Here is a 54474-nt window from a genome sequence, read left to right as displayed (position 1 = left end):
GATCTACACGAGTGGGACGACGGGCCAGCCGAAAGGCGTCCAGCTAACCCACTGGAACTTCCGGTCGAACGTCAATGCGGTCCGAAAGCGGTTCGCGCCCCGGCCGGACAAAACGGAGGGAATCCCGTCGCTCGACGAAGAGTCGCTTGCAGTATCGTACCTGCCGCTCGCCCACGTGTTCGAGCGGACGGCGGGCCACTTCGTGTTGTTTGCTAGTGGCTCCTGTGTCGCCTACGCGGAGAGTCCGGATACGCTACAGGAAGACTTTGGCACTGTTCAGCCGACGATGGCGACGAGCGTACCGCGCGTGTACGAGAAGATCTACGATGCGATCCGCGAGCAAGCCAGCGAATCGGGGGTCAAAAAGCGCATCTTCGAGTGGGCGACCGACGTCGGCGTCGAGTACCAGCAAGCCGACTCGCCAGGCCCGATTCTCTCTGCAAAACAATCGATTGCCGACAAACTGGTCTTCTCGACGGTTCGAGAGGCTCTCGGTGGGGAGATCGAACTGCTGATCAGCGGCGGTGGCAGCCTCTCGGCCGACCTTTGTCAGCTCTATCACGCGATGGGGCTGCCGATCTACGAGGGGTACGGGCTGACCGAAACCTCGCCGGTCATCTCAACGAACCCACCCGAGGCAGTCAAGATCGGGACCATCGGCTACCCCTTGCCCGGCGTCGACGTGAAAATCGACGAAAGCGCTGCCGATCAAGCGGCGTTTACGGACGATCCTGGCGACGTCGGCGAACTCCTCGTGAAGGGGCCAAACGTCACGCAGGGCTACTGGAACAAACCCGGCGCGACGACGGGCGCGTTCACCGACGACGGCTGGTTCCGAACTGGCGACATCATCCACCAGCGACCCGACGGCTTCCTCGAGTTCCGCGAGCGCGTAAAGCAGATCATGGTGCTTTCGACGGGCAAAAACGTCGCCCCAGCTCCAATCGAGGACGCCTTCGCGGCCAGCGAGATCATCGAGCAGTGTATGGTCGTCGGCGACGGCGAGAAGTTCATCGGCGCACTGTTGGTGCCAAACCCGGATCACCTCCACGAGTGGGCTGCACAAGAGGGGATCGACCTCCCCGACGACCCACAGGCGATGTGTGATGACGACCGTGTCCGCGAGTACATTCAGCAGGAAGTCGATCGGGTCAACGAGAACTTCGAGAAACACGAGACCATCAAGCAGTTCGAACTCGTTCCACAGGAGTTCACCGAGGAAAACGAGATGCTGACGCCGACGATGAAAAAGAAGCGCCGCGTCATCTTGGACGAGTTCGAAGACCGTGTCGACCGGATCTACGCGGATTCCAAAGGCGCAACCGTCTGATCAGCGCTCAATCCAGACGGCGTTGCGATTCGGGTCACTGACGTCTGATACCGGTCCTGTGTTGCCGGCAACTCAGTCTTCGCCTGGGAGGATATCGCCCAGCGAGCCACCGATCGCCATCGCAGTAAAGATCACCGACACCTGACACAGGTTGACCCAGGGCTCGTCCCACACGACGCGTCCCCACAGCGTCATCATTGCCGTCGCGGTCGCAAACGCGATTCCAAGCACCCACACTGGTCGACGCGGCACCACGCCGAAGTAGGGATCGTGGATCTGAACCTCTCGAAAGTCGGCGACGTAGAGGATACCGACGACCAACGCGACCGCGAGTGCGATATTCACGACGAAAAACGCCGGGGTCGTCGCGAGGAACTCGCCGATCTCGAGGACGCCATCCTCGACGAGCAAGGGCATGCCGATGATGACGCTGCCGACGAACGCCTCCGCTTTGTCTTTGCCCGTAAACTCGGTGATCACCCGATTGACCACCCCGTTGTGTGTGAGGCGATCGGCCAGCCGCATCGTTCGGCGGACTTCCGTTCGCTCCTGGGGATCGTCGACCGTCTCTGCCAGTGTCTCGAGTTGGTCGTACAGATCGTCTATCGTCGCCTCGTCGGGAGGCTCCGTCGACCGTGACATACGCCGTTCTCACACTGTGGCCGTATATACTGTCGGCTACGGCGAGCAGTTCACTTACGAAGCCATTGCTATTGAGCCGACATACAGACGACAGGAATCGGTACCATTTTGCAGTTACGAGTGCCACTACATCGCATATGAAACACGTCCAGGGACCACTGTGTACGGTCGATGTCGGCGACCGAACTGCCGAAACTGAGTCGATCGATGACGTTCTCGAGTCGTTCCTCGGCGGGCGTGCGCTCGGTACGAAACTCGTGTACGACCGGGTGCCGTTCGACGCCGACCCACTGGGTGCCGAAAACCGCCTCGTTTTCGCGACGGGGCCGCTCCAGCATTCGACGATGAGCTTTACCGGCCGGATGTCGGCGACGAGCGTCTCGCCGCTGACCGATGGCTTGCTCTCCTCGAACGCCGGCGGCTTCCTCTCGCGGAACTTCACCGGAACGGGCTACAGCGCTGTCGAGATCACCGGCGCGAGCGACGAACTCGTTATCGTCCACGTCACCGACGAGGGCGTCGAGTTCGAAGCCGTCCCCGACCTCGAGGAAGCGACTGTCCCCGAGACCTGTGAGTATATCGAGGATGAACACGGCCTCGAGGCCGAACACACCGTCGTCATCGGCCCGGGTGGCGAGAATCAGGTTCGCTTTGCCTCGATCATGACCTCCGAGGAGCGCGCCTTTGGCCGTGGCGGACTCGGTGCCGTCCTCGGGTCGAAAAACGTCAAGGCGATCACCTTCGACGGCGACTCGACTCACGAGGTCGAGATCCCGCCGCTGCAGATGGAGATCCACGGCGAGGCCGCCCAGTCCGACCACATCATGAAACGACAGGGCACCTCCTCGATGACTGAGTACGCAAACGAGGTCGAAGCGCTGCCGACACGGTACTTCTCTGATCTCTCTTTTGAGGGCGCTGAAGGTATCAGCGGCGACCGCGTCGAGGAGAAAAAGTACAAGAAAGGGACCTGTTCGGCGTGTGCGTTTGCCTGCAAACTGCCAACCAGAGACGAGGAAACCGGTCTCGAGACCGAAGGGCCGGAGTACGAGACAGTGATGGCCTTTGGCTCGAACTCGGGTGTCGACGACATCGTCGACGTCATGAAATCGAACAAACTCTGTGACGTGTACGGGATCGACACGATTTCGGCCGGCGACGTCGTCGCGGCCTATCTCGCCAGCGAAGACGAGTTCGGCAACGTCGAGTTGATCCACGACCTCGTCGAGAAAATCGCCTACCGCGAGGATGTCGGTGACACGCTCGCAGAAGGGATCGACCGCGTTCACGACGAACTCGGCGTCGACAACTGGACCGTCAAGGGCATGGAGTTCCCCGCCCACGACGGCCGAACGCTCAACGGCCAAGGACTTGCCTTTGCCACCTCGAACCGCGGGGCCGACCACATGTACGCCGAGTTCTACCCCTACGAGTATCCGCTCGTCGACGCGGACGACGCCTTCGACAAGCAGGGCCTCGAGAACAAGCCGCCGAAGATCATCGAACTCGAGAACGTCAATGTCATCAAAGACAGCGGCGTTCTCTGTAAGTTCTCGCGAGACTTCGTCACTCCCGACCGCCTCGAGACGCTGCTCGATGCCGACTACGAGGACCTCCTCGAGATCGGCGGCACTGTCGTCTCGCTCGAGCGCCACTTCAACAACCAGCGTGGGTTCGACCGCGACGACGACCGACTCCCCTACGAGATCCCCGGCTTCGAGGAGGGGCTGACGGCGTACTACGAGGAACGTGGCTGGGACGACGACGGCACCGTTCCCGCAGAGCGACTCGAGGCAACGGGTGCGACCGAGACGCTGGCAGACGACTGAGACTCGGCTGTTCGATCTCGACCGGTCCCTGACGCACCCGGATTCAGCCCGGGGAAATAACTGATTACGTGACTGTTCAAATTTGGTATGTCTCTCATACGTATACTGATGCAGCCACAGTGACAGGTTGAGATGGCTACTGGGTCAGGGGAGCGAGAGGAAGAGGTGGGATGTTCGCCAGTCTGGGTCGATCCGGGTTCGATCACACAACAGACTGCATCGACCGCTGAACGACAGCGCCAGTGCGATTCCGAACAACGTCGCTCGCTCGATCTCGAGTTCGAGTGGTATCGACTCTGCCATGGCTGGACCGAACGGAAGTGGTTCGCGGGGCTGATCTGTGATGACTGTCGGCAGCGACACGGGCTGTAGCCGTTCCGCGGACAGTTATCGCTCGTTTTCGTCGTCCTGATCGTTCCAGTCGTCGTCGTTGACTCCAGGTCGGTCATCGCCTCGAGATGGCAGCGGGACGTCGTCGGCCCGCGATGGGTGGATGTTGAAGTTGTTTCCCCGATAGGGGTCGGTCTCCGGATCGTAGGAGAGCTCGCTGCGCTCGAAGAGGTAGATGAAAAAGCCAAAGATCGGGATACAGAAGGTGATTGCTGTCCACTTTTTCCGTGGCTCGAGGCCGACTCTGCCGGCGTCGTAGTACGTCACCGCCGTCAGCCCGAGATGCCACGCGAGGGGGATGCCGATGAGGACCACCAGCAGGATCGTGCTCATACTGGTACAGTCGGCCCGAAGCTATCTAAATACCCGGTTGCACGAGGTCACTCGGAACGACGACTCGAGTCATACGGAACGTTGTACCTGTCTCCCGGCGCGACCGCAGGACGGGGCACGGTCGTGCCGGAACTGACGGACAGCGGCCCGTCTCAGTTGACGTCGAACTCGATCGCCGCACCCTGCCCGAAGCCGACACACAGCGTCGCCAGGCCGCGACCGCCGCCGCGTTTCTGGAGTTCGTGGATCAGCGTCACTGGCAGGCGGGCTCCCGACGCGCCAAGTGGGTGGCCAAGCGCGATTGCGCCGCCGTTGACGTTGAAGATTTCGGGGTCGATCCCGAGTTGATCGCGCGAGTAGACTGCCTGGCTGGCAAAGGCCTCGTTGAGTTCGACCAGGTCGTAGTCATCGATCTCACGGCCGTTTCGCTCGAGGAGGCCTTCGGTCGCGGGAACCGGGCCGACACCCATCACGGTCGGGTCGACGCCGGCGACGTTGTTCATGCCGACCTCAGCGAGGATCTCGAGGTCGTGTTCTTCGGCGAAGGCTTCGCTCGTAATCAGCAGTGCCGACGCGCCATCGGAGATCTGAGAGGCGTTGCCCGGCGTGACGGTGCCGTCGGATTTGAAGACGGTCGGCAACTCGCCGAGCTTGTCGGCGGTCGTGCCTGGGCGGATGCCCTCGTCTTCGGTGACGGTGCCGTCTTCCGTTTCGATCGGCACGATCTCGTCGTCGAACCGGCCCTGTTCGGTGGCTTCGGTGGCGCGTTGCTGGCTCCGGGCGGCGTACTCGTCTTGCTGCTCGCGGCTGACGCCGTACTCCTCGGCGACTTTCTCGGCGGTCATCCCCATCTGGAGTTCGCCGATGTTGTAGAGTTCGGCCATCCGTGGGTGGACACTGCCCATGTTCTCGCCCATCGACACGCGGCTCATGTTCTCGACACCGCCGGCGATGACGGCGTCGCGGTTGCCGGCCGCGATGGCGTCGGCAGCGGAGATCACGGACTGCATCGAGGAGGCACACCAGCGGTTGATCGTCGTCGCCGGCACGCTCTCGCCAAGCTCTGAGAGCAAGGCGATGACGCGAGCCATGTTGTTGCCCTGTTCGCTGCGTTGCTGAGCACAGCCCCACATCAGGTCGTCGATCTCCTCGCCTGAGAGGCCGCTCTCCGCGAGGATTTCGTCGATCAGCGGCACCGAGAGGTCTTCGCTACGGACGTCGGCGTACACACCGTCTTCTTTTCCCTGTGGAGTCCGGACTGCTTCGACTACGACTGGCGTCTGTGACATAGACTAACGAATGATCCTGACAAACTTAAATCCGGCAGAACTCACAAACACAGACAAACCGTTTACAATTGAACCGTCGACTGAGTGGGACTCGAGACCGACGGTCGACAGTCGGGTAGCCAGTCGAAAACCTTCATAGCCTTACGTTCGACGGTCCAACACGTGCCCATGGACGAGGACGGACTGGACGCTGCCCGATTCGATGCCGACTCGGACGCCACAGCCGACGCCGAGACGGAGACGAGTACTGATACTGCAGAAACTGACGAGACAGACGACACGATGCCGGGCGTTCCGGACCCCGAACCGGACGCGGACGAGCCGCCCGAGGACGTCCAGAAGTACGCTCGGTTCACAAAGATGGACGGGGCACAGTACGACCGGGTCAACGAGTTCCTTCGCGACCGGACCTACGTCACCGCCCGCGAGTGGGCAATCGCCCGCCTCTGTTCTGATTTCCGGACCGAAACCGGCGTCGAGATGACCAAAATCGGCGAGAACCTGCCCGAACTCGTCCCCTTCATGACCGACACCTACACGCCACAGGCGGTCAACCAGGCTCGGTCGTCTTTCGAGGAGAAAGTCCGCAAGGCGGGTGCAACCTTCCTCTACGGCGCGATGTGTAATTTCTTTACCGCCGAAGAACTCGACGACGTGATGTACGAATCGACCGAAGTCGCCAAGTTCCTCCTCGAGGTCGAAGGCGTCGACCTCTCGGTTGAGGAGGAACTCGAGGCCGAAGAACGGATCTCGAGCGTGATGCGGGAGGTCCGTGAGGCAAGCGAGGAACTGCGAGCGCAAGACGAGGAGTAGCCAGATTACGGGACCGGCGGTATCGTTGCACACAATCAAACGGTCCGCCTGCTGCGGTAGACAGCCGTTTCGGGTGGCCAACTCGGGTTCAGTACGGCGACCCACGTCCGCAGTTATTGGCTGAGACGACAGTCACGTGGTCAATACTATCCCAGTATCGACAACTGTTCGTAGCGGCCGGTGATGGAGTGGTTATTTTCAGGTAGTGAATTGGATACTATTACTGGTGCGTGGCTACTCCAGTTCGGATGAATACGACCACTACCTCCCGTGATGAGTACGGATCAGGCGATTGCGAGCGAACTGATGCGAGCGAACCGACGACCGCTGCCGGCGTAACCAGACGACGAACGCTTCGTCTGGGCGGACTTGTGGGTGCTAGCAGTCTGCTCGGCATCACGGGCACGGCAGTCGACAGTGCAAGCGCGGCGTGTGACCGACCGGACGAGGTGATCCACCTCGAGTACGACGACTACGACAGCTGGGACGAGGTTTACTGGCTCTCGAACGGCGATCCCGACAGCCTTTCGTTCGTCTCGAGTCCGACCAACTCCGGAGCGACGGCCCTCCAGCTGCGGATTCGTGAGGGCGAGCATTGGGGAGCGAGTACGCACTATCAGTTCGAGGACGGACTGGTAGAACTCAACGGACGCGTCTCCTTTGCGCTCAATTCCAACTGGTCGATGGAGGGGCGACAGCCGTCGAACTGCCGGCTCTGGAACTGTGCGATCGCGCTGGGTGAGGGGAGCGCCGGTGGTGGCGTCCCCGACGGGACCAACGGCTGGAGCAACCGGCTGTACGTGACCAGTCGAGAGACCGACCCCGAAGGACCGTTTCATCTCCTCTCGAACACCTACCACATGAGCGACGATGATGGCGTCGGCGACCACGATTACATCATCGACGGCGAACCGTATGCGCTCGCCACACCCGAGATCGAACCGGGTGTGTGGTACGAGTTCGAGTACTACGTCTGCGCGAACACGATGACAGACGGCGAGGCCAACGACGACGGTATCGTCCGATACTGGCTCGATGGCGAGCCCATCTACGACCGCACGGACGTCCGGTTTACGACCGACCTCGAGGACAACATCATCGACACGACCGGCCCCGTCGGACACTACGGTGGCCGATACCAGGCCCCGAAGAATCTCTATGCCTACTACGACGATCACTCGATGGCACTCAACGGGACGTTCGAGTCCAGATCGTGCGATCGGCCAGCAGAACAGTCTATTACTCTCAGCGACCTGCTGGACTGGCTCCGCGAGTAACTTCTCGTCGGCGAGTCACGGGCGGCCGACGGCGCGCTACTGCTCGCCCCAGCCTCGAACGTCCGCTTCCTCGAGGAACAGCGATGGATCTTCGTGTGAGAAACTGACCCAGCGCTCGGTTTCGGCGTCAGGCGTGGTCGTTGTGACGTGAACGAGCAGTTCTTCTGCTGCGAGGGCGTCCTCGAAGACGGATCGAGAGTCGTCGAGATTGTAGGTCAGCGGGACGAAGATCGCGATTTCGCTCGTTTCGTCGCGCTCGACGACGAGGGCGATCCGATCGTGGTCGTCGCGTTCCGGTGGCCGGTAGTAGACGTCGGCAGCGGTGATGGTAACGCCACCGTCCTCGATGAGGTTCTCGAGAAGGTCGTACTCCTCGCTCGAGACCTGAACGTCAAATCCGGTTCGTGCTCCGTGTTCGACCGGCGAGACGTCCACTGGTTCGAGGACGATCGCATCCCAGTCGTTCTCCCGATACTCCTCGGCGATGTTCGCCGCGTCCTCGAGGAGTTCCGTCCAGCGTGGCCCTGCTGTGTCGGGCCGTTCGTCGGTCATCGCGCTCCCTCCGCGGTCGATCGCACTCGAGCGTGCATACGTGAGTTCGAGGACACCGAGCGGAAAAACGTTACCTCCTGTTCACCCGTCGCTGAGAGACTCGACCGTCAGGGCTTGTGTGTCGTCACCGACGAGGGCGTCCTCGAGTGCCGTGCGAACGACGGCGGGATCGGCGGGACCGCCGCCGGCTGCAATGGTGCCAACGGAGTCGGGATCGAACGCGACGCCGAGGCGGTCATACACGTCTCCGAGGACGGCCGCGAGCAGCTCGCGGTTATCGACGAGGACGATACCGGCGACGATCGCGGCGTCCTGTCTCACTCGCTGGGCGATACCAGCGACCTTCTGTTGTCGGCCACTCGCAGTCAGCTGTGACACTGAATGCGTTCCGGGACAGAACGAATCTGTCGGCTCACCGCGGACGAGTTCGATGTCGCCCTCGAGCGATCGAAGCGCCGCCTCGACAGCGTCCGTAGTCCGCTCGTACCGTGCGGTCGTCCCACGGCGGAAATCCGCAGCCGGTTCAGCGCGGGCAAAGGCGATCGTCGTCTCGCCGTCGTAGGCGACCGCTCGCCCGCCGACGTCGCGTTCGATGGGTGGAAAGCCATGTTCATGGGCCAGTTCGCGGGCCGACTCGTAGCCCTCGAGTCTGCAATCCCGCCGCCCAAAGGCGACCTGCTGGTGGGGCGTCCAGACACGCACTGCTGGTTCCTCGGCGGCCGTCGAGAGCAGTCCGCGACTCACGTCGCGGTCGGCCTCGATCGTCGCCTTTCGGCCGCGAATCACTCGCATCGGCCTCTCTTTGCACCCGGTGGACCTAAACGCTCCCGCTGCCCAGACGAAGCTGACAACGAATGGCTGTCATGCTCCCTGACACGCTGCTGGCGCAGTACAAGCGCTTCTCGCTCTACAACTCGCCATACCCCGCCCACGATGAGGGGTGTGCGATCGACCTCTATCCCGGCACGCTCCGGGACGGCCGGACGACGGCTGCGCCCAGCCCCGTCTCGGGGACCGTCCGCGAGACCAGAGCCGTTCGCGCGCCATCGAAACCCTACGCGCCCGAGCAGGATTATCTTATCCTGCTCGAGTGTGAGGGCCCGACCGAACTCGAGGGGCTGATTGCCCGAATCCTTCACGTCGACCCCACTGTCGAGGCCGGCCAGCACGTCGAACAGGGTGCGTCGCTTGGCACACTCGTTCGGGCTGGTTTTTTCGCCCCCTGGGTCGACAACCACCTCCACGTCGGCTTTCGCAGGCCCGACCAGAACCTTCACCGCGCGTCGGGGTCGCTCCCGCTCGAGGTTGGTGTCGACGTTCGCCCGCTTGCGTGGGATGGAACTGGAACGGTCGTCGCGACCGGCGAAACGTACGCCGTCCTCGACGCCCCACCCCATCCTGCGCCGGGCGAGACGTTCGCCGGTGTTCGGGCGGATGGTGGTGGCGTTCTCGACGGTGGGCTGCCCCACTACGACGGCGGCGGCGTCCACGGAGCCAGTCAGGACGGCATCGTCTCGCTCAACGGCGACCGACTCGGCGTTGCCGACGGCCGCACGATCACGTGGGACGACGTCGTGGTCACGGCAAACGGCGAGGCGATCACCGGACTGTCGCTGTTTTGCGCTCGAGACGCCGACTTCGGGGCGAAGCTGATCTGCCCCAACCGGTCGTTTGCGGTGGGCGAAGACGTGACGGTCGCGGTTCGGCCCGCGACGTCAATCTCCTGATGATCACCGACAGCGATCCGTTCACGATCCGATGATGGTTCAACCATCGTGAAAATGATATTATAACTGTGGCACGCGAACGTGGTGATGAGGAATGGTTGTTATTCTTCGATTCCGTATTCCGGTTGCGTACTCAGAATTCGGGTTAGCGCTGCACGTTAAGGAGGGTGCCGCCGTCGAACTCGAGTCTCTGGTCCCAAGCGGCGGCCAACGATTTCCCTTCTTTTGGATCCACGCTTCGGAGCCGGAGCCGATCGTCGACTCTCTCCAGGAACACGAGTCCGTCCAGCGCGCCGAGATCATCGAGCGGATCGAAGACGCGACGCTCGTCGCGCTCAAGCTGACGCCTGACTCGGATACCGTCTTTCACGCTATCGACGCGTCCGGTGGACAGATCCTCCGTGCGATCTGTCGGGACGAACACTGGGAACTCATCGTTCGATTCTCCGAGCACGAGGACCTGTCGCGATTCAGGCACCGTTGTGAGCGCGACGCGGTGCCTCTCCAGGTCGAGCAGATCTACCACAGAACCGAACTCGACGACGATCCGCAGTTTGGCCTGACCGACGCCCAGCACGAGGCGCTCGCGCTCGCGGTCGAGCACGGCTACTACGATATCCCTCGGCAGTGCTCGACGGCCGATCTGGCCGACGAACTCGGCATCTCGAGTCAGGCGATGACCGAACGCCTTCGGCGAGCGGTCGCCAACGTCGCCAGAAACACGGTGCTTGCCACACAGTCGTCGTCCAACTCGTGAGCTCCGTCCGATCGCCAGCGTCGATTCGCACAGTGACTCATTGGACTGCTGTCATAGCATTATCAGCCCGCAAAAACGGCGTCAGTCGACGATCAGTTCGGTCTCGGCTTCAGCCTCGGATTCGGGGTCGGGAGCGACCGCTGACGTCGCGTCCGCTCTCATCTCGACCAGTTCGTGTTCGATCCGTTCACGGCCCTTCTGGAACTCACCCATCGACTCGCCAGCGGCGCGTGCGAGGCCGGGGAGCTTCGCCGATCCGAACAGGAGGATGGCGATGAAGAAGATGATCAACAGTTCGGGCCCGCCCGGCATCATAAACATCGGTACGACGGTGCTCATCTCGAGATGAGATACGTCTCGTGAGAATTTAAACTAGGAACCTGATCCGGCGAAAAACAGCAATGTGGACCCTGTTGTACCGTGTTGGCGAAGCGCGTGTCGACTCCTTTCCGGGGACCGCTGTTACTGTGCGATTCCGCGCGGGTTTACGGCGTCGTCTCGGTATCGCCGTCCTCGTCGTCCGGAACGTCCGTGACGACGATCTCCGTCTCGGTGAACTCGTCTTCCGGCGTTTGCTCGACGTCGACCGGAACGAGAACGGTTTCTTCGGGCGGTAGGACCTCCGCCTCTTGGGCTTTCGCGACAGTCGCTTTGTCGTCGACGAGCGTTGCTTGCACGCCAACCGGGACGGGTTCCTCGGCGGTGTTCATGACTTCGACCTGCGCCTCGTCGACGAATCCGTCGGAACCGTCGTGTCTCGTATCAGTTACCTTGACGTCGGTCGGCGTCTGCTGAACCGTCATTCCGGGGAGCGTGTCACCGTTCGGTTGCTCCGTCACGATCTCCGCTTCGTCGACGTCGACGGCTCCGGTTGGTGGTTGTGACACGTCGACTTCCGTCTGGTCGAACTCGTCTTCCGGCATCGGTTCGACGCCAACCGGCACAGTGCCGGATTCACCGGGTGGCACGACGAGTCCGGTCTCCTCCGCTTCGGTGACGACGTCCTTGCCGTTTGCGAGCGTCGTCGCCACGTCGATCGGGACGGGTTCCTCGGCGGTGTTCTCGACGTCGACCTGCACCTCGTCGACGAACTCGCCGGAGCCGTCGTGGGTCACGTCAGTTACCGCAATCTCGTCCGGTGTCTGGCCGATCGCCACCGGGGCGGTTTCCTCTTGCTTCGCGAGGTCGCTCACAGGTGTCATCTTGTCGGATTCGCTCTTGTCCATCGGGATCTCCGTCACGCCGACGTCCGTCATGACGACCTCACTGCCCGGCGTCGCCGGCACGTCGAGCGGAACTGTAGCTTCCTCGCCGGGTTGCCACATGAGTTCCGTCTCTTCCGCGTCCGCGACGACCGCGTCGTCGCCGTCCATGAGCGCCGTTCCCACGTTCGCTGCGACCGGCTTCTCGTTCGTGTTCTTAATATCGACGTGGACCTGATCGACGGAGCTTCCGGGTCCATTGTGTGAAACATCAGTTATCGTGAGATCGGACGGCTGCTGTTCGACCGATCCGTAGCTGGCCCTGATCTCGTCCTCATACGAGAGGGTGACCGCCGCCACCGTGAGTCCGGTCAAAGCGATTATCGCGACGACCACGGCAGCGAGCTGCCATGCCGAGATCTGCAGTGGTCCATCCAGCTGAAGTCTACCCATTGTAGCGCACCCCACGGTGAAAGCGCGCTTAGGTATACTCAATATACAGACATATGTTTCGCAAGTAGGCGTTCTGTATCCCGCGATTTTCAGCCGACTGACGGCCACGAGTTGTTTCCCTGGCCGCTCGAAACCGCGACATTGACGCTTTCACTCTGATAGTTGGATGACGACTATCGGCACTCCACTCGTCTAGGAAAAATCTCACTTTGGGACTGACTGTTCGGTGATAGGTATACGTTTTCGAGTAGGCCAAACTGATGGTGCTCCTGCCGTCACAGACACGAGTTTCGATACCGACTCGATCGAGGCGATCGATTCGTCGGAAACCGGCGCTTGACCGAGCGCCTTCGGGTTTCGCCGTCGGCGACGATCGTCGCACTCGTCGCGTTCCCGACCCGTTGACGCAATCGGTCTCTTCCGTCGGTACCGTTTCTCTGTGCGTTCTCACCGCAGTCCGTCTTGCCTGAGCCAACAGTTCTCACAGTAATAGCCGTGATACGCCTGTCCGTCGTCGAACCGAAGCCCGCAGTCGATACAGCGCCGATGTCGTCCGTGCGTCGTCATTTCCCGTCGTGGACGGACGACTCGGCGCAGCTTTAGTCGAACCATGGCAGATACTGTTATGGCTTCGAGTCCGGTCGTCCACCCGGTTGCAGCCGTCGCGAGGAGAGTACTGAACCGATCGCTCCGTCGCCGGATCAGTTCCGGGTGTGGAGTGGGCTGACGCTGTTCCGGAAGCGGTTCACTCGCGGTCCGGAGCGTTCACCGAGGTGCGAGCATCGACACCATTGTACATCAAGTGTCTCTCTCATGCTGGTCGCTGGCGTTCGTCTCTACAACGAGTGAAAGATCAATGAGCGGCTCGAATACCAGCGATGAAACTCGCGAGAGCGAGCGGGTGCCCGATCCCGAACGGCTCCCCGGCGACGAACTCTACATGATGACGGGCGGCGTATACGTCCTCTGTAGCTTTCAGCGTCCCTCGACGCGGTGGATCGCCACAGACGCCGTCGATGATCTGAGTGAGCGGCGATAGGCCCGCTCCGCGGTACCTACTGTGGCTTCGTGCCAGAGATCGTATCCTCGCCAGAGCAGTCGTGATGGTTGTAATCAGCAGATACAGTGTGAGGCCGACAGAATTCGATCTCGGCCGGATTTTACGGGTCGAGGAAGGGATGACTATCGACCTCGAGACGTACGTCCCGAGCGGCGATCGATCCGGGTTGTTCTTCTCGATCGTGTCCGACTCCCCCACGAATCGCACCGCGTTCGTCGAACGCGTCCGGACGCACCCGTCGGTTAGCGACCTCGAGACGGTCGACGTCTTCGAGAACCGGACGCTGATCGGCATGGAGTGGGACATCCGGTCGGACTACCTGTTCCAGACCGTCCAGGCGTGCGACGGGCGGATCCTGTGCGTCTCCGGGACGGCCGACGAGTGGGAGTTCGCGATCCAGTTCCCGTCACACGACGGGATGGTGCAGTTCCGCGAGTACTGCGAGGCGCACGGGATTGCCTTTACTGTACTGCGGATCTACCACCTGCGGGAATCCAGAATGAGAGCGGAACAGCGACTGTTCGGATTGACCGACGCCCAGCGCGAGGCGTTGTGCCTCGCGGTCGAAAAGGGGTATTACGACATCCCCCGGCAGTGTTCGACGAGCGACCTGGCCGCGGAGCTGGGCGTCTCCGACCAGGCGGTCTCCGAACGGTTGCGCCGCGGCGTCGCGAACTTCATCCACCACACGTTTCTGGACGGGACGATCGTCAACGGCGAGCCCGCCGACGAGGATCCCGCCGAGGACTCGGCCGAGTGAGTTCGAGACGCGGTCGAAGCTGCCTCTCGTCCGCTCGAGTCCGTTCTTCCCTGTACGTGCTCTAAAACGGTGCTAATCGGTGCCTATCCACGACAGTCATCGGAGGGGGACCGCCGAATCACGCTTCCAGCGCCGACGCGTCGAACTCGAAGAGCCGCGCGTCGCAGTCTGCGCAGGTCAGCGCGACGACGTCGTGGGAGGAACAACACGAAGAGACCGTCTCAGTCCCCAAGTCAAGCGTACCGTCACACGTCGGACAGTGCTCGAGGAAGACCCGCAACGAGGCCAGCACTCGAGTCCGTGCCTCGTTGTCCATCTCGTCCCACGCCGGATAGCGCCGCTGCAGTTCCCATCCGGCGGTCACATCCGCGACGAACGCGGTGCGGGACTCCCACCACCCGATCGGGGCCCCGTCGGCCTCGACGACGAATGTGTCGTCGTGATCCTCGATTGTTAAGACCGTGTCCGCTGCCGGAACGTCGAAGACTGCTGTGACATCATCGACGGCGGTTTCCTGTCGGGTTCGATCGATCCGATCGATCCACGCGTCGTGGAATCCCGGCTCAAGGCAGAGGTCGTCGCCGTCGGGACAATCGGTTACTACGCCCGCGTCCGCCAGCACGGCTTCGACGTCGACCTGTCCCGTTCCTTCGCCCGGGACGGCGCTCGAGTCGTCCCTCGTGGACTTTCCGAACAGCCGTAATACGCGCTCGGGGAGGTACCGCTTCGTTAGTTCCGGCGTCCCGGGGACGAGATAGCCGCGCAGGTAGATGACCCCGAGGAACGCGAGGAACGAACCGATCATGAGGGGGATCGAAGCGAGTCCGATGACCGCGCTGACGACACTCGCAATCAGTACGTTCACGGCGGTACACGGGAGACATCTGTTCTCACCGGTGTACTCGGGCTGGCGAACGGTTTCTGTTATTCGATTAGTATCTATTGCTGCCATATCTGGGTCAGTTATAAATGATTTACGTCCGAGGCCGCTCGGACGACTGCTATTCGACGTCCCCATGGGCGTCCGCGTTCCGATTGCGAGGGCGACATCGAAGTGGTCATCATGTCCTGCTCGGTTTTCGAACAGTGGACCGCCCTCGAGAAGCCGTCAGAAGACGGCTCATCGCGGTCGGTTCGTAGTCGGTTCAGCTACTCCCGGTAGCACACGGCGGCACATCGGTTGGTGTTTACTTCGCCCGACGCACCGATGATCTTGTAGTCGTCGCTGACAATCTCCCAGCAGTTCTCTTCGCCAGCACGGCTACTTGGTTGGAGAGCCACGTTCGGATCGGCGGGTGCACACTCCGGTTCACCGTCCGCGTTACCTTCGTTGTAGACCACGTTCACGTTGTTGACGTCCGAAACGCCACAGACCTGACTGCAGCCTCTTCCGAAGTTCGGATCGTCTTCGTCACCGTTGCCATTGCCACAGACCCAGAACTGGATGTTGCTGATGGCCGGTTGTGCCTGTCCCTCCGGGACGCAGAACTCCTGGGTTTGTCCGCCAGTAGCCGAACATCTGTAACACTCTAGCCCGGCCTTGATGACAACAGTATCGGCCTCCTGAGGAACTTGCACGGTTTGACAGAAGGTTTCCTCCGGGAAGTCTCTACCCGCCTCGAGTCGCGTCCCCTCGAGTTCCTCTCCGCCCTCACATGGATCTGGACACTGCCCTGGAACTCCCGATGAGTAATTTTCACAACTCGCCTGTGCACCGACAGTACCTGTCGCGCCAAGTCCGAGACTGCCGACGACTGCCGACGCACCAACGGCCTTGAGTACGGACCGACGACTGGTGTCAAGTGATTCTGTTTTTTTCATGGTTCTCTGAAAACCGCTGTCGAGAGACAGCGCGTGGCTGACCGACCCAACCCGCCGGTTTCCAACCTGACGTATGCCGGGTACGCAGATATCTGTGGAACCTGATGAGTAAGGTGCATGATACACAAGGTGGGGTGTTTATATTGTCCGCTCCGCGGTGGAACGAGGACGCATCTCGTTTCGCTAGAAAAGGACGATTCCAGATCCGAACGCTCATTGTGACCCATTGTCTATCAGGCTACCGGGCTATTCGATTCGGCGACGTGCTCTCTACTGGTGGAAACGAATGGAACGACGATCGGTTGACGAGGAGCGCATTCCGACGAGTGACGAGTGCCACGACACCGCACATCGGAGAATGTAACCCCATGAGTTCGACCGAGCCGATCGGCGCCAGCCGCATGACGACCGTCGCTGCGGACGTGACCGAACTCGTCGGCGACACGCCGCTGTGGGGTGTGCCCGATGCTTGATCGACTCCGCGAGGACGTCCGGACGGCGTTCGCGAAGGACCCGGCGGCGAAGGGGACCCTCGAGGTCCTGTTGTGCTATCCCGGGCTCCACGCGATCTGGTGCCACCGGCTTGCCCACCGGCTCTGGACCCACGAGTTCGGCACGACCGCGCGGTTCGTCTCCCACGTCTCGCGGTGGCTGACCGGGATCGAGATCCACCCCGGGGCGACGATTGGGCGGCGCTTTTTCATCGACCATGGCTCCGGCGTCGTCATCGGCGAGACGGCCGAGATCGGCGACGACGTGTTGTGCTACCACGGCTGCACGCTCGGCGGGACGTCGCTCGAGGCGACCAAACGCCACCCGACGCTCGGCGACGGGGTCGTCGTCGGCGCCGGCGCGGCGCTGCTCGGTCCGATCGAGATCGGCGAGCACTCGAAGATCGGAGCCAACTCCGTGGTGCTCGAGTCGCACCCGCGGAACTCGACGATCGTCGGGATTCCCGCGACGGCGGTTCGCCGCCCCGAGAGCGACGCGCCGATGCAACTCGAACACGGCGACCTCCCGGATCCGGTGTTCGCGGACATCGAGGGGCTGTACGAGCGATACGACGACCTCCGGCGCCAGCAGGACGAACTCGCGTCGCTGCTCGAGCGCGTGATCGACGACAGGAACGACGATCCGGTCCCGATCGAAAGCGACGACTAATTCTCACTCCTGCAGCGTCTCGCCGTCGACTAACCGGCCCCAGAACAGTGGCATCTCGATCGGGAGAGCGCGGGCGGAAAACAGAGACAGACGCTCGACGCGGTCTGCTGGCGCGTTCTCGTCTATCGCAACGGTCGCGTCGGTCCCTTCCTCGTCGATCTCGATGAACCGTTCTCGAGACTGAAACGCTATCAGTCCCGACTGACCGCTGCCTGCCGGACAACGTTCGACAACGTGACAATCGAGAAACGTAGCCGTAAAGAGCGTCGATAGCAGACCACAGGGCATGACCGACGACACGCAGCCAACTCCCGAGGAGTTCGCTGATCTCGAGAGCCTGCTGCAGTACTTTATCGAGGAGAATCAGGAGTTCCTCTCGTGGATCGGCACGACTGTCGAACACATTGGCGAGGGGACGATGACGCTGTCGGTGCCCTACGACGAGAAACTGAGCAATAAGCGACCGACGCCGTCGGGTGACGGGCGGGCGGATCTCCACGGTGGGATCGCCGCGACGCTGATCGATACGGCCGGTGGCCTCGCCCTGCGGACGGCGATGGACAACCCCTTCGATGCACGAATCGCGACGATCAACCTGAACGTCAACTACCTCCGGCCTGCGGTCGGCGACCTCGTGGCGACGGCGAACGTGATCCGCGTCGGCGGCAGCGTCGGCGTCAGCGAGATCATGGTCGAGAGCACCACGCCCGACGGCGAGACACGCGAAGTCGCGACTGGGCAGGGTGCGTTCCGCATTTTCCGGCCAGAGTAAGGCGCGCCCTCGCCTCGAGGGGGCTTAGCCGTCCGTTTGGGAGCCGTCGTCGGTGTGGGTGGCCGGTTGATCGGACTCACTCGAGCGATGCTGGCTTCGGTGTGTAAGCCAGAGCCGTCCGTGGAGATAACAGCCGATCGCGGCGACGACGACGAAGTAGAGATAGATCGCGGCTTCGATAGGAGCCGGAACCGACTCGAGCATTGGACTCTAGTTCGAGTGCCCGCAGTATACGACTCCGCCTGCAGTGAGACACGCTTTTAGGCGGTTGTCAGCATCCAGTAGCGCACGCCGAGATACAGCATGACGATTCCGAACGTGACGGCAAACAGCGGCGATCCGTCCATGGCTGCATACACCAATGCGATCGCGTTCAGTCCGATTCCGAGGAGATACATCGACCGCAGTCGGCGACTACTCATGCTGGCCACCTGCGCTCTCGGTGCTGTTGGACGGATACACGGTAGTGCGCGCAAGAATGTTACCGTTTGCCAGTCGCTCGAGGGGTGTCGTCTGTGCGGTCCGATGGGTGCTCATACCACCCCCTTGGGACGGCGCGTTGAAAACGCTCTCACTTCGCGCCGTCGAACTCGAGGTCGTCGCTCGTGACGACCTCGCCGAACAGCCAGTCGGCGTGCTCGAGGGCGTACTCGTGGTGGTCGTCCTCGATCGCGCCGATGCAGTCGTCGACTATGAGCGGCCGGAAATCACGAATACTTGCGCTGCCGCCGGTGTGGAGTACACAGACGTTGGCGAGGGTGCCACAGATCACGAGGTCGTCGATCCCGCGGGCGTTGAGCCACCCCTCGAGTTCCGTGTTGTAGAAGGCGTCGTAGGTGTGCTTTTCGACGACGAGATCGGCCGCATCAACCGGGAGTTCGTCGACGATTTCTGCCTCCCAAGAGCCCTCGAGGACGTGTTCGCCCCACTGTTCGAACTCGTCGTAGTAGTGAGCATCGTCGAACTGCTCGGGCGGGTGGACGTCCCGCGTGTAGACCAGCCACGCGCCGGCGTCGCGGGCGTGCTCGATGAGGGCGGCGGTCGGCTCGATAACTGCCTCGCTCCCCGGTGCGTACAGTGAGCCGTCGGGGTGACAGAAGCCGTTTTGCATATCGACGACCACGACCGCTGTGTGTGCTGGCTCGAGGTGCATCTGTACGGGATTCTACGAGGCGATTCGTAAAAACATTCGCGACGGTTCGACCCAACCCCTGCTGACAGCGTCTGTCGCTGTCGACCAGCGATCTTTTGACGCTCGCCTTCGTACGATTCCCATCCTCTCGAAATGACGGCCACACTGACGCGGACGCGACTGCTCGTTGCCCTCGTTGCGATATCGACGCTCGTTCTGACACTGGCCGTGGCCGGTGGGATGGTCCCAGGGCTGTTCGGAGACGATTCGACCGACCGTCCGGCCGATCCCACCACCGAAGACACCGTCGGCTACGTCAACGGCTACTGGTACGACGATGACCTCCCAGTCGACGACCGTGACGATGCCGTTGTCGACGACGGCGAACTCGAGTCGGTCGTCTACCGGTCGATGGCACGCGTCGAAGAAATCCGCGACCTCACCTTCGAGGACGACGTGCCGGTCGAGGTCATCTCCCGCGAGGAGTTCGCCGACGACCACGACGACGTCTTCCTCGAGTTGAGCGACGACGAACATCTCGAGCAGGACGTCACCTACGAGGCGCTGTTCATGGTCGACCGTGACACCGACGCGGGAGACGAGCTCGAAACAATGTACAGCGGTGCCGTCGGCGGCTACTACGATCCGGAGACCGATCAGGTCGTGCTCGTCTCGGATAATACGGAGACACCCGAACTGGATGAGGTCATCCTCGGCCACGAGCTGCTCCACGCGCTCCAAGACCAGCAGTTCGACCTGACGAGTTACGACCGGGAGACGATCGACCAAGACGCTGCGAAAAACGGGCTCATCGAGGGCGATGCCGTCTGGGTCGAAGACGAGTACGACCACCGATGTGGGGCCGAGTGGGACTGTCTCACCCCTGGCGAATCCCACGCTGACCAGTTCGGTGAGGTGAACTGGGGGCTCTACATGACGCTTTTCCAGCCGTACAACGACGGCCCGGCGTACGTCGATCAGTTGCTCGAGGCCGACGACGACTGGGCAGCGGTGAACGCGGCCTACGACGAGCCGCCGACGAGTTCGTCGACGGTGATCCACACGGACGCAGACCGCGAGCCGGTCGAGATCACGATCGACGACCGCTCGAGCGACGACTGGGACCGGCTCGAGGTTGACGGCGAACCCACGTCACAGACGGCCGGCGAGGCCGCGATGGTGTCGATGTTCGGCGCTGACGTCCACGACCGGGGGCAGCCGTCCGTAATCGACTCGGATGCACTCCTCACCGACGATCTGTCGGGGTATGACTACGACCAGCCATACACGGACGGCTGGGCCGGCGACGAACTGCTCCTGTACGTTGATGCGGACGCTGACGACCCCGAACCGGCCGACACCGGCTCCGTCTGGGAGACTGAGTGGCGCTCGAGCGAGGACGCCCAGCAGTTCCTCACGGGTTATCTCGAGTTGCTCGACATTCACGACGCTGAACCAGTCGATGACCGACAGGACACCTACGTGATCGACGACGAGTTCCCCGGGGCGTACGCCATCGAACACGACGGCGAGACGGTGACGATCGTTCGTGCGCCGTCGGTCGACGACCTCGAGGGGATCGCGGCTGGCGTCGCACCCGAAGGCGAGGACACACTCGAGCGTGTCGCCGTGGACGACAACGGCGACACCGACGACACCGACGATGACAACAGCGACTCACTCCCCGGCTTTGCTGGCCCCGGAGCGGTGCTCGGCATCTCGATCTGGGTTCTCGTGGCGAGACGGAAAGACAGCTCCGTTCGTGGCTGGGTCGGTCGCCGGACGCAGCTGGCGACGCTCTCCGAGGACAGCGAGCAGTATATGACGCCGCCGTCACAACGGTAGCCAATGCGCCGGAGTCGCCTCGCACTGTTCGCCGTCGTGGCGCTGGTCGTGCTCTCGGGCTGTACCCTTCCCGACTCGCCGGACCAGTTCGACACCGACCGTGAACTCGGCGCTGTTGGCGACTACACCCACGACGACGTCTTCGAGTTCGACGACACCGAGGCAGTTACCGAGTCCCAACTCGAGGCGGTCAAATATCGCTCGATGGCTCGAATCGAGGTCCTCCGCGGGCTGAAGTTCAAACACGACGTTGAACTCGAACTCATCACCAGAGACGAGTATCGCAGCCAGCGTGGCGAGCCCGAGTCGGCATCGGTGTTTACGAACGAACTCTGGCGCGGGGCGTTCATCGTCGATGGCGAGACGGACGTCAATCACGCGATGGACACCCTCTACGGCGGTGCCGTCCAGGGCTACTACACGAACGACCGGATCGTCATCATCGCAGACGACACAGACGCGGTTCGGATCGACCGCGAAACGCTGGTCCACGAACTCGTCCACGCGCTGCAGGACCAACACTTCGGCCTCGAGCGCCACGGTGAGACGATCGACGAACAGCGAGCCGAACTCGGCTTGCTCGAGGGAGAGGCAAACTATCTGCCATACCTGTACGAGCAGCGCTGTGACACCGAGTGGCAGTGTGTCCCCACCGACGACGGGCCGGCAGACGAGGTCAGCCCTGGTGAGCGCCCGTTCAACGCCGGCCTCTTTCTCTCGATCTATACGCCGTACTCAGAGGGACCACCGTTCGTTGCCCACCTCCGCGAGCGTGGCGGCTGGGACGCCGTCGACCGCGCCTACGAGCGCTATCCGGCAAGCACCAGCCAGCTGATCCATCCCGAACGCTACCCGGATGACGAGCCAGTTGCCGTCGAGATCCCCGACCGCTCGAGCGAGGACTGGGTTGCTTATAGCCCCGAGGGCGATCCCCACACGGAGACGGTCGGTGAGGGAACATTGTTCGCGGCGCTGTGGGCCAACGGTGTTATCGACCGATCGTTGACTGCGGGCAGTACTGAGATCTCTCCGTACAACTACTCCCATCCGGCGACCGACGGCTGGGCCGGCGATACGTTTCAGGTCTATCTGGATGCGACCGAAGACGACCGGACTGGCTACGTCTGGTATCTCGAGTGGGAGCGCTCCGCCGACGCCGAGGCGTTTGCCGACGCCTATCGAACCCTCCTCGAGAATCGCGGCGGCGCACCGGCCGCTGCCGTCGACGACGCCTACCGGATCCCCGATAGCGAGCCCTTCGGTGGGGCCTACCGGGTCACCGTCTCCGGCAACACGGTCGAAATCGTCGGCGCGCCGCTGGCGATCGATCTGGAAGCGGTCCACGAGAGCGAGGCGAACGCGTCGGCACAGCGCACTGTCGAGACGACAGCGCCTGTCACTCCCGGCCCCGCATCGATGCCGTCGGCGGCGACAGCGTCGGCAGACGGGTAGCTTATCTGCCTCCCCCGGGAAGTCGTCGACATGTCAAACCCGTTCGGAACCGTCCCAGCGGCGGCGATCCTCGAGGGCCGCGCGACGGATGCGTACTTCGAGCGCACTCGAAGCACCCTCGAGCACGCGGGGAAAGATCCCCACGTCGTCGCCGAGGTGACCGCTGATCAGTTCCCTACCGGCTCGTTCGAAGTCGTTACCGGCATCATCGATGTCGCCACACTGTTCGAGGGCCGCAACGTCGATATCGATGCCTTGCCCGACGGCCAGCTGTTCGACGGCGGTCCAGTGATGCGAATCGAGGGCCCCTACCTCGAGTTCGCCGAACTCGAGACCTCGCTGCTCGGATTCCTCTCTCAGCCCAGTGGGTTCGCGACGGCCGCTCTCGAGACGCGGCTGGCGGCCCCTGAGTCGACCGTCCTCTCCTTTGGGGCGCGTCACGTCCATCCCTCGATCGCTGCGACGGTCGAACGGGCCGCGTTGCTCGCCGGTCTCGATGGGTTCTCACACGTCGCCGCAGGCGAGATTCTCGGTCGCGAGGCAGGTGGCACGATGCCCCACGCGCTCATGTTCTGTTTCGGCGAGGGCAACCAGGCCGACGCGTGGCAGGCGTTCGACGAGGCCGTCGGCGAAAACGTCCCACGGATCGCCCTCGCGGATACCTTCTGGGACGAGAAAAGTGAGAGTCTGCTGGCCGCTGAGACGCTCGGCGACGAGCTGGATGGTGTTCGAATCGACACCACGGGCTCCCGTCGCGGCGACTTCCGACACATCATCCGTGAGGTTCGGTGGGAACTCGATGCACGAGGCCACGAGGACGTCGACATCTTCTGTAGTGGTGGCCTCGGCCCCGACGCGATTGCAAACCTGCGCGACGTCGCCGACGGCTTCGGCGTCGGCAGCCACATCACGAGCGCCGATTCGGTCGATTTCAGCCTCGATATCGTCGCCATTGACGGCGACCCAATCTCAAAGCGGGGCAAACTCTCCGGCGTGAAAGACGTGTACCGAACCGCAGACGGTGGCCACCACGTCGCACTCGCCGACGACGAAGGGCCGGAAAACGGCGAGACCTTACTCGAGCCACTAATTCGGGACGGCGAGGTCGTTCGGGAGTTCGACCTCGAGGCCGCAAGCGAGCGGTGTCTGGCCGATGCCGAAGCTGTCGGATTCGATCCGTCGGCGGAGTAATCCACTCGCTCTTCGACCCGTTTCTCGGCAGTACCGTCGCTGGATCTCTACACGGGCCTCTTTCGTCGGACTCGTGGCGAACCACCCACTGTTCGATCGAGACGTATCGCTGACCCGAGCGATGGCTCTCCAAGCGTGATCGGTACCAGAAGACGCTGTCTCGGAACGACTCGAGCGAGAGACTACTACTTGTCGCAGCGTTCGTTATAGTTCTTCGATGCTACCGTCGGCTTCGCGCTCGCGGAAGACCTGTCCCTCAAACAGCGTGACGATGACGTCGTCGTCCTGCCAGGCCCCCGGCGCGAGTTTGGCTTTTCGGCACGTGCGGTCGAGATACTCGCGACCGCTCCAGCCGTTCTCGACGGGCACTGTCGGATACAGCCAGCCACCCTCACCGCCGTCGATGGCGACGCCGTGGGTTCCGAGCTCGAGGTCGGCAAGCGGATCGTCGGTCAGGACGACGCTTTTGACGGTACAGACCGAGACCGTAAGATTCGGGAGTTCTGAGGGCGTTATCTCGGAGCTACACGAATCCTCGCTTGCGGCTTCGATTGCCGCGTCAACGATGACGTGTCCGAGCTGGTCGTCCGACTGATAGCCGCCAGCACAGCCACGGAGGCTGCCGCGGCCCCGTGTCGACTCGAGGCGGACGAACGCGCCAGTTCGCTCATAAAAGGCCTCGCGCATGCTGCCCGGTTGTTCTCGTTGGCCGTGTTGTACGTAAGATTCGACGGATTCACGCGCGAGTTCGACGGCGCGTGCCCCGTCTTCGTAGGAAAGGTCGACGCCCTGTCGCTGGGACATACAACTGTATATGGCCGGTGCCGTCCTAAAGCGCTTCTATTCCGTCTGGGCGTCATCTCTGACGCCGACCGGGGGACTTATTCGCCCGACACTCCTAGGCCAACTGGGAGAGAGAGCCTGGCTGCCGCGGTGATCAACTGGCAACGGGGCAATCACAGACAACTGTTGCTCGTCTTTCGGGACGTGCAACGCACTCGCGTTGGCCCCCTTCGGGGTGGCCGACGCACGCAACGTGGTCCATCCCCTCGGGATGTGCCACGCTCGCGAGGAAAGTCCCCCCACCTGTTCGGGCAGGTGACCGGGCGCAAGCCCGGAGCGGAAGACCGCTGGCTCTGGAACAGAAACGACACGTCTCGGCCCGACCGATGATGCGTGCGAACCCAACCGAGAGGACGGGGAGTTGACCTGCAGAGGGTTGGGCTGGTCGAACGATCCGTTCGACCACCCACACAGACGGCCGAGGATCGATGGAACGGCGAATCCTCACCGGTGCAAGTCCATGCCGTGGTAGCCCGAACACCCCGCGGCCTCGCCGCGGACGGCATGGACGCTCAGCCGAATGCCGGGATGAACAGAAGGGGGCTTACTCCTCTCACCCAGTTTTCTACCTCGAGTGACGACGCTCTCGACTCGGACGGATTCGTCCACCACTCACTCGAAGTCGGCTCTGAGCTGAGGCACACAGCCGACGTCTGGCTTGATGTAGTCACAGTGGTCGTCAACGTCGTCGGTGACGTCGACGTCAGTGTAGTGTTCCGGCGTCGTGCCGCTATCATCGGTTATCCAGCCACTGCTGCAGTCTGCGCCGCCACAGCCGAGGCCGCTCGAGAGCGACTGTATATCGTAGCCATAACAGACGTTGTCATCGGCTTCGGAATGATAGTTGAAAACGGCCTCGGCGCTGGTGTCGATACCGGAGGCGTATTCGCCATCCGTACAGACCGAATCGTCGTCCGCGGCAGTCCCGACCAGCGTGACAGTCCCAACGGTGGCGTCGTCCAGTGCTGTGAGTGTCTCGAGGCACACCCGCCCACCGAGTGAGTGGCCGACCAGCCGAACCGTGGTCTCCTCGAGATCGACGCGGCCGGCCTCGAGCCACGAGGCGAGGCGGTTACCAGCCGTCTCGGTAGTGCCCTCGGCGCGCCAATAGTTGGGCGTGTCTGCCTCCCACGACGCGGCGACCACCGGCTCGTCGTAGTCGTTCGCCTCGAGGGCGTGCTCGAGCGTGGCGGCCTGATCGGTGCTGGTCTCCAGTCCAAGCCAGCCGTGGACGAAGATGACGACCTCGTCAGCGTCCGCTATGGCGTCGACATTCGACGCCGTCGGATTCCCACTCGTGAGGTCGATCTCCGGATACTCCGCCGGTGCACTCGCCCGGTCGTCACAGCCCGTAAACCCCGATGCCGACGCCGACCCGGTCGCTCCAGCCAGGCCGCCAGCGCCGACAGCTGTGGCGGCCGTTGTCCGAAGCAGTCGCCGGCGGCTGACGGTCGTCGGGTTCGTTCCGTCGTCGCTTTCGCCGTCCGCTCGTGCGTGCCGATTGCTCATTCCATGTTTCGGGTGGTCTCTCGAGACGAGTAGGCCCCCTGCAGGCAGCTTCCGGGACCCTACGAGAGCACGAGCAACGCCGCAGTGTCGTCGCCTTCGAATCGACTAACGTCCGTCGTCACGAACAGCTTTCCGTCGGCTGCGGTCACGTAGCTGACATTGTCTGGCTCCTCACGATCGAACCGCTCCCCACCGATCCGCAGCGAACGAACGCCGTATCCGCCGCCGACGTCGAACGCCCGGAGTCGGTCACCGCCGACGTACACCGTATCGCCGACGATGATCGGTGGGTTCCGGGAGCTGCGTCCGATGTCGGCTCGCCACAGGTTGTCCCCGTCGTTCGCGTCGAGCGCGTACAGCGTCGAACCCGAGCGGGCGAGAACGGTCCGGTGGCCGATCGCGAGCCCGTCGTTTCCGAAGCCGCTGAGATCTGTCTGCCACTCGCGTTTCCCGCTGATATCGAAGTAGATGACCGAGCCGTCACCGCCCGCGATCGCGACACCATGGCCGAGCCGGCGGTCGCTCGAGGTGAGGACGATCGGCGCACTCGAGATACCCGCCTCGATCGTCCGTCGCCACTCGACACGCCCCTCCCAGCGGTTGATTCGGTACAGTTCGCCGCCTCTGGTCGCGACGAACAGCCAGTCGGCGTACTTCGCGATTGCATAGCTTGCACTGCCGAGCAGTTCCTGTTCCCACAGTTCCTCGCCGCTTTCCGCGTCGAGCGCATGGACGGCGTTGCCGCCAGCCACGTAGACCCGCCCGTCGTCGGTGTCGGTAGCAAGAGCACTCTCGCTGATGACGTAGTCGAGTTCGAACGACCAATCGACCGCGCCCGTCTCGAGGTCTCGAGCCGTCAGCACCCGACGTTCGGGGACGTAGGCCGTGCCGTCGAACACTGTCGGCGACCCGCTGTAGGTGGAGACATCGTTTTCGGGGTCGATCGACCAACGTCGCTCTCTCGTCTCTCTGTCGAACGCGACGACATCGTATCCTGTATTCACGAGAACGGTGTCATCGGTGACGATCGGTTCGCCGGTCGCCGTCGATGACTCGAGGTCGACTCGCCACTCGATATCCGGCTCGTCCCGTGGTGCCGCGCCGTCGGGGACGGTTCTCGAGTTCCGGCGGTCGGCACCGACGGTCAGCCACGTGTAGTCGTCGTCGGTTCCCGGCTCGTCAGTGCGGCTACCGAGACAGCCTGCGACTGTCGCGGTACCCGCGGCTCCGACCCCGAGGAGGAGTTCTCGCCTGGAGGGCATTTAGTACGAATCGTTGACGTGTCAGGATGAGTTTTGTGGTCAGAACTGTTACTCGCTGTGGATGCGTTCGAAAAAGCGGCCTGACGGAGTCCAACGCGAGTGGAACGAGCGTTGGGCACGTCAGGACCGAACGCGAGAGCGGACGCTGAACAACGTGAAGCGGCCGCGATAAGTGAGCGTCCTGACGGAGATTTGAACTCCGGTCCCTGGCTCCGCAAGCCAAGAGGATAGTCCACTACCCTACCAGGACTCATCTCATCGTAACCGCGTGGACATTAAAGGCCTTTCGAAAGCAGGTCGTCGTATACGGGCTATATCGCCCGATCATGCGTGTTTCAGACTGTCACGACGCCGGGTTGTCGTTGGCCGTCCGACACGTGAGTTTATATACCGAGGCGGAGCCAGCAGGGGTATGCATTCGGACGCGATCGCTGTCCGGCCGGCCGGGCAAACGCGACCTCGAGTGGGCAGTGTACAACGATTGGCTCGGATCGATCGATGGGGGCAAACACGCCGAATGGACAATGCTTATGCGCGGGCTACCCATGCACGAGCATAGAATGAGCGACATCGAGGGCGTATATGAAGACCTCGAGGCCGACGTTTCTCTCGAAGAGTTTCGCGAGGCCGTCGAGGAAAAAGTCGAGCAGATGGGTGGACTTGCAGACGAAGAGACTGCGGCGATGCTCATCGCTCACGAGGTTGGCGAGAGCGAGGTCGGTGGCATCGCCGATATTGAGCCCGGAATGGAAGAAGCGAAGTTCGTCGCCAAAGTGACCAGTATCGGCGAGGTTCGAACGTTCGAACGCGACGGCGAGGACGAAGACGGCCGCGTCGTCAACGTCGAAGTCGCCGACGAAACCGGCGCCGTGCGCGCGGCTTTCTGGGACGACCACGCCGAGGCGGCGATCGAAGAGTTGGAGGAAGGGCAGGTGCTGCGAATCAAGGGCCGGCCCAAAGAAGGGTTCAGCGGCGTCGAAATCAGTGTCGATCAGGTCGAACCCGATCCGGACACCGAGATCGAAGTGCAAGTGTCCGATACCCACACGGTCGAGGCGCTGTCGCTGGGCCTCTCGAACGTCAATCTCGTTGGACTCGTCCTCGATACCGGCAGTGTCCGAACGTTCGACCGCGACGACGGCTCCGAAGGAAAGGTGTCGAACCTCACACTTGGAGATTCGACCGGGCGCGTGCGCGTGACGCTGTGGGACGAGCAGGCTGATCTCGCGACGGAGATTGAATCGAACACGACCGTTGAGGTGATCGACGGCTACGTGAAAGAACGCGACGGCAGTCTCGAGCTCCACGTTGGAAACCGCGGCGCTGTCGAAGAAGTCGACGAAGACGTCGAGTACGTCCCTGAGAGCACGCCGATCGAAGCCGTCGAGATCGGCCAGACGGTCGATATCGCTGGTGTCGTTCGCTCGGCTGACCCAAAACGCACCTTCGACCGCGACGACGGCTCCGAAGGGCAGGTCCGAAACATTCGCGTCCAGGATGCGACCGACGATATTCGTGTGGCACTGTGGGGCGAGAAAGCCGATGTCGACGTCGGACCGGGCGACGAGGTCGCACTGGGTGACGTCGAAATCCAGGACGGCTGGCAGGACGACCTCGAGGCCTCCGCTGGCTGGCAGTCGACGATCACGGTGTTGGAGTCCGAATCCGCAACCACCGATGAGAGCGAGGCGAGTGGCTCGAGCGACGAGAACGCCGGTCTGTCGGCGTTTGCCGGATCCGACGGCAGCGACAGCGATAGTGAGACAGCCAGCGGTGGCACTGAAACCGACGACGAAGCTGCCGCGACCGACTCCGATGGGACGGATGATCCGACGAACGGAGAGGAACTCGAGTTCACCGGCGTCGTCGTGCAGGCCGGCAATCCGGTCGTTCTCGATGATGGCGAGACGACGATGAGCGTCGAGACGGACGCTGATGTCGGTCTCGGCGAGGAGCTAACCGCCAGAGGGGTCGTCCGCGATGGTCGGCTCGAGGCAAACGACGTCTTCTGAGGTCACGAGCAACCACATTGCGCGGCTAGGAAAAGCGTTAAGGGAGTTACCTTCGCCTATCATTGTATGAACGTCGAACTCCCGTTCGCCCCGGTTGATACGATCATCCGGCGGAACGCGGGCGATCTTCGGGTGAGTGCCGACGCGTCGAAGGAACTCGCAACACGGATCCAAGAACACGGAAGTGAGCTCGCGATCGGGGCTGCTGAGCGAGCGACCGAAGACGGGCGCAAGACGCTGATGGCGGCGGATTTTGGCGTCGAGACTGTCGTCGACAAAGACGATCTCGAGTTGCCGGTCGCACCCGTTGATCGTATCGCCAGACTTGACATTGACGATCGGTATCGCGTCTCGATGGACGCCCGCATTGCCCTCGCAGACATCCTCGAGGACTACGCGGACAACGTTGCCCGGGCAGCAGCGATCCTTGCACACCACGCTGACCGCCGGACGATCATCGACGACGATATCGAGACATACTTTTCGTTGTTCGAGTGAGATGCAGTTTGGTTACAGCGAGGTCTGCCTCGCACATGATCCCGGTTCGCGCCACCCCGAGACGCCGGACCGGCTACGAGCGATTCGAGAGCGACTGAAACGAAAACACGGTGTCGAGTACGTCGACGCCGACCCATGCGACCTCGAGACGATGGCTGCCGTCCATGAACAGGCGTACCTCGAGTCCGTCAAGCAGTTCTGTGCTGATGGTGGGGGGAACTGGGATCCCGACACGACTGCCGTTGAGGAAACCTGGGATGCGATTCGTCACAGTGTAGGGCTTGCCTGCTGGGCCGTGGATGCGGCCCTCGAGGGACAGAACGGCCGAAAAACGCCGTTTTCGATCGGCCGACCGCCGGGGCACCACGCCGTCTACGACGACGCGATGGGCTTCTGTTTCGTCAACAACGTCGCCGTCGCCGCCCAGCACGCCCTCGATGCCGACGACCACGACGTTGATCGGGTTGCGATCGTCGACTGGGACGTCCATCACGGGAACGGGACACAGGACATCTTCTACGATCGCGACGACGTCTTTTTCGTCTCGATACATGAACAGGGGCTCTACCCTGGCACAGGGGCCATCGACGAGACCGGAACAGGCGAAGGCGATGGAACGACGCTGAACATCCCGATGCCCGCCGGCACGGACGACCAGGACTATCTGTCGGCGGTCGAAGGACCGATCGTCGGCGCCCTCACCGAGTTCGACCCCGACTGTCTGCTGATCAGTGCCGGCTTCGACGCCCATCGTCACGACCCGATCTCACGGATTCGGCTCTCAACGGAGGCGTACGCCCTGATGACCGACCGACTGCGGACACTTGCCGACGACACCGACGCCGCACTCGCATTCATCCTCGAGGGTGGATACGGACTCGACGTCCTCGCCGACAGCGTCGCCATCGTTCACGAAACGTTCGACGGCCGCGCCCCGATCGAACCCGACGCTGGCTGTAGCGACAAGGCTGCGTCGACGCTCGAGGATGTGGCCGACGAACACGGACTCGAGCACGACTTCGACGGCTGAAGACACGTTTTTCCCCGGTTCGTCTGTTTTGAACGGTGAGCCCCCGCTTCGATTCAGACGGCAGATGTCTCAGGGACGTGGATCGAAGTATCTCGAGAGTTCGGTCTCGAACGCGTCTAAGAGGGCCGTTATTTCCTCACCAACGAGAACCGTGTACTCGTCTTCGAGTGCCGTTTCAACGTGGGCTCCGAGGCCGACATCGAAGAGCCGATCGCTCTCGAGGAACTCGCGGGCAGTGGTAAACTCACGTGGCCGCTCGGTGACATACCGGCCGTCTTCGATAAAGGGACCGTACGCCTCGGGGTCGTCAGCGTAGGTCTCGTAGAATCCCTCGGCATGCGTTCGGACGTGGACTGGTGGACCCTCGTGGCGCTCGACGGCGGGTCGCTCGCTCACGGCGAGTTCGACGAGGATCGCCGCCGTCTCGTCGGCCATCGCCGTCGCACGGAGGACGTCGAAGCCGCGATCATCGAGTCCGCTCGTGATTCCGTCGAGCGACTTCTGGAGCTGTGGATACAGCTGATCGTCGACGAGATCCGGCGCCACAAACTGGATGACGACGGGGGTCGTCGCCCGACGCTCGACGTGGCTGCAAAGCTCGGCTTTCGTAAGCGGCTCCGGCTCATCGGGTTCGAACAGTTCGACCCGTGGCTCCTCGAGAAACTCACGCGCATAGTGTTGAAACCGGGCGACGTTTTCGGCCGAACAGACGGCGGCAACGTTGCGTTCGGGATCAGTCGGATCGATGACGACGAGTGGATCCGCAAACGTTTCTCGACCGTGGTCTTCGGGATCGAGTTCGACCGGCGGCTGCCAGTCAGCCGCAGCCTCGAGCAGCGGCCGAAAGCCGCCGTACTCACAGACGAGCAGTTCGGTCAGATAGCCGCTGAACCCTCGCGTCCGGAGGTCGCTGCCGTACGCGCCGATGCCCTTCAAGAACTGCTTTGTGAGGCGGACGTCCGCAGCGAGCTCGTCGTCGAGTCGCTGCTCGAGATACTGGGTGTGAAACGGTGTCCGATCGACGGCCGACCGGATCTCAGTCGCCGACTCGAGTCGAAAACAGGGGACGACGTCGATATCGAACCCTTCGACGGTGCCTTTGACGTAGGGATGCTCGGCGTACTCCTCGTGACCATCGGGCAGCGTTTCGTGGCCGACCTCGAGGCCGTACTGCTCGAGGGCCTCGCGGTCGACCGTCGGGGGGAAGCGAACGAAGATATCGATGTCGCGATCGCCGCTGATCCAGGTGTCTCTGGCCGTCGAGCCGACTTGCAACACGTCGGCGTCCGGACAGCGCTCTCTCGCGGCGCTCTCGGCGCGACTGGAGAGTTTAGTTGCAACGTCACGGAGGGTGGCTCGCTCCGCTGTGTCTGGCTCGATGCGGTCGTAGACCTCGGCGATGACCGACTCGACGTCGTCGTCGGTCATCCTGGTGGGTTCGTGTTCCCCACACTCGGTATCCTCCTTACTCATTGGGCGATGATACTCGAGCAGTGCGTGAAAGGGTGTCGAACACAGTGCAGTGAAAACGAAAGCCCTATCAAATACACCCGGCTACTTGGAAATGAGCCGAAGTAGCTCAGATGGTAGAGCACCTCGCTGTTAACGAGGTTGTCCCAGGTTCGAGTCCTGGCTTCGGCGTCCGATACATTTCGAAGATTTTTGGGTTGACTGAGATCGATCACGTTCAGTCGTACTGATTTTCGGTGTGGCAATCTGACAGACTAGTACCGTTGTGTACTCGAGTGGAACTGCCACGTGCCACTGACTACTGTGGTTTATATTGGATCGGGCGGCGAATTCGTCCATGCCCGATCGAACGGCGTGTTACGACGAACTTCAAGAACCGCAAAAACGCGGCCAGGCGACCGAAGCGATCATTCAGTCGGCGTTCGTGTTGCGCGACATTCCCGTTCTCGTGCCGACCTACGGCACCGAATCCTACGATCTGGTCGTCGAAGTCGGCGGCCGGTTCCATCGAATTCAGTGCAAGACGGCCTATCGAAAACGCAAGGGAACGGTCGAGTTCGAAACAGTCAGTGCTCAACTCGGTCAAGATGGCTCTGATCGGTGTGGATACGACGGCCGTGCGGCGTATTTCGCAGTCTACGACCCGATCAACGACAACCGGTATCTGATCCCCGTCTCGGAGAGCACACACGACACGATGGAGCTCCGCGTTCGAGAGTCGGCGACCGACCACCGCGTTGGGATTGACTGGGCTGGGGAGTATCTACTCGATACTCAACTCGAAGAGCTTCGCCGGCCCTGATGTCGTCTGTGGACAACCCGTTCACGCATCCCGTACCTGGCTCATGCTCTCGAGTGGGACCAGCGAGTAGTCGACGGCCTCGACATCTTCGATTGCACGCAGCTTACCAACGAACGTGGAAATATCCTCGAGATCTGCCTCGAGGACGAACAGATCGACACAGTAGTCGTCGACATGACTGTGGTCGTTCGAGGCAATGTGGTCGTTGTGCTCGTGTCGAAGCTCTGTGACGCGTCGCTCGACGTGCCGTGTGCCGAAATCATAGAAGACGCTGATGACGCCGGCGAGAGAACTGTCCTCGAGACGGTCGTCGTCGAACTCGGTGAGCAGCGCCCGTGCACCCTCGCGGACGACCTCGCTACGACCAGTGTAGTCGTGTTCCACAGCGTGTGCATCGAGTCGGTCGATCAGTTCGGTTGGCATCGAGACGCTGACGACAGGCATCGGTGTTATGAATGAGCTTGGGTGAGATAATATATTTTGTTATGACTTCGTCTGACGATATGTAATAACTAACCTTAACAAGACGCGAAGGCATATTCATAATTGATCTATGACCGACGATCGCATTCCAGTAACTGTCCTGAGTGGCCCTCTCGGTGCTGGCAAGACAACTGTCCTGAATCATATCCTGACCGCTGATCACGGCTTCGAAGTTGCCGTTGTGGTCAACGACATGGGTGATGTCAACGTCGACGCCGAACACGTCGCCCAACAGACTGACCTCGGTGCCGACGAGGAAATCATCGAGCTCTCGAACGGCTGTATCTGCTGTCGGCTGCGTGGTGATATGCTCGATGAGGTCGGACGGCTTGCCAATCGCCTCGAGTTCGACTACCTGCTGGTCGAATCGTCGGGGATTTCGGAACCCATTCCAGTCGCCCAGACGTTCGCAATGGGCTTTGAGGATGCCGACTTCGATCCCACCGACACGTACAGACTGGACACGATGGTTACCGTCGTCAACGCTCACAGCATCTGGGAGGCGTTTGATTTCGGGACTGCACTGACGGGCCAGCAACTCGAAGACGACTCCGGGCGCGTCCCCGAGGAGGTCTTGCTCGATCAGATCGAGTTCTGTGACGTCCTCTTGCTCAACAAATGCGATCTCGTTCCGGACGGCGCACTCGAGGAGATCGAAGCCGTCCTCGAACGCCTCCAGCCCAGTGCGGATCTCATCCGGACAGAGTTCGGAGACATCGATCCGGACAGTATCCTCGGCACCGGGGAGTTCGATTTCCAGCGCGCAAAGGCGTCGGCGGGCTGGAAACACGAACTCCAGCATGACCATCACCACGATCCACGGGAGGAACACGGCGTCACGTCGTTCGTCTACCAGCGGGATCGGCCGTTCCACCCCGAACGGATCGCGTCGCTCCTGACAGCCCTCCCAAACGAACTCATCCGTGCGAAAGGGTTCTTTTGGAGTGCCGGTCGTGAAGATGTCGCAATGGGTATCGACAAAGCCGGGACGTCGGTCCGAGCCGGCCCGGCGGGAGCGTGGCTTGCAACGCTGCCCGAAGCCGAACGCGAGCAGTATTTCGCCGCACGGCCGGGAATCAAAGACGACTGGGATGATCAGTGGGGTGATCGAATGACTCGTCTGGTCTTTATCGGTCGCGACTTCGAGAGCGACGCACTGATCGACCGCCTCGATGAGTGTCTGCTAACCGAACGCGAGATGACTGACAACTGGGACACGTACGCCGATCCGTTCGAACCGGAAGAACGACGTGAACTCGCGCTCGCAAACGAATAAATGAGCGTTCCGGTCACCATCCTCTGTGGCGAACTCGGCGCTGGCAAGACGACCCTGCTTTCGGAGCTTCTCGAGACCAGCGAGCGCGATATCGCAGTGTTAGTCAACGATGTCGGTGCGGTCAACGTCGACGCGGACCTCGTCGAAGCCCGAACCGATCTGACGACTGGCGAAGAAGTACTCGCCCTCGAGAACGGCTGTATCTGCTGTAGCCTCGGTGGCGAACTCTCGCGGTCGGTCATCCAGCTCTGGAAGGAACACGACTTTGAGTATCTGATCGTCGAAGCTTCCGGCATCGGCGAACCCGAACCAATTGCGCGCCAGTTCGTTCGCGGCCCTGCAGGCGGCCCGTACGACCTCGACGCAGTCATCACCGTCGTCGATGCGCGTCGGTTTTACGACCGGTTTGGCGACAGTGCTGCCGACGAGCCGCCAACTCGACAGGGGCCAGACGAAACTGGGAGTCGGCCACTGGCAGATCTGCTACTCGAGCAAGTCGAGTTCTGTGACCTGCTCGTCGTGAACAAATGCGATCTCGTCTCTGCTGCCGAGCGCGAACGCGTTGTGGCACTGCTCGAGACGCTCCAGCCCCGTGCCGAAGTCGTGACGACTGAGTACGGTGATGTCGATCCTGAAACGCTGCTCGACAGCGAACGCTTCGACCTCGAGGCGGCCACCAAATCAGCCGGCTGGAAGCAGCTCCTCGAGGACGAAACAGCGCATGACGAGTCCAAAGCCGCTCACGACCACGGCGGCCACAATCACGATCACGACCACAATCACGATCACAGCCATCCATCAGAGCGCTATGGGGTCGCGGTCGACACCTACCATCGACAGCGGCCGTTCCATCCCGAGCGATTCGTCGCCTTGCTTGCCGACCTTCCTGACGGCCTCGTGCGCGCGAAGGGACTGTGTTGGGTCGCTAACCGCGAACGCCAGGCGATCACAATGAGCTACGCCGGCACGGAGACAACCCTCGAGGTCACCGGCCGCTGGATCGCCAGCCTCTCGGACGAACGGCAGGCAGCGTTCCGTGACAGTCAGCCCGATCTCACGTGGGACGAAGAGTGGGGTGACCGCGAGACCCGACTCGCGCTCATCGGCCGCAACCTGGCGATGGACGACTTGCAGGCTCGACTCGACCATTGCCTGCTCACTGACGACGAACTGGACGCTGACTGGTCGACCTTCGAAAACCCTGCTCCGACGGGAATGGGCGACATGACGACCGTGGTGAGCGACGAGCGATCCTGATTCACCTTGCGTGATTTTCTCGGCATGTCAGTCACGGACGATTATCGACAACGTGCAGTCGCCGATCGATTGCTCTCCCGAATGCTGCCGCGAGGGGAGGGATTATCGCCTTCCAGCATGGATGTCACGGTATGACAGTCGATAGAGACGATCGGAGAACGACTGACGATCATGGCCACGACATCATCAACCCGCTGTACGTCGCCATCGTGACGGTCTCGAGCTCGCGTGCACAGGCTGCTGAGGATGACCCGGACGACCCGGGCGGGGACACCATTCAGGCGTGTTTCGAAGCTGAGGGCCACGAGGTACACGAACGGGTTCTGGTCCGAGACGACTACTCGGCGATCCGAACTGCAGTCCGCGGCCTGGTCGCGCGTCGGGATATCGATATCGTGCTCACCACCGGCGGCACGGGCGTCACTGCAGACGACGTCTCACCGGAGGCAACGCAGTCGCTGTTCGAGCGCGAGCTGCCCGGCTTCGGCGAACTGTTTCGGTCACTGTCGTGGGACGAGGTCGGCACTCGAGCGATGGCCTCGCGTGCAACGGCAGGCATCGCCGTCGACACGCCGGTGTTCTGTCTCCCCGGGAGTACGAACGCCTGCCAAACCGCCTGTGAGAAACTCATCGTCCCCGAAGCCCCACACCTCGCCGGACTTGCGACACGCCATCGACAAGCCGGGACTGATCAGTCGCTGTCGGACTACCAGTCCGACGAGTAACGCCGCCACGCGCTTTTGGGCTCTTTCTCGAACAACCACAACCAACTGCGATCCACACCAGTGTCGTTTCAGCTGTCGGCCCTGTAGATTGTGTGCTGTGACAACAGGGGACTTACTCGAATGAGTCTGTGGAGAGTATGTCAGCGACCATGTCACTCGAACAGGACAGCAACGGTTAACTACGGCGCGCGTTTTGCCTCGAATAGAAGGGGCCCTTAGCTCAGTCTGGTTAGAGCGCTCGGCTCATAACACGGCTGCGAGTTGCTGCGGTTGTGTGAGACACCGAGTGGTCGATGGTTCGAATCCGTCAGGGCCCATCCGCAAAAAACCCGTTCTGTGGCCGATCACTATTCGGCTGGAAACCAACGACTGAACCACCCGAAACCACTGTTTTCGGTTTCGGAAACAGGAGCCTCTGAACCGGAACCGAACCAGCCACTGGTTCCGGGTCGCCGCCTGCTTGCGATTTTCGTGTCCGAAACGGGGTGGTCGGCGTGACGGTTTCACCCTGGCCGTCGGTCGATACCTCGAGTTGTCATCACTGCGGTGCCCACGTTACCGATCGGTTCTGCCGTGTGTTCGGTGACAACCGCGATCGAGCCCACCGCTGTGGTGAGTGTGATACCTACGCTCGACTGAGCCGCGGTTCGGCAGCTGGAGAAGATGTCTCGGTTCCAGATCCAGAGACATCGCCCGGCCGTCACGGGGGTGAGGTCGATGCGTGAGGAACCATTCGTTCCGGCGAGTCGACTCTACAACGTCAGGAGTCAAACGCCCATAGCCCATCCGGCCCACCAAGCCACAGACGACGATGTTCGTCGCGCGCTCGAGGACGGTGGTTCGCGATGAGTCGATCAGACCTGCAACAGTTCGGATTCATGCCGCCGACAGTCGTTCGCGAGCCCACGCGAGATAGTGAGGGCGTTCACGTCTGTCCTGAGTGTGGCTACCCTGTCGGGAGGTCGAAAGGCTCCCAGCGGATCGAGAAGCCCGACCTTGTGCACGTCGCTCTCGCTGCTGCCTTCGACGAACTCATTACGTTCGGCTGGCGGTGTGATCGCCATCCCTACGACATCGTGATGCCGGCTCGAGCGGGTGGCTCCGATGCTAACGCGATGATCGACGGCTGGACCGGTGTCGGGCTTCGATTCTCCGATGAGCACGTTCGCTACGTGCCTGTCCCCGAGCGCGAGGTGAGCGAGCGTGTCGAGTAAGCAGGCATCGCTAGTTGACTTTGGGCCGGATCTCTCTGTGCTCACTGAGGCCGAACACGAGGCCTACGTCACGTGTCGAGAGAACGGCGTTGGCGTTCGCGAGTACGCCCGCCGGACTGATCGACGGCCAGGGACGGTCGGGAATCTGCTCCGCCGAGCAGAGAACAAGCTCGAGGAGGGATCGGCATGAGTTCGGACGCTTCCCGATCGGCGAGTGAGTCGACAGTCGTTCCGGGCGGGGACTACGATCTCCCGCGCAACGAGGGAATCGAAACGCGGTCGAAGACGTATCCGACACCGCCTGGCCACGGTGGGGGTGGGAAGTTCGTACTGAACGACGCTTCCCGGCCAGTTGGGCGTATTCCGTTCGATGCCGGAGAGAACCGCAACATCCGCGATGGATCGCTCTACCAGCACGCACGCGCGGCCCATTACGCACACGAAGACGAGGTCGTCGTCGATCCAACCGAAGAGAAAGAACGGATCGTTCTCTCGCGTGACTATCTCGTCGACGGCGTTCCGCATGCAGTCGTGCAAACCGACAGTCGATGGCGTGGCGGTCGCGGAAAGGGATCGAACTACCGCCCGTTCTACAAGTACGACGTGACGCTGAAGCCGATCGATCACGAGGGCAATATCGAGTGGTCGAAAACGCCGCTGAACGCGCTCTCACTCAAGATCCAGCCACAGTACGACGGGCTGGTTGACAGCGATGGAAACGATGTCAACCTCCCGTTTGGGACTGGGACGCTCGTCCACGTCCAGACGACGTGGGTCGAGCACCCCGAGGCGCTCGCCGATCGAGCCGCTGACCTGGTGGCTCACGTCTTCGACTACGATCTCGACGAGGCAGAGATCAACGAACAGAGCAAGGGATTCTGGAAAGCAGAGACACACGTCCGCTGTGACGACGCGAAGACCGACGACCTCGTCCACACTATTCGCCAGAGCGCGGACTTGCTCGCTGAACACGCGGCCGACGTTGACACAACTGGGCTCGCTTCCGACGGCAACTGGCTCGAGGCGAAGATCACAACTCGCGACTGGCGACAGCTGGGCTTTCCTGATCTGGATGCGAATATCCTGTTGAAACTGTACTATACGGACAACCCGGAGGCCGTGAGCTATCCGTTCGATCAGCCGAAGATCGAAGCCGCGTTGATGGGCAACCCGAACGGCGATAACCACCACTGGGACGAGTGGGATGACATCATGCGCGCGCTTCGCGAGATCGTCCTGTCGCACCTGGTATGGGCAGACGTCGGTGTGACGGATCTCGTCGGTGACGACGTTTTTGATGGGCCGACCGCTGAGCCGTACACGTGGCAGCATCCAGAAGGCCGCCGCTGGTGGCTGAGACGGCACTACGAGTCGCTGGTTCCGGAACTCTACCGCGAGGTGACGAAGCCGAACACACAGCTGGTGTACGATATTCTCGACACCGTTCGTCGACATGGCACGGTCACCTACCAGACGCTCATGGAGGAAACGGGCGGTGCCTATCGCACCATTCGCAAGCACGTCAGTCGACTCACCTACCCTGATGACAATCCGGATAGCGACGAACCGGGGATTCTCAAGAAGGTACAGGGCGTGCAGACGTGGGTCGCCTTCTCGTCGCGATTCTTCGAAGACGCTGCCGACGATGCGCTCGACGAGGTGAATCCAGACGACACGCCGGAAGCCAAGAGCGAGCGCGCTGACGAACGTCGCGAAGATCGACAGGAGCGACAGCAGCAGAACGACGACGACCTGGAGGAAAGTGACGACGACGGTCGTGCCGATCGTCGCGACCGCGACGACTGGCGACCGATCGATACGCTCCCGTACTCGCCTGCCAACGTCGGTCAGTTCATCGCACGCGGTGACCTCGAGGCCCAGGACGTAAAGGTCCGGATCTCAGCCTACGACTGGCTGAACGCGACGGGCTAAGCCGGCTCGTCGCCACGGGCTCTCCTTTTCTGTAGCAACAGCATTCGTCTACGCCGCCAGTTTTCGCCCGTTTTGTCGCCTCTCATTTACAATTTCGCTGGTAGCTTTTCATTCCAGACGCTATGCGGTGTGTTTTTTGCGCGGGTGTGCTCGAGGTCGCGACGATCTCGAGTCTTCCGCAGCTGTGTGTTCGCTTTGGAACCGGGTTCTGTGGGTGTTTGGGCGGCCGTAGAGCGGTATCTGTCGCGTTCTGTCGGTATGGCACCCTGCCAACCCCCCGTACCGTATAGTGCCGCTGGGGCGGCGGGGTAAAACGGCCGGGGGCATATCGCCCCCGGCCTACCGCACAAATTCGGATTTGGCTTCAGAACCGCTGTTCGCTATCTACACGGGGAGTAGAAACGGTCAGGCAGGTGGCAAGGTGCGGTGCCAGATCGACGTAGGAATCTCCCAACAATAGCCCATGATTCACGCGTTAGTCCTTGATCATCCGATATACACCCTGGTGTAAGTGAAAGAGTCAGCTATAGCGTGTCGCCAAGTCAACAGCGCAAAAAATCACAGGTCCCTATCCCAACCTCCGCACACAGTCTCCAATTGAAGCATACGAAACGGTCCTGTCTATATTTTGTAAACCATTCCCTGTTAAAATAGCTTTCTTTAGATACAAGATAGAATGAAACAGCCGATCGCAGAAGACTACGTTTAGACCGTCAAGAGTTATACTAAAACCTAGTTAATAACTATGAGCCTGACTTTCCTTTCATATGGTTGATTTACTACGTGCCGGTGCCAAGGCCGGTGAAGCAGTTCTCGCGGGCATGGCTGGTGGTGCAGTATTCGCTACGGCTCAAGAACCGTTGACTATTCTAAAAATGGGGAAAATAACCTTCTTTATTATGATCGCTATGGCAGGATACATAATGATACGATGGTACTATGAATGGCGGCGAGGAGAGCGACTGGATTAAATATACTTGCGGTCTGTACCGACCGCACCCGAGTCAGAATACATCTCCTACTGGTGGTTTCAACAGAGCCGAATTCTTGGAATATAACGACCATTATAACATGAAGCAGTGGTAGACTATTATATATGAGTATTAAACTAATCACTGAAGAAGATCACAATGTCAATATTAGAGTTGATGGGGTCGATATCCGTGAATGGGATTACTACGCTTCATTTAACTTAGATGACGATGTTTTAATCTTAGATTTGAAATTTGAATACGCATATACTGAATCGAAAGCCCGCTGGTTGTGCCAACGTTTGTTCCAGATAAGAGACGAAATTGGCCAATTCCTTAAAACAGATGGCGCAGTTATCGTACTTCTATCTGATTTCAAATCTATAAATGCAACTATCAGGGAAACAGACTACGAAATATCTAACCACGATATATTGGCAAAAACGGGTGTTTCTCTATCTTGGGGGGGCGGAGAGCACAATTGCTTTCCTAAGACAGAAGATGAAGATGTGAACAGTTATATAGAGATTGCAGACTCAGCGGAGTGCTATGTTGAATATGAAAATTCGAATTTTAAGAAGAGTAAGGAACTAATCACCCGTGGAGAGTATGGTTCTACTTGCGGAGTTGCTCTCCAGTCTTTCAACAATTCAGGGAATGGATCTTTGATCATTCTTCCTCGACCAGATGATATCACGGTAAGGTCAGAGCAGTGGTTTACGGCAGTTATGAGAGCGTCGCTGCCGTATCTCCCTCAGCATTTCAGAAATAAGTTGGACCAAGCATCTGGATCTGATCAGGATGTTTCTGAAGAAATTCCGGAATTAGAACCTGATCAAAAAATCCTCCGTATTTGTAAACGGTTCCCGAAAGTAGCTCGCCAGTTGCAAGATCGCTATGATGATCGTGATACAATCGCGATCACCGATGAATATGATGTCCAAGATTTATTACATTCTCTCCTATGGATAGAATTTGATGATATTCGTGATGAAGAATATTCTCCAAGTCACGCTGGAAGTGCATCTCGTATTGACTTCTTAATAAAAAAGGGGGAAATTGGGATAGAAGTGAAGTACGCGAGCGAAAATAATGCTGAGAAACGGCTGAAAAAACAAATAGCGGAAGATAAAGAACATTATCAGGCGCATCCGGATTGTGAGAAACTGATCTGTTTCATATACGATCCTAGAGCTATTCTTGGAAACCCGCGTGGATTTGAGATGGATCTTTCAGGACAATCGGGTGATCTGGAAACCACGGTTGTTGTCGCTTCAAAATAACAGCGTGTCCTGAGGGAGAATCTCCAGGGGGTTGCACGTCGACAGAATCCGTTTCCCGAATATGCACACGAGATCGAGAACGCCGTGTGCATATCGCGAGTCGATCGCCACCTCGAGTCGGGATTCATCGACGATGGGCCGACAGATCCCCCCATTTTGGGCTGATATGGGCCGTTGAGTGAGCCGAAAAAACTAGGATTTCGGGGGTCGTGTGTACGAGCATGCGAATCAGAACCGACGGCGACTATGCGTATCGACGAGACGCGATCGAGCGAGCAGCTGACTTCTACGACTGTAACAGGACAAAGGCCGTGGTCAGTGCCTGCGATGATGTCCCCCACTTCGTCCGCGCGATTCAGCAGGTTCTCGAGCGCGATGATCTCACGCTCGAGCAGCGCCGGGAGATCGCCGAGACACTGAGCACTCGAGCCGTGAGCTTTGAGATCAGTACTGAAGTCAGCACAAGAACCGAGTAAAAAGTACGGTCTTGGGTTTAGGGTGAGATCAGCAAACGTCTACTCCACTGTCACCGCCCTCGATTCCAGTCACACTGCATTTCTCGCCGTCAATCACACCGTCGACATCTATCTCATCCTGGCGGTTCTCCACATCTAAGATAAACAAAACAGTACCATCAGTATCTTGAATCTCTTTGCTTTCTTTGTTATCATCACCCTTTCCGCCATGATAATCAACTTCCGCAGCGACTTCGACTTCGGCATCGTCGAGTGCACCGCTTAGTTCGTACTCGATATCGATCGCTACGGTATCGTCTTGATTATCGAACTCGCTAACATCCACTGTTAGGACGTCAAACGATACCGGCTCATCGGTTGTACTCTCGTTATCTTCAACTTGAACGACCAACCCTGTCTCGTGATCATCTTCACCACTGATAGTCGCTGAATACGACCGTTGATCATCTTCGCCGCTATCGCCATCGTCTGTTTCCCAGGTCAGTTCGATATCCGTTGACTCTCCGCTCGACAGTTCAACCTCTGTCTGGTCGATGACTTCGGACTCACCGGTTTCGTCGTTCACAATCTCTAGTTCGATATTCTGAGAGTCTGTTTCTTCACCAGTGTTCTCGATAGTCACGTCGAAGATGACTTGCTCACCTTCAGTTACAGTCTCGTCATAGCTGTTCACGGAGACAGTAAAGGTGGATTCACCTTCGCTTTCTCCGCCTTCTCCGCCTTCGCCAGCGCCTTCATCTCGCACATCATAGGTGCTGAGCAATTCCGACTGTGAGCCTTCGTCCAGAATCACAGCAATCGAACTAGTATCATCAAGGTCTGCACAGTCACCACCATCAGCATATCCTGTGATGTTCATCCTGTCGCCGACACCGACTCCGTTGGAACTATCCCATGCACCACAGGCTTCCTGTCCGTCTACTCGGAACTCGAAGTCATCTTCATCAACAGATGAGGTGCCGATGAGCGATGTGACGACCACCGAAACATTGTCATCTTCCTGCTCGACATAGTCCACGTCAATATCTGGTGTGGGCTGGATGATCCCTCCCTGAGTAAGAACGAGAGATCCGACAAGAGCCATAGTCATAACAGATATGCCGACAAGTAACACAACTCCAATTACCGGCGAAACGGCGTTATCATCCCTGAGAAATGCCGATTTCTCCATCTTTTCTGAATTTAGCAAACAGTGATCGCTTAAGTATATCGACGGTTTGTGCCATGTTGGACTGCTATCCTTTTTTCTATAGCTTCCTGTAGGCGAGCAAGAGCGCCTTGAACGCCTTGACTGGCCGCTGTTGGGTCGTAAATAGCGGAATCTGCACCGAAAGCGTGAGCAGAATTGACAGAGGGGAGCTAAAACACGTCACCAATTGCGATCTTCGCCTGTTGTGTGCCGCGGTGATCGCCGCCACCGTGCCACCGGAGCAGCGGGAGATCGCCCGCTCGAACCATCTTGTCTTTGACGACGGTCAACCCGCTGCGACCATGGGGACGGTAGACGACGAAACAGTACCAGCCGTCCGCCCGCCGAAGCTTCTCGTGATACGCTCGGTAAACCTTGAAATTGCCCGGCTGGCCGTCGGCGTGCTCGAGCATCGTTGATTTGATCTCGACTGGCGTCCCGTTCTGGAATCGAGCGTCGTGCCAGCTGGCGCGCTCGAGAGCGAACCGACGCTTTCGGGCCATGCGCTTTTCGCAGATCGTTCCGAAGTGGTTGGCTCGCTTCGATCGGTTCACGGTGTCCTCCGTTCGTCTCGCCAGCGCCGGTCGGCTCGAGCACTCGACCAGGTAACGAACACCGCGAAGAGCAGCGCGCTAATCCCCAGTCCGTATGCGGCCGTCGTGATCGACGCGATCGCGACCGTGCTCGAGCCGCCGATGATCGCGAGCGTTTGCTTCGAGAAGACACCGCGCTCGTAATCCATCCGTAGTTCGTGGGCCAGATCGACAACAGCGAACCGAGCAACGTCGATCAGATAACGGAAGGCGACAGCCATGCCGATCACATCCTACGCGCTCGTCGCGCGTCTTTATTTATTTCTCCGCCAGCTATGTCACATGGAACGCAGTCGATGGGCGTAGCCACGCGGCCCTGTCGGGCCGCGCCCATAGCTACTGTAAAGGGGGGTGTGTAACCGTAACCAGCTATCCAACCCGCTGCCGTCATGCGATTACCTCTTCGACCTTGCCAAGCGTCTCGACGTGTTTGCCGTCCTTTCGGTGTTCGTTCCACCGGGAATTGACCCATCCGTGGCTGTAGGGCACGAATTTGGCGGTTTCACGGTCGGTCATTCCCTCTTCTTTGCACCGAATCGCGGTCCAAATGGCCGTCATCTTCGCTGCTTGATCCGCCTCGAGTTCGTCGGTTTCGTCGCCGTACTCCGACCAGCTCCAGTCGCTCGCTTCTTTCGTGTTGTATCGGAAGTCTGTCGGTGGAACGCCTTCGATCTCGCCTTCGATGTCTGCCAGCTGGGCGTTCCGAATCGAGTCGGCGATGACGGCCTTCTTTCGCGAGACCTTCTTGACGATCGTCCCAACGCGCCAGAGCATCGGATGAATCGAACGCTCGCCGTGTGCGATGTAGATCAGCGCACCGCCGTACTTGCGGATCTTGTACACCAGCGGTGCCATCTTCTGTCGAGTCTCGTATCCCTGCTTTCCGCTTCCGCTGGCGGCACTCGAGAACTCGTCACCGATGAACAGTTTGCTGCGCTGGCTGTGCTCGAGCGGGTCGCCGTCCTGTTCAACCCACTCCATGAGGGTGCCGTAGTCGCCGATCCAGCCGTCCTGGACGTCACCGTCGTCGTCGACCCAGCGATTCTTTTCCTCTAAGCTCTGGATGTTCGTTCCGAGCAGCGAGTTCTCTTGGTGGAGCGCTCGCCAGCGCTGTGCGAGCAAGCAGGCGAAGTCAGTCTTTCCGGCACCCATCTCGCCCAAGACGACGATCACCGGAGCCGGGCCGTTCACGAGTTCGTCGACTTTCCCGATCGCCTTCAGTCCGCTCACGTCCGCGCGTTTCGAGGTGTCGCCAACGAGGTGCTTGATTGTCGGCATATCGCCGTTCTCCATCGCTCTGCGGAAGGTTTCAGTCCCTTCGACCATCCGGATTTGACGGTGTTTCTCGAGGTCTTTGCTCTGACCGGGCATCTTGTCGGGCCGATCGGCCGCGGTTGGCTCGTAGTGAATCGACCGGATCGACATTGCTCGAGAGATCGATTCGTCCCTGACGATGCCGCCGTGGTCGGCGATCTCGCGATTCTCCCGCTGACCGAATCCGTCCTGGTACTCTCGCGCTTCGCCTGTAACGTGGAGTGCGTTGTCGTCAGTCATCGGTCCACCTCCAGCGGTCGCTTTCGTGACCGACGAGCAGCGGTTTCTCGGTCCTTCGAAGCTTGTACAACAGCTTCCCGAAGCCGTTTCTCCGGGCCGATGTGACCGGCTCGCTTCCGACAAACGTTTTCGGTGGCTCAACTGTTCGATTCCGTACCGTGCCGTCGTGGATGTATCTCATTCGTGTCCTCCGTCGGTTGCTGCTTGGCCATCGCCCATGCCCATGCCCATCGCTCCCTGATCGATCGTCACGGGATCTGGATCGACGGGATCGAACTCCTGTTCGTACTCGCCGAGGTCGCTGATCTCGTCGCTGGACCACTCGTTCGCATCGTCTTCGGCCGCTTCGAACCGTTCTTTGACGCTCGTCTTTTGGGTCATCAACCCGCGCTCGTCCGCTTCCGCGTGCGCGTTGATCGTATCGCGTTCGATCTCGATACCCATCCTCGAGATCCGTCCGCGGAGTTTGTTGTAGGCGATCGCCGTCTCGACTAGCTCGCCGTGGATGTCCTCGAGCATCGCTTTCACCGTGACGAGTTTCGAGTCCGACAGCTGTGAGAAGTAACAGCCAGTGACGACCAGCGTCTCGGTGTCTTCCTGCCAGTCGAACTCGCGAACCTCGAACGCCTCGTCGTCGTTGCATCGGTATGGGCTCGGGCCTTCGATCACCTTCTCGTCCCAGACCTTGGGCTCGACGTAGAGCTTCCGCCGAACGTCCTCGACGGCGTTGATGTGGTGTACTTCGACCATCCGCCGCTGTCTGAGCTTCCGCGCTCCCGTCACGAACAAGGCGAGCAGCGGCGGCCCGAGCAGGAGTAAGGCTGCGAACCAGCCGTAGGCGATCGGTGGCACACCCGGCAGTGACGGCCGGATAAGCACCAGCGCACCACCGAGTGAGACCATCAGCCCGAAGACGATCAGCTGGCTCTCGGCTGCGATGTACGTCAGCCGGTCGCTCCAGGAGCCGAACGTGCCGCTCGTTTCGGTCATGCTTCGATCACCCCGCTGTCTTCGGAGCGCAGTACGTGTGCCGTGCCGACGACGGCCAGCCCAACGGTCATAATAATCCCGCTGAACAGTCCGCTCTCGCCGCCGAAGTGCCGGAACGGGTTCTCGTCCTGTTGCTCCGGCGCTTGCATCTCTGTCGAGAGTCTAACTGTGGTGTCGCTAACTGTAACGCCGACCGTCGACGAGCCGCGCATCTCGCGTACGTCTGTCGAGATCGTCGTTTCGCCGCGCTCGAGTTCGTGGGTTTCACTCGGCACTTGTACGGCGCCATCTTGATCGACTCCCGCGAGCGCATCCGACACTGTCACTCGCTGGTAGCGACTGGTTTCGAAGGTGATCGTTGCCTCGCCGTCCTCGAGCGAGTAGTCGGTGATCCACACGCCACCGCTGAACTCAACCTCGAACTCTTCGGGAGCGTCGATCTCCGCCGGCTCGGTGCGCAACCAGTCGCGGACGGTATCACGTTCGTCGTCGGTGAGTTCGTCCGGGTTGCTCGTCGCCCAGTTGTTGATCGCCGTCCGGGCATCCTCCGGCACGTCCTCGCGGTCCTGCTCGATCGCCTCGAGCACGTCGCCGCGCTCGAGGTCGTCCTGATCGGTCGGCCAGTCTTCGTCGGCTGCGGTCAGCCCAACGCCCATGCCCATCGCCAGTGCCACCGCTGCCACCATCGAAAAGACGAGAAGACGTTGCACGATCAGTCACCCAGCCCAGGAATGAGGTCAGTCACGATCCCGATGACCGCCAGCACGACAACACCGATAAGGCCGAGTCCGAGATACGCCGCCCCGTCCGAATCGAGCGGGTTGTCGAAGTCAAACAGTGGGTCGCCGCCACCACCGTCACCGCCGTCGAGATTGATCGTAATATCGGCATCCTCTTTCGCTTCTTGCTCGCGCTCGTAGGCATCGCGGATGCGCTCGAGCATCGCTTCGGTGTCCTGTGGATCCGGGAGCTCTGTCTCGTCAAACATCAGTGGACCGTCGTGCCCGCCATCGAGTCCGTTGATACGGAACGGCTGGGTGAGCTTCGTCACGCCAACCCAGTCCTCGTCCCAGTCGTCGCCGTCGTATCCATCGAGGTCGCGGACTTCTGTGCCCATGTGGATCTCGCCGAGCTCGTCTTCGGGTTCGATCCACTCACCGACGGGCATACCGCGCTCGGGATCGGGGGCCGTCCAGAACAGTGCGCCCTCGAGTTCGACACCGCTCTCGAGTTCCACGACCGCGGCATGCTCTCCTTCGGGAGTGTTGACCTGGCGGTGGAACATCGCCGCATCGTTCCAGTCCTCGAGATCGGCAGCAGCATCGAGCACCGCCTGTCCTGAAGCAACGTCGTGGTAACTGACCTCCCCGTCGAGCATCGCCTGCCCGAGATTCTCGACGAGGGTTTCGGCGTGGCTCAGTTCCTGCTCGAGCAAGTCGAGCAGGTTTTTGTGGATATTGGTAAACCGTTGCGCGTCTAGAATATCAGCGCGATCGTCGTCAGTCGCATCATACGGATAGATCCCGATGCGCGAAATCGTTTCATATTCGTCAGTAAGATCTTCGATTTCAGTTCCGACAAAGTCATCTTGATAATTGTAGTCGTTCGGATTGACTACTTTGTGTGCGAGTTCGTGCCAGTTTTCGTAATCGCTGTTCCCATCGACGTTATCTGTGTCTCCCCAATCAGGATCTGAGGCCTCTGCGAACGGGAATAAGGAAGTCCCTGTTCGGTAGTGATCTACGTATGCGTCTACCGGGAGCGTTACCAAGTCGCCGTTTGGCAGTGATAAATCGACGGTGTTGATTTCTTCTGAATCGGTCGGTTCGTCTCCCTCATCGCCGTCAGTATGGTAATGCGTCCACTTGTCATAGTATTGCTTTTCTTGATCTGTTAGGGATCCGCCACTGACTCCATCAAATGACGCGATCCCAGCTAAGAACATATGCGGATCAGGCTCGTATCCGCTCATATCAACCTCGTAGATCGCTTTCGCAGTCTTCTCGAAGTCAGTTACCCAGACATTGAACAGGTTTTGTATAGAGTTCGAGATATTATTGCGCACCACGTCTTTAGACGCATCGTGCATATCTTCAATCGAGCCATCAGTAGCCGCCACATTCGCTAATTCGTTGGCAACGTTATCTCGAATCCACCCCGACAGCATGGTCAAATCGTTCTCGAGCGAGTCGAAGGCGTTTTGTCTGTCCTCTTCAATCTCGCGGGCCGTGGCGTACATCTCCTCGTGCAACGCCTCGTCTTGAGCGTCCTGATAGTTGCCCCATGCTCGAGTCGCATACCGCCCAGTCAGGAGCATATGAACCCCGTTCGTTCCATCACGAACGTAGTCCCAGTTTGAGGTCTCGTCGTCCTCGTCATCTTCGGCAGCCGCCGACGTGCTCGAGGCCGCCCCGGCCGTGATCGCGGCGGCACCGACACCCACCCGTTGCATGAACGACCGTCGCGCGATCGCGTTGCTCGGCAGCTCGAGTTCGTGGGCCGTGGGCTGTGGGCTATCGTCGGCCGACATCATGACCCACCCCCGAGCACGAACAGCAGTAAGACGAACGCACACCCCAGCAGCGTGAGGACGCCGACCGCCTCGAGTATCTCGTGCCCGACGTCCGACAGCGGCAGTCTGCGGAGTACTCGCATCAGAGCCACCCCGCGATGCCGCTGAAAGTCGATGTGCGATACCAGTCCGTCGTGTCGCTGAAAATATCGAAATGCATGGTGTGTCCTCCGGGTTACTTGTAGGCGATGACGTAGAACGCGGCCCCGTTCAGAAAGACGCTGAACCAGCCGACGTACCACATGCTCTCGAGGGTGACCTGCATCGCTGGGACGAGTGCCCCGAGTACGTTCAAAAGCACCGCCAGGAGCACGACGACGGTTTCCACGTCGGTCCAGTCCTCGGGTGTGCTTTCGTTAGTCAGCCAGCCGATCAACAGAATCGAGATCGAGAGGATGAACGCATAGGTGATGTCCGTCCCGTGGGCTGAGTAGAGCGAATCAGTCAGCGACACGTTGAGTGGCGCGCTGAACTGAAGGGTGCCGACCGCGCCGATCGAGAACGACGCCAGCACGAACAGCGGGGCGAGAATACTGTCTGTCAAGTCGATACCGTCTTCCTGACGAACCGAGTCAGGGACGTACTTCTGTGGGAGGCTTAATGCCATACGACCAGCCGGTTTCCCCGCCGTGACGAAAATGTCAGGAAAACCGCCGGAACACCTTGGGTTCCCCGAGAGTCACCAACTTTTATGAGAAGGGGGGTTGCCCGCCAGATATGGCATTGAACAAACTCCGCCAGCTCGATCAGGATTCGGTCGGGATCACGCTCCCGAAAGACGACGTCCGCCTCGAGGGCCTGTTAGACGAAGATGGGCGACTCGAGGGCGAACATCACGTGCATATTCGGCATGTGGGTGAGGGAGAATGGTCGCTCGAGTTAGTCAAAGAAATTGAACCGTAACAGTTCTCGGTAATCCGTTCGGATTTCCTAACATCCTAGCGGTGATCCGCGGGTCGAATCAGCTAGTTAGATCGGTACTGAAGATGAACTTGACTCAACCAATCTTGAGCAAGGGTTTTCCGCAATCTCCATTCTACAGAAAGTAGAGATGGAAGAAATTATTCACCTACGACCCTTGGTATGTGACCTCAATCTCATTAATTACGTCATGCGTGTTCATGGTAGAACTACTTGAACCATCATTCCAGACAAGCGTCACTTCATCGCCTTCATCGAAGATCGTCTCGGTCGTATCTGAGCCACTGCCAGTACTAACATCAATGACAACATCGACAGTATCTCCGGCTGAAACTCTCACATCATCATCACTATCTCCATCAACTTCTAATTCTGCATCGGCGAAGCTAACATCTCCATGGTCAGGAGTGTCACCAGCCAACTCCAGATTTCCGAGGTCAACTGTGTCACCCGAGTCATGTGTGAATTGAATCACTACATCGTCGCCATCGCCCCAGTCAAGATCATTCTCTTCACTTGAACTCCAGACCGCATTTGGTGCATCATTCTGGCCCAAATCGTCACCGATATCCAGCACGAATGCTGCGATCACAGCCGCGAGAATAACCGTTATCGCGACCATGAGAATAACACCGATAACTGGCGATACAGCCCGCTCGTCTTCGCTTCCGATCAGCTTGTTTCGATATTTCGTGAGATCCATAGTTGGATTTGCGTTTTCACGCACCCGCAACGTGGGACGGATTTCCTCGAGTGCTACAGCGACACCCGACGGCGCTCGAGGGAGCTACAAATCGCCCCTCAGCGGTGCCGTCTCGTCGTTGCGGTGCTACTTGCAGCCAGAGAAGACTGCATATATATAATTATCCCAAAGTACAACGTATTGGTGAAAAGAACGTTTTGGGACACTTTCAGATCTGATAATTAGGCGGGGTTAGAGACCCTACAGCACCCCCTTGAAGCCACGCCGTCTTGCGATTTTCCGATCACTCAACAATACAACACGTATTTGAAGTCTCACATCTGAAACCCAGTATGGACTGGGACACCCCCGTAGTCGACGAGCGCGACCTCGCGCGCACCTACGACGGCGGGGCATACAGTGATCCGTGGGCGGCCGTCCTCGACTACCAGGCTGTGCTGCAGTATGCGAGTCAGCATCCGGACAAAGGCTCCTACGCGATCTCGAACGCGCTGGAGTTACCACGTGGGCGCGTTCGTGGATGGGCCGACGGCGGAATGCCGGATGCCGCCCGCGGGATCGAGGTCGCCCGCGACTATGGCTGGTTAGATGCGACCATGCAAGACGGGACGTTTCTCGCACTGAACACGCTCGTCGCGAACGTCTTTTCCGGCGGCTCGATCGCCATCGAGACGTTCACTCCCTCCTTCGCGTTGAACCATCGCGATCACCGCTCGCACGTGATCGACGCGCTCGACGGAGTCGGGGTGGAGCACGAGTTCTACCACGAGGATGACGACTCACGAGCAACAGAGGTTCGGCCGACGGTCGCCGGTTCGGTCTTGGGCCGAACGCTTGCCGTCCTCGGTGCGCCCGTTGGGCCGAAGGCGCGACTCGAGGACTTCACGTTACCGTGGTATCTCGACGAGGCCCCGTTCGAAGTTCGCGAACTGTTCGTCCTGGCGTATCTCGCGAACCGGGCGATCCACCAGCGAACGAAAGAGACGGTCCAGATTCAGGAGGAACGCGACAAGTCCTATCGCGATGAGCTGGCCGCGCTGATCGAAGACGTTGCGAAGGAACCCGTCACCTCCGGCGAGCGAATGGTGACGATCTCGGCTGACGCCGCGCGATCCCTTGGGCTCCAGCCGCGGTATCGAACGCCGACTGGACCGACCGAACCCAGCGAGTAGCTGCTATTCTTCGAGTTCGACTGCCTCGAGATCACCCTCGAGGTACGACCGCCCGCGGTCGGTGATCCGATACAACCCGTCGTCGACGCGCTCGACTAACTCGGCATCACGAAGCTTTCCGAGCCGTGTGCTCAGATAGTGTCTCGAGTAGTCGATATTGACCGACAGAACATGCGGTGAGAGAATAAGCTCACTATCCGCAAGGGTCTCGAGGATCCGGTCATCAGCTTGAGTCATCCACGGCACCCTTGGTCTTGGCATACAAGAAGCGTACAGCGCCGCATTTTATCAATACTGGTTGATTAAGCTATAGTACTGTCCGTTGCTGCAGGCAATAACGTACGGTTAGATAGTTATAAGTGGACGTGGTGTTTCGGTGACGATACCGGAAGCCCAATGGACCCACCGGTATCCGGATGGGTTCCGTTGAAAACGCGGACCAGGTGTTCCAGCACCGGCCCGCCTGGCTTCCGTACCCTAACTACGGAAGCATGCAATTGCAGGATACTGCGGGGCATAAAGCTCCCGCTCGACCGGACAGATCAGGCTGCGGCCCACAGCTCGCAGCTCGGACCAGTTTCACTAACAGAGATCGAGTACAAATTCCGGTAGCTGCCGGTAACTTTGAGGGATCGGCATGAGTTCCGGTCTCGAACCGATCGGCCCCGAGCAGGCCGTCGAGATGTATATCGAGGGCCGGCGAGACGAATTGAGCGCTCAAACGCTCCCGTCACACGTCTACCGCCTTGAGGCCTTCACACAGTGGTGTGCCGAAGAAGAGATCGAGAACCTGAACGACCTTTCGGGCCGCGATCTCTATGCCTACCGCGTTTGGCGACGAGAGGGGAATGGCGAGGGCCGCGAGCAAGTGGCGACGATTACCTTGCGCGGGCAGCTGGCGACGTTGCGTGCGTTCCTTCGGTTCTGTGCGGACATCAATGCGGTTCCGGAGGACCTGTTCTCAAAGGTGCCGCTCCCGACTGTCTCGGCGAGCGAGGGTGTAAGCGACTCGACCCTCGAGCCCGAGCGCGCGGTCGAGATACTCGATTACCTGCAACGGTACCACTACGCCTCGCGGAAGCACGTTACCCTACTGCTTCTGTGGCACACGGGCGCGCGTGCAGGAGGGATACGTGCAATCGATCTTCGAGACTGTGATCTCGGGGTCGGTTCGCCCGGCCTGCAGTTCGTTCATCGCCCGGAAACGGATACCCCACTCAAGAAAGGCGAGAAGGGCGAGCGATGGAATACGATCAGTGGTCACGTCGCTGGCGTTCTCCAGGACTACATCGATGGTCCCCGGAAGGACGTGACCGACGGCCACGGACGTGATCCACTTCTGACGACAGGCCATGGCCGTCCAACTGTCTCGACGATTCGAGATACGATGTACGGAGTGACTCGCCCATGCTGGCGCGGCGAGGACTGTCCCCACGATCGCGAGCCCAAGGACTGCGAGGCGACCACCTACACGAGCGCGAGTAAGTGCCCGTCCTCGAGGTCACCCCACGACGTACGGAGTGGCCGGGTAACGGCCTACCGTCGCGAGGACGTGCCCCGTCGAGTCGTCGGTGACCGACTCGATGCGAGCGACGATATCCTCGATCGCCACTACGACCGGCGAAACGCCCGCGAAAAGGCAAATCAGCGACGCGACTACCTACCAGATCTATAACCATGATTGACGCAACCTCGACAATAGCAACGAGCCAAGAGTCCAGTCCCGTCAGGGCCCATAAAAACAGATTGTGCAGCCGTTGAGTGGTCTGTACGAACTGGCTCATTTTACTCCAACGGAACCATCGCTTGGAGTTCGAGCGACTTGTCGATCTTCCAGCGAGCAGGCTATATATTATACGAAAGTCCGTTTCAGATACTCGCTTGGTACTGACTATCTTTGAAGTTAAGGTTCGAAGCCCTTATGTATTGACCGGGGTCTACAGATATAG

General features: G+C 60.2%; 61 protein-coding genes, 3 tRNA genes and 1 other RNA gene (1 of these 65 only partly in view). 33 read left to right on the top strand and 32 right to left on the bottom strand.

Translation table 11 applies throughout. The features are described 5' to 3' along the window. On the top strand, nt 1-1330 hold the 3' portion of the coding sequence (locus ACERJA_RS18565) for a long-chain fatty acid--CoA ligase (protein ID WP_373609703.1). 632 nt of this gene lie to the left of the window's left edge; the window shows 1330 of its 1962 coding nt (coding positions 633-1962); the start codon falls outside the window, past its left edge; its stop codon occupies nt 1328-1330. Between the two features lie 72 nt (nt 1331-1402). Here the strand turns inward: ACERJA_RS18565 and ACERJA_RS18560 are convergent, their stop codons facing one another. Beyond that, entirely contained in the window at nt 1403-1972 is a 570-nt protein-coding gene (locus ACERJA_RS18560) for a DUF2391 family protein (protein WP_373609702.1), read from the bottom strand. Nucleotides 1973-2109: 137 nt separating this feature from the next. On the opposite strand from ACERJA_RS18560, the gene ACERJA_RS18555 reads away from it, so the two are divergent. Together ACERJA_RS18555 and ACERJA_RS18550 are read left to right on the top strand one after the other, a co-directional pair. Continuing rightward, entirely contained in the window at nt 2110-3801 is a 1692-nt protein-coding gene (locus ACERJA_RS18555) for an aldehyde ferredoxin oxidoreductase family protein (protein WP_373609701.1), read from the top strand. Between the two features lie 132 nt (nt 3802-3933). Then, complete coding sequence (locus ACERJA_RS18550) at nt 3934-4173, top strand: hypothetical protein (protein ID WP_373609700.1); 240 nt, start codon at nt 3934-3936, stop codon at nt 4171-4173. A gap of 15 nt (nt 4174-4188) precedes the next feature. Here the strand turns inward: ACERJA_RS18550 and ACERJA_RS18545 are convergent, their stop codons facing one another. Then, the gene (locus tag ACERJA_RS18545) at nt 4189-4524 is read right to left on the bottom strand and encodes a hypothetical protein (RefSeq protein ID WP_006065132.1); all 336 of its coding nucleotides are present in this window, start codon (nt 4522-4524) and stop codon (nt 4189-4191) included. 152 nt (nt 4525-4676) lie between these two features. Beyond that, entirely contained in the window at nt 4677-5813 is a 1137-nt protein-coding gene (locus ACERJA_RS18540) for an acetyl-CoA C-acyltransferase (RefSeq protein ID WP_373609699.1), read from the bottom strand. Nucleotides 5814-5981: 168 nt separating this feature from the next. On the opposite strand from ACERJA_RS18540, the gene ACERJA_RS18535 reads away from it, so the two are divergent. Both ACERJA_RS18535 and ACERJA_RS18530 read left to right on the top strand, forming a co-directional pair. Further along, the gene (locus ACERJA_RS18535; protein WP_373609741.1) at nt 5982-6626 is read left to right on the top strand and encodes a DUF5806 family protein; all 645 of its coding nucleotides are present in this window, start codon (nt 5982-5984) and stop codon (nt 6624-6626) included. A gap of 248 nt (nt 6627-6874) precedes the next feature. Further along, nucleotides 6875-7903, top strand: a complete 1029-nt coding sequence (locus tag ACERJA_RS18530; protein WP_373609698.1) for a hypothetical protein — start codon at nt 6875-6877, stop codon at nt 7901-7903. Between the two features lie 36 nt (nt 7904-7939). Here the strand turns inward: ACERJA_RS18530 and ACERJA_RS18525 are convergent, their stop codons facing one another. Together ACERJA_RS18525 and ACERJA_RS18520 are read right to left on the bottom strand one after the other, a co-directional pair. Next, nucleotides 7940-8455 carry a hypothetical protein gene (locus tag ACERJA_RS18525; protein WP_373609697.1) on the bottom strand — a complete coding sequence of 172 codons (516 nt, stop codon included), beginning with the start codon at nt 8453-8455 and terminating at the stop codon, nt 7940-7942. An 81-nt stretch (nt 8456-8536) separates the two neighbouring features. Next, entirely contained in the window at nt 8537-9247 is a 711-nt protein-coding gene (locus ACERJA_RS18520; protein ID WP_373609696.1) for a biotin/lipoate A/B protein ligase family protein, read from the bottom strand. A 62-nt stretch (nt 9248-9309) separates the two neighbouring features. Between ACERJA_RS18520 and ACERJA_RS18515 the strand changes: the two genes are divergently transcribed. Both ACERJA_RS18515 and ACERJA_RS18510 read left to right on the top strand, forming a co-directional pair. Continuing rightward, complete coding sequence (locus ACERJA_RS18515; RefSeq protein WP_373609695.1) at nt 9310-10182, top strand: hypothetical protein; 873 nt, start codon at nt 9310-9312, stop codon at nt 10180-10182. Between the two features lie 94 nt (nt 10183-10276). Then, a complete protein-coding gene (locus ACERJA_RS18510; RefSeq protein WP_373609694.1) occupies nt 10277-10939 on the top strand; it encodes a helix-turn-helix domain-containing protein in 663 nt (220 codons plus the stop codon). A gap of 81 nt (nt 10940-11020) precedes the next feature. Here the strand turns inward: ACERJA_RS18510 and ACERJA_RS18505 are convergent, their stop codons facing one another. Beyond that, nucleotides 11021-11278, bottom strand: a complete 258-nt coding sequence (locus ACERJA_RS18505) for a twin-arginine translocase TatA/TatE family subunit (protein WP_373609693.1) — start codon at nt 11276-11278, stop codon at nt 11021-11023. Between the two features lie 146 nt (nt 11279-11424). Next, nucleotides 11425-12594: a hypothetical protein gene (locus tag ACERJA_RS18500; RefSeq protein WP_373609692.1), complete on the bottom strand. Its 1170-nt coding sequence runs from the start codon at nt 12592-12594 to the stop codon at nt 11425-11427. Between the two features lie 856 nt (nt 12595-13450). Here ACERJA_RS18500 and ACERJA_RS18495 point away from each other — a divergent pair. Further along, complete coding sequence (locus ACERJA_RS18495; protein ID WP_373609691.1) at nt 13451-13633, top strand: hypothetical protein; 183 nt, start codon at nt 13451-13453, stop codon at nt 13631-13633. A gap of 88 nt (nt 13634-13721) precedes the next feature. Beyond that, the gene (locus ACERJA_RS18490; protein WP_373609690.1) at nt 13722-14414 is read left to right on the top strand and encodes a helix-turn-helix domain-containing protein; all 693 of its coding nucleotides are present in this window, start codon (nt 13722-13724) and stop codon (nt 14412-14414) included. Between the two features lie 118 nt (nt 14415-14532). Here ACERJA_RS18490 and ACERJA_RS18485 read toward each other — a convergent pair whose 3' ends face one another. Then, entirely contained in the window at nt 14533-15279 is a 747-nt protein-coding gene (locus ACERJA_RS18485) for a hypothetical protein (RefSeq protein WP_373609689.1), read from the bottom strand. 284 nt (nt 15280-15563) lie between these two features. Then, nucleotides 15564-16235, bottom strand: a complete 672-nt coding sequence (locus ACERJA_RS18480; RefSeq protein WP_373609688.1) for a hypothetical protein — start codon at nt 16233-16235, stop codon at nt 15564-15566. Nucleotides 16236-16700: 465 nt separating this feature from the next. Here ACERJA_RS18480 and cysE point away from each other — a divergent pair, with 465 nt between their 5' ends. Continuing rightward, nucleotides 16701-17396: a serine O-acetyltransferase gene (gene cysE / locus ACERJA_RS18475; RefSeq protein ID WP_373609687.1), complete on the top strand. Its 696-nt coding sequence runs from the start codon at nt 16701-16703 to the stop codon at nt 17394-17396. Between the two features lie 3 nt (nt 17397-17399). Here the strand turns inward: cysE and ACERJA_RS18470 are convergent, their stop codons facing one another. After that, nucleotides 17400-17684: a hypothetical protein gene (locus ACERJA_RS18470; RefSeq protein WP_373609686.1), complete on the bottom strand. Its 285-nt coding sequence runs from the start codon at nt 17682-17684 to the stop codon at nt 17400-17402. Between ACERJA_RS18470 and ACERJA_RS18465 the strand changes: the two genes are divergently transcribed. After that, on the top strand, nt 17683-18168 hold the full coding sequence (locus ACERJA_RS18465) for a PaaI family thioesterase (protein WP_373609685.1): 486 nt from the start codon (nt 17683-17685) through the stop codon (nt 18166-18168). The genes ACERJA_RS18470 and ACERJA_RS18465 overlap by 2 nt on opposite strands. Before the next feature lie 24 nt (nt 18169-18192). On the opposite strand, the gene ACERJA_RS18460 is transcribed toward ACERJA_RS18465, so the two are convergent. Genes ACERJA_RS18460 through ACERJA_RS18445 form a run of 4 tightly spaced genes read right to left on the bottom strand, consistent with a single transcriptional unit; the run spans nt 18193 to nt 19321 of the window. Continuing rightward, nucleotides 18193-18372 (bottom strand): hypothetical protein, encoded by a 180-nt coding sequence (locus tag ACERJA_RS18460; RefSeq protein WP_006065122.1) that lies wholly within the window; start codon nt 18370-18372, stop codon nt 18193-18195. A gap of 56 nt (nt 18373-18428) precedes the next feature. Next, the gene (locus tag ACERJA_RS18455) at nt 18429-18590 is read right to left on the bottom strand and encodes a hypothetical protein (RefSeq protein WP_169331110.1); all 162 of its coding nucleotides are present in this window, start codon (nt 18588-18590) and stop codon (nt 18429-18431) included. After that, entirely contained in the window at nt 18583-18705 is a 123-nt protein-coding gene (locus tag ACERJA_RS18450; protein ID WP_373609684.1) for a hypothetical protein, read from the bottom strand. The genes ACERJA_RS18455 and ACERJA_RS18450 overlap by 8 nt, the downstream gene beginning before the upstream one ends. Nucleotides 18706-18739: 34 nt before the next feature. Beyond that, on the bottom strand, nt 18740-19321 hold the full coding sequence (locus ACERJA_RS18445) for a cysteine hydrolase family protein (RefSeq protein ID WP_373609683.1): 582 nt from the start codon (nt 19319-19321) through the stop codon (nt 18740-18742). Between the two features lie 132 nt (nt 19322-19453). Between ACERJA_RS18445 and ACERJA_RS18440 the strand changes: the two genes are divergently transcribed. From ACERJA_RS18440 to ACERJA_RS18430, 3 genes are read left to right on the top strand one after another with little or no spacing between them, the layout of a single operon-like run. Beyond that, nucleotides 19454-21145, top strand: a complete 1692-nt coding sequence (locus ACERJA_RS18440) for an Hvo_1808 family surface protein (RefSeq protein ID WP_373609682.1) — start codon at nt 19454-19456, stop codon at nt 21143-21145. Nucleotides 21146-21148: 3 nt separating this feature from the next. Continuing rightward, nucleotides 21149-22597 (top strand): Hvo_1808 family surface protein, encoded by a 1449-nt coding sequence (locus tag ACERJA_RS18435; protein ID WP_373609681.1) that lies wholly within the window; start codon nt 21149-21151, stop codon nt 22595-22597. Between the two features lie 30 nt (nt 22598-22627). Then, nucleotides 22628-23788 (top strand): nicotinate phosphoribosyltransferase, encoded by a 1161-nt coding sequence (locus ACERJA_RS18430; RefSeq protein WP_373609680.1) that lies wholly within the window; start codon nt 22628-22630, stop codon nt 23786-23788. 204 nt (nt 23789-23992) lie between these two features. On the opposite strand, the gene ACERJA_RS18425 is transcribed toward ACERJA_RS18430, so the two are convergent. Further along, nucleotides 23993-24592: a TIGR00296 family protein gene (locus tag ACERJA_RS18425; protein ID WP_373609679.1), complete on the bottom strand. Its 600-nt coding sequence runs from the start codon at nt 24590-24592 to the stop codon at nt 23993-23995. 105 nt (nt 24593-24697) lie between these two features. Between ACERJA_RS18425 and rnpB the strand changes: the two genes are divergently transcribed. After that, nucleotides 24698-25190, top strand: an RNA gene (rnpB, locus tag ACERJA_RS18420) — RNase P RNA component. Between the two features lie 53 nt (nt 25191-25243). On the opposite strand, the gene ACERJA_RS18415 is transcribed toward rnpB, so the two are convergent. The 3 genes from ACERJA_RS18415 to ACERJA_RS18405 form a co-directional block, all read right to left on the bottom strand. Next, a complete protein-coding gene (locus tag ACERJA_RS18415; RefSeq protein ID WP_373609678.1) occupies nt 25244-26140 on the bottom strand; it encodes an esterase/lipase family protein in 897 nt (298 codons plus the stop codon). A 59-nt stretch (nt 26141-26199) separates the two neighbouring features. After that, the gene (locus ACERJA_RS18410; RefSeq protein WP_373609677.1) at nt 26200-27402 is read right to left on the bottom strand and encodes a PQQ-binding-like beta-propeller repeat protein; all 1203 of its coding nucleotides are present in this window, start codon (nt 27400-27402) and stop codon (nt 26200-26202) included. Between the two features lie 177 nt (nt 27403-27579). After that, a tRNA-Arg gene (locus ACERJA_RS18405) sits at nt 27580-27652 on the bottom strand. 310 nt (nt 27653-27962) lie between these two features. Here ACERJA_RS18405 and ACERJA_RS18400 point away from each other — a divergent pair. The 3 genes from ACERJA_RS18400 to ACERJA_RS18390 all read left to right on the top strand — a co-directional run bounded on the left by ACERJA_RS18400 (nt 27963) and on the right by ACERJA_RS18390 (nt 30942). Continuing rightward, nucleotides 27963-29414 carry a single-stranded DNA binding protein gene (locus tag ACERJA_RS18400; RefSeq protein ID WP_373609676.1) on the top strand — a complete coding sequence of 484 codons (1452 nt, stop codon included), beginning with the start codon at nt 27963-27965 and terminating at the stop codon, nt 29412-29414. A 66-nt stretch (nt 29415-29480) separates the two neighbouring features. Beyond that, nucleotides 29481-29912 (top strand): histone, encoded by a 432-nt coding sequence (locus ACERJA_RS18395; RefSeq protein WP_006065112.1) that lies wholly within the window; start codon nt 29481-29483, stop codon nt 29910-29912. A gap of 1 nt (nt 29913) precedes the next feature. Further along, nucleotides 29914-30942, top strand: coding sequence for a histone deacetylase family protein (locus tag ACERJA_RS18390; protein WP_373609675.1), 1029 nt, complete (start codon nt 29914-29916; stop codon nt 30940-30942). 69 nt (nt 30943-31011) lie between these two features. Here ACERJA_RS18390 and cca read toward each other — a convergent pair whose 3' ends face one another. Continuing rightward, the gene (gene cca / locus ACERJA_RS18385) at nt 31012-32415 is read right to left on the bottom strand and encodes a CCA tRNA nucleotidyltransferase (protein ID WP_373609674.1); all 1404 of its coding nucleotides are present in this window, start codon (nt 32413-32415) and stop codon (nt 31012-31014) included. Between the two features lie 95 nt (nt 32416-32510). Here cca and ACERJA_RS18380 point away from each other — a divergent pair. Together ACERJA_RS18380 and ACERJA_RS18375 are read left to right on the top strand one after the other, a co-directional pair. Next, nucleotides 32511-32583: transfer RNA gene (locus ACERJA_RS18380), tRNA-Asn, on the top strand. A 166-nt stretch (nt 32584-32749) separates the two neighbouring features. Continuing rightward, nucleotides 32750-33214 (top strand): group I intron-associated PD-(D/E)XK endonuclease, encoded by a 465-nt coding sequence (locus ACERJA_RS18375; protein ID WP_373609673.1) that lies wholly within the window; start codon nt 32750-32752, stop codon nt 33212-33214. Between the two features lie 21 nt (nt 33215-33235). Here the strand turns inward: ACERJA_RS18375 and ACERJA_RS18370 are convergent, their stop codons facing one another. Further along, nucleotides 33236-33658, bottom strand: coding sequence for a CopG family ribbon-helix-helix protein (locus ACERJA_RS18370; protein ID WP_373609672.1), 423 nt, complete (start codon nt 33656-33658; stop codon nt 33236-33238). Between the two features lie 109 nt (nt 33659-33767). On the opposite strand from ACERJA_RS18370, the gene ACERJA_RS18365 reads away from it, so the two are divergent. The 10 genes from ACERJA_RS18365 (at nt 33768) to ACERJA_RS18320 (ending at nt 42831) form a co-directional block, all read left to right on the top strand. After that, the gene (locus ACERJA_RS18365; RefSeq protein ID WP_373609671.1) at nt 33768-34973 is read left to right on the top strand and encodes a GTP-binding protein; all 1206 of its coding nucleotides are present in this window, start codon (nt 33768-33770) and stop codon (nt 34971-34973) included. Then, the gene (locus ACERJA_RS18360) at nt 34974-36230 is read left to right on the top strand and encodes a GTP-binding protein (protein WP_373609670.1); all 1257 of its coding nucleotides are present in this window, start codon (nt 34974-34976) and stop codon (nt 36228-36230) included. It abuts the gene before it with no gap. 131 nt (nt 36231-36361) lie between these two features. Continuing rightward, nucleotides 36362-36955: a molybdenum cofactor biosynthesis protein B gene (locus ACERJA_RS18355; RefSeq protein WP_006065105.1), complete on the top strand. Its 594-nt coding sequence runs from the start codon at nt 36362-36364 to the stop codon at nt 36953-36955. A gap of 209 nt (nt 36956-37164) precedes the next feature. Beyond that, nucleotides 37165-37272 (top strand) — tRNA-Ile (locus tag ACERJA_RS18350). Between the two features lie 168 nt (nt 37273-37440). Continuing rightward, nucleotides 37441-37680: a hypothetical protein gene (locus ACERJA_RS18345; RefSeq protein ID WP_049889677.1), complete on the top strand. Its 240-nt coding sequence runs from the start codon at nt 37441-37443 to the stop codon at nt 37678-37680. Nucleotides 37681-37800: 120 nt separating this feature from the next. Further along, nucleotides 37801-38169 (top strand): hypothetical protein, encoded by a 369-nt coding sequence (locus ACERJA_RS18340; protein ID WP_373609669.1) that lies wholly within the window; start codon nt 37801-37803, stop codon nt 38167-38169. After that, nucleotides 38159-38359 (top strand): RNA polymerase subunit sigma-24, encoded by a 201-nt coding sequence (locus ACERJA_RS18335; RefSeq protein WP_373609668.1) that lies wholly within the window; start codon nt 38159-38161, stop codon nt 38357-38359. Before ACERJA_RS18340 ends, ACERJA_RS18335 begins: the two co-directional genes overlap by 11 nt. Next, complete coding sequence (locus ACERJA_RS18330) at nt 38356-40101, top strand: hypothetical protein (RefSeq protein WP_373609667.1); 1746 nt, start codon at nt 38356-38358, stop codon at nt 40099-40101. Before ACERJA_RS18335 ends, ACERJA_RS18330 begins: the two co-directional genes overlap by 4 nt. A gap of 1096 nt (nt 40102-41197) precedes the next feature. After that, the gene (locus ACERJA_RS18325) at nt 41198-42355 is read left to right on the top strand and encodes a hypothetical protein (RefSeq protein ID WP_373609666.1); all 1158 of its coding nucleotides are present in this window, start codon (nt 41198-41200) and stop codon (nt 42353-42355) included. A 221-nt stretch (nt 42356-42576) separates the two neighbouring features. Next, a complete protein-coding gene (locus ACERJA_RS18320) occupies nt 42577-42831 on the top strand; it encodes a hypothetical protein (RefSeq protein WP_373609665.1) in 255 nt (84 codons plus the stop codon). 28 nt (nt 42832-42859) lie between these two features. Here the strand turns inward: ACERJA_RS18320 and ACERJA_RS18315 are convergent, their stop codons facing one another. From ACERJA_RS18315 to ACERJA_RS18270, 10 genes are all read right to left on the bottom strand, one after another. Beyond that, the gene (locus ACERJA_RS18315; protein WP_373609664.1) at nt 42860-44002 is read right to left on the bottom strand and encodes a type IV pilin; all 1143 of its coding nucleotides are present in this window, start codon (nt 44000-44002) and stop codon (nt 42860-42862) included. A gap of 188 nt (nt 44003-44190) precedes the next feature. Next, a complete protein-coding gene (locus ACERJA_RS18310; RefSeq protein WP_008164197.1) occupies nt 44191-44574 on the bottom strand; it encodes a hypothetical protein in 384 nt (127 codons plus the stop codon). Further along, nucleotides 44571-44834, bottom strand: a complete 264-nt coding sequence (locus ACERJA_RS18305) for a hypothetical protein (RefSeq protein ID WP_373609663.1) — start codon at nt 44832-44834, stop codon at nt 44571-44573. Before ACERJA_RS18305 ends, ACERJA_RS18310 begins: the two co-directional genes overlap by 4 nt. A 166-nt stretch (nt 44835-45000) precedes the next feature. Then, nucleotides 45001-46167 carry a hypothetical protein gene (locus tag ACERJA_RS18300; protein ID WP_373609662.1) on the bottom strand — a complete coding sequence of 389 codons (1167 nt, stop codon included), beginning with the start codon at nt 46165-46167 and terminating at the stop codon, nt 45001-45003. Next, a complete protein-coding gene (locus ACERJA_RS18295; RefSeq protein WP_006065095.1) occupies nt 46160-46348 on the bottom strand; it encodes a hypothetical protein in 189 nt (62 codons plus the stop codon). The genes ACERJA_RS18300 and ACERJA_RS18295 overlap by 8 nt, the downstream gene beginning before the upstream one ends. Then, nucleotides 46345-47157 carry a hypothetical protein gene (locus ACERJA_RS18290; RefSeq protein ID WP_373609661.1) on the bottom strand — a complete coding sequence of 271 codons (813 nt, stop codon included), beginning with the start codon at nt 47155-47157 and terminating at the stop codon, nt 46345-46347. Before ACERJA_RS18290 ends, ACERJA_RS18295 begins: the two co-directional genes overlap by 4 nt. Beyond that, on the bottom strand, nt 47154-47867 hold the full coding sequence (locus tag ACERJA_RS18285; RefSeq protein ID WP_373609660.1) for a hypothetical protein: 714 nt from the start codon (nt 47865-47867) through the stop codon (nt 47154-47156). Before ACERJA_RS18285 ends, ACERJA_RS18290 begins: the two co-directional genes overlap by 4 nt. A 2-nt stretch (nt 47868-47869) precedes the next feature. Then, nucleotides 47870-49690 (bottom strand): hypothetical protein, encoded by a 1821-nt coding sequence (locus ACERJA_RS18280; RefSeq protein ID WP_373609659.1) that lies wholly within the window; start codon nt 49688-49690, stop codon nt 47870-47872. Next, nucleotides 49687-49812, bottom strand: coding sequence for a hypothetical protein (locus tag ACERJA_RS18275; RefSeq protein ID WP_275040519.1), 126 nt, complete (start codon nt 49810-49812; stop codon nt 49687-49689). The genes ACERJA_RS18280 and ACERJA_RS18275 overlap by 4 nt, the downstream gene beginning before the upstream one ends. A 92-nt stretch (nt 49813-49904) precedes the next feature. Then, nucleotides 49905-50336 (bottom strand): hypothetical protein, encoded by a 432-nt coding sequence (locus tag ACERJA_RS18270; protein WP_373609658.1) that lies wholly within the window; start codon nt 50334-50336, stop codon nt 49905-49907. Nucleotides 50337-50446: 110 nt separating this feature from the next. Here ACERJA_RS18270 and ACERJA_RS18265 point away from each other — a divergent pair, with 110 nt between their 5' ends. Then, entirely contained in the window at nt 50447-50632 is a 186-nt protein-coding gene (locus ACERJA_RS18265) for a hypothetical protein (RefSeq protein WP_373609657.1), read from the top strand. 166 nt (nt 50633-50798) lie between these two features. Here ACERJA_RS18265 and ACERJA_RS18260 read toward each other — a convergent pair whose 3' ends face one another. Then, nucleotides 50799-51353 carry a type IV pilin gene (locus ACERJA_RS18260; protein WP_373609656.1) on the bottom strand — a complete coding sequence of 185 codons (555 nt, stop codon included), beginning with the start codon at nt 51351-51353 and terminating at the stop codon, nt 50799-50801. Nucleotides 51354-51685: 332 nt separating this feature from the next. Here ACERJA_RS18260 and ACERJA_RS18255 point away from each other — a divergent pair, with 332 nt between their 5' ends. Then, the gene (locus ACERJA_RS18255) at nt 51686-52525 is read left to right on the top strand and encodes a hypothetical protein (RefSeq protein ID WP_373609655.1); all 840 of its coding nucleotides are present in this window, start codon (nt 51686-51688) and stop codon (nt 52523-52525) included. A gap of 3 nt (nt 52526-52528) precedes the next feature. Here ACERJA_RS18255 and ACERJA_RS18250 read toward each other — a convergent pair whose 3' ends face one another. Continuing rightward, nucleotides 52529-52762 carry a MarR family transcriptional regulator gene (locus tag ACERJA_RS18250; protein WP_373609740.1) on the bottom strand — a complete coding sequence of 78 codons (234 nt, stop codon included), beginning with the start codon at nt 52760-52762 and terminating at the stop codon, nt 52529-52531. Nucleotides 52763-53162: 400 nt separating this feature from the next. Between ACERJA_RS18250 and ACERJA_RS18245 the strand changes: the two genes are divergently transcribed. Then, nucleotides 53163-54200, top strand: a complete 1038-nt coding sequence (locus ACERJA_RS18245) for a tyrosine-type recombinase/integrase (protein ID WP_373609654.1) — start codon at nt 53163-53165, stop codon at nt 54198-54200. Nucleotides 54201-54474 lie beyond the last annotated feature (274 nt).

Origin of the sequence: Natronorubrum sp. A-ect3, assembly GCF_041821125.1 — an archaeon.
GTDB classification, from domain to species: Archaea; Halobacteriota; Halobacteria; order Halobacteriales; family Natrialbaceae; genus Natronorubrum; species Natronorubrum bangense.
The sequence above is the reverse complement of the archived record's forward strand: the minus strand, read 5'-3'. Positions and strand labels throughout refer to the sequence as shown.

What these genes read in the sequence shown, in the direction of transcription:
- ACERJA_RS18515 (WP_373609695.1), top strand. Translation starts at nt 9,310, where the DNA reads ATGGCTGTCATGCTCCCTGACACGCTGCTGGCGCAGTACAAGCGCTTC.
- ACERJA_RS18455 (WP_169331110.1), bottom strand. Translation starts at nt 18,590, where the DNA reads ATGAGTAGTCGCCGACTGCGGTCGATGTATCTCCTCGGAATCGGACTG.
- ACERJA_RS18270 (WP_373609658.1), bottom strand. Translation starts at nt 50,336, where the DNA reads ATGGCATTAAGCCTCCCACAGAAGTACGTCCCTGACTCGGTTCGTCAG.
- ACERJA_RS18450 (WP_373609684.1), bottom strand. Translation starts at nt 18,705, where the DNA reads ATGAGCACCCATCGGACCGCACAGACGACACCCCTCGAGCGACTGGCA.
- ACERJA_RS18260 (WP_373609656.1), bottom strand. Translation starts at nt 51,353, where the DNA reads ATGGATCTCACGAAATATCGAAACAAGCTGATCGGAAGCGAAGACGAG.
- ACERJA_RS18315 (WP_373609664.1), bottom strand. Translation starts at nt 44,002, where the DNA reads ATGGAGAAATCGGCATTTCTCAGGGATGATAACGCCGTTTCGCCGGTA.
- ACERJA_RS18390 (WP_373609675.1), top strand. Translation starts at nt 29,914, where the DNA reads ATGCAGTTTGGTTACAGCGAGGTCTGCCTCGCACATGATCCCGGTTCG.
- ACERJA_RS18375 (WP_373609673.1), top strand. Translation starts at nt 32,750, where the DNA reads ATGCCCGATCGAACGGCGTGTTACGACGAACTTCAAGAACCGCAAAAA.
- ACERJA_RS18555 (WP_373609701.1), top strand. Translation starts at nt 2,110, where the DNA reads ATGAAACACGTCCAGGGACCACTGTGTACGGTCGATGTCGGCGACCGA.
- ACERJA_RS18540 (WP_373609699.1), bottom strand. Translation starts at nt 5,813, where the DNA reads ATGTCACAGACGCCAGTCGTAGTCGAAGCAGTCCGGACTCCACAGGGA.
- ACERJA_RS18505 (WP_373609693.1), bottom strand. Translation starts at nt 11,278, where the DNA reads ATGAGCACCGTCGTACCGATGTTTATGATGCCGGGCGGGCCCGAACTG.
- ACERJA_RS18545 (WP_006065132.1), bottom strand. Translation starts at nt 4,524, where the DNA reads ATGAGCACGATCCTGCTGGTGGTCCTCATCGGCATCCCCCTCGCGTGG.
- ACERJA_RS18250 (WP_373609740.1), bottom strand. Translation starts at nt 52,762, where the DNA reads ATGACTCAAGCTGATGACCGGATCCTCGAGACCCTTGCGGATAGTGAG.
- ACERJA_RS18530 (WP_373609698.1), top strand. Translation starts at nt 6,875, where the DNA reads ATGAATACGACCACTACCTCCCGTGATGAGTACGGATCAGGCGATTGC.
- ACERJA_RS18365 (WP_373609671.1), top strand. Translation starts at nt 33,768, where the DNA reads ATGACCGACGATCGCATTCCAGTAACTGTCCTGAGTGGCCCTCTCGGT.
- ACERJA_RS18425 (WP_373609679.1), bottom strand. Translation starts at nt 24,592, where the DNA reads ATGTCCCAGCGACAGGGCGTCGACCTTTCCTACGAAGACGGGGCACGC.
- ACERJA_RS18245 (WP_373609654.1), top strand. Translation starts at nt 53,163, where the DNA reads ATGAGTTCCGGTCTCGAACCGATCGGCCCCGAGCAGGCCGTCGAGATG.
- ACERJA_RS18355 (WP_006065105.1), top strand. Translation starts at nt 36,362, where the DNA reads ATGACAGTCGATAGAGACGATCGGAGAACGACTGACGATCATGGCCAC.
- ACERJA_RS18495 (WP_373609691.1), top strand. Translation starts at nt 13,451, where the DNA reads ATGAGCGGCTCGAATACCAGCGATGAAACTCGCGAGAGCGAGCGGGTG.
- ACERJA_RS18320 (WP_373609665.1), top strand. Translation starts at nt 42,577, where the DNA reads ATGCGAATCAGAACCGACGGCGACTATGCGTATCGACGAGACGCGATC.
- ACERJA_RS18415 (WP_373609678.1), bottom strand. Translation starts at nt 26,140, where the DNA reads ATGAGCAATCGGCACGCACGAGCGGACGGCGAAAGCGACGACGGAACG.
- ACERJA_RS18500 (WP_373609692.1), bottom strand. Translation starts at nt 12,594, where the DNA reads ATGGGTAGACTTCAGCTGGATGGACCACTGCAGATCTCGGCATGGCAG.
- ACERJA_RS18430 (WP_373609680.1), top strand. Translation starts at nt 22,628, where the DNA reads ATGTCAAACCCGTTCGGAACCGTCCCAGCGGCGGCGATCCTCGAGGGC.
- ACERJA_RS18445 (WP_373609683.1), bottom strand. Translation starts at nt 19,321, where the DNA reads ATGCACCTCGAGCCAGCACACACAGCGGTCGTGGTCGTCGATATGCAA.
- ACERJA_RS18465 (WP_373609685.1), top strand. Translation starts at nt 17,683, where the DNA reads ATGACCGACGACACGCAGCCAACTCCCGAGGAGTTCGCTGATCTCGAG.
- ACERJA_RS18525 (WP_373609697.1), bottom strand. Translation starts at nt 8,455, where the DNA reads ATGACCGACGAACGGCCCGACACAGCAGGGCCACGCTGGACGGAACTC.
- ACERJA_RS18440 (WP_373609682.1), top strand. Translation starts at nt 19,454, where the DNA reads ATGACGGCCACACTGACGCGGACGCGACTGCTCGTTGCCCTCGTTGCG.
- ACERJA_RS18395 (WP_006065112.1), top strand. Translation starts at nt 29,481, where the DNA reads ATGAACGTCGAACTCCCGTTCGCCCCGGTTGATACGATCATCCGGCGG.
- ACERJA_RS18330 (WP_373609667.1), top strand. Translation starts at nt 38,356, where the DNA reads ATGAGTTCGGACGCTTCCCGATCGGCGAGTGAGTCGACAGTCGTTCCG.
- ACERJA_RS18400 (WP_373609676.1), top strand. Translation starts at nt 27,963, where the DNA reads ATGAGCGACATCGAGGGCGTATATGAAGACCTCGAGGCCGACGTTTCT.
- ACERJA_RS18295 (WP_006065095.1), bottom strand. Translation starts at nt 46,348, where the DNA reads ATGAGATACATCCACGACGGCACGGTACGGAATCGAACAGTTGAGCCA.
- ACERJA_RS18550 (WP_373609700.1), top strand. Translation starts at nt 3,934, where the DNA reads ATGGCTACTGGGTCAGGGGAGCGAGAGGAAGAGGTGGGATGTTCGCCA.
- ACERJA_RS18275 (WP_275040519.1), bottom strand. Translation starts at nt 49,812, where the DNA reads ATGCGAGTACTCCGCAGACTGCCGCTGTCGGACGTCGGGCACGAGATA.
- ACERJA_RS18410 (WP_373609677.1), bottom strand. Translation starts at nt 27,402, where the DNA reads ATGCCCTCCAGGCGAGAACTCCTCCTCGGGGTCGGAGCCGCGGGTACC.
- ACERJA_RS18520 (WP_373609696.1), bottom strand. Translation starts at nt 9,247, where the DNA reads ATGCGAGTGATTCGCGGCCGAAAGGCGACGATCGAGGCCGACCGCGAC.
- ACERJA_RS18480 (WP_373609688.1), bottom strand. Translation starts at nt 16,235, where the DNA reads ATGAAAAAAACAGAATCACTTGACACCAGTCGTCGGTCCGTACTCAAG.
- ACERJA_RS18290 (WP_373609661.1), bottom strand. Translation starts at nt 47,157, where the DNA reads ATGACCGAAACGAGCGGCACGTTCGGCTCCTGGAGCGACCGGCTGACG.
- ACERJA_RS18470 (WP_373609686.1), bottom strand. Translation starts at nt 17,684, where the DNA reads ATGCCCTGTGGTCTGCTATCGACGCTCTTTACGGCTACGTTTCTCGAT.
- ACERJA_RS18435 (WP_373609681.1), top strand. Translation starts at nt 21,149, where the DNA reads ATGCGCCGGAGTCGCCTCGCACTGTTCGCCGTCGTGGCGCTGGTCGTG.
- ACERJA_RS18255 (WP_373609655.1), top strand. Translation starts at nt 51,686, where the DNA reads ATGGACTGGGACACCCCCGTAGTCGACGAGCGCGACCTCGCGCGCACC.
- ACERJA_RS18300 (WP_373609662.1), bottom strand. Translation starts at nt 46,167, where the DNA reads ATGACTGACGACAACGCACTCCACGTTACAGGCGAAGCGCGAGAGTAC.
- ACERJA_RS18360 (WP_373609670.1), top strand. Translation starts at nt 34,974, where the DNA reads ATGAGCGTTCCGGTCACCATCCTCTGTGGCGAACTCGGCGCTGGCAAG.
- ACERJA_RS18280 (WP_373609659.1), bottom strand. Translation starts at nt 49,690, where the DNA reads ATGATGTCGGCCGACGATAGCCCACAGCCCACGGCCCACGAACTCGAG.
- ACERJA_RS18460 (WP_006065122.1), bottom strand. Translation starts at nt 18,372, where the DNA reads ATGCTCGAGTCGGTTCCGGCTCCTATCGAAGCCGCGATCTATCTCTAC.
- ACERJA_RS18340 (WP_373609669.1), top strand. Translation starts at nt 37,801, where the DNA reads ATGAGTCGATCAGACCTGCAACAGTTCGGATTCATGCCGCCGACAGTC.
- ACERJA_RS18560 (WP_373609702.1), bottom strand. Translation starts at nt 1,972, where the DNA reads ATGTCACGGTCGACGGAGCCTCCCGACGAGGCGACGATAGACGATCTG.
- ACERJA_RS18305 (WP_373609663.1), bottom strand. Translation starts at nt 44,834, where the DNA reads ATGGCTGTCGCCTTCCGTTATCTGATCGACGTTGCTCGGTTCGCTGTT.
- ACERJA_RS18510 (WP_373609694.1), top strand. Translation starts at nt 10,277, where the DNA reads ATGGTTGTTATTCTTCGATTCCGTATTCCGGTTGCGTACTCAGAATTC.
- ACERJA_RS18535 (WP_373609741.1), top strand. Translation starts at nt 5,982, where the DNA reads ATGGACGAGGACGGACTGGACGCTGCCCGATTCGATGCCGACTCGGAC.
- cca (WP_373609674.1), bottom strand. Translation starts at nt 32,415, where the DNA reads ATGAGTAAGGAGGATACCGAGTGTGGGGAACACGAACCCACCAGGATG.
- ACERJA_RS18325 (WP_373609666.1), top strand. Translation starts at nt 41,198, where the DNA reads ATGAGTATTAAACTAATCACTGAAGAAGATCACAATGTCAATATTAGA.
- ACERJA_RS18265 (WP_373609657.1), top strand. Translation starts at nt 50,447, where the DNA reads ATGGCATTGAACAAACTCCGCCAGCTCGATCAGGATTCGGTCGGGATC.
- cysE (WP_373609687.1), top strand. Translation starts at nt 16,701, where the DNA reads ATGCTTGATCGACTCCGCGAGGACGTCCGGACGGCGTTCGCGAAGGAC.
- ACERJA_RS18370 (WP_373609672.1), bottom strand. Translation starts at nt 33,658, where the DNA reads ATGCCTGTCGTCAGCGTCTCGATGCCAACCGAACTGATCGACCGACTC.